We start from the raw sequence: 56,891 nt of genomic DNA, 5'->3' as shown, positions 1-56,891 counted from the left end.
GCTTGGGCAACGCCTAAGGGCCCTGGTGCGGGAGGGCATGCCGGACGAAGATGCGGAGGAAGCCATTCGGCTTGTCGTGGCGTCGGGAGCGCTGGCGGAGGCTGAGCGACTGGCGGAGCGATACCTCGAAAAATCCAGACATCTGCTTGGCGCGGTCACGCGGGAGGCGGTCCGAGAGCAGCTGATGGGCCTGACCTCGTTTATCATCCGCCGACGATATTGACTTGCAATCGGAGCGGAGAATTTCTTACAATAGCGCCGTCTGTGGCCTGGCCGCGGACAACAAGCATGGAGCGAGGGATGGAAGACATGGCCCGAGAACAGACGTTTGTCATGGTGAAGCCCGATGGCGTGCAGCGCGGACTCGTCGGTGAAGTCGTGGCGCGATTTGAGCGCAAGGGGCTGAAGCTCGTTGCCGCGAAGCTCGTGCAGGTATCCAAGGAGCTTGCGGAGGCGCACTACGCGGAGCACCGCGAACGCCCCTTTTTCGGCGAGCTCGTTCAGTTCATCACGTCGTCGCCGGTGTTCGCCATGATCCTGGAAGGCGAGAATGCCATTGCGGTGGCTCGCACGATGATGGGCAAAACAAACCCAGCTGAGGCGGCGCCGGGGACGATTCGTGGCGATCTCGGCCTCACCATCGGCATGAACGTCGTGCACGGTTCTGATTCGCCTGAGAGCGCAAAACGGGAAATTGAGTTGTGGTTTTCTGAAGGGGCGCTGACGTACGAACGCACCGTGGACGCCTGGCTGGCGTGAGATGGCCCGCGCTTGCGCGCGGGTTTTTTCATGGCTCAGGCGCGGATAAACTGCGCTATGGCCTCGGCATGGCGTTCCACACAGATCTGGCCCGCTCGAATGTACGCTGGCAGGCGCTCAAAAGGCTGCCCCTTGACGGAGGTCAGATCAGGTTCCAGGAGCAGCACGGACGGGACGTCGAGATCGTTGTCAATGGTTTCACGCAGGAGAATGTCGAACGCGCGTAGAAACACGTCGATCAGCGTGTTGGGGTGGAATTCGGCGGGCAGTCGGTACAGGTTGATCGCCAGAATTCGACGACAGCCCACTTGGCGCAGCACGGACACCGGTACGTAGTGGCGCATGGCGCCGTCCACAAGCAGGTACGGCCCGTGCTTCACGGGCGGGAAAAGCCCAGGCAGTGCGCAGCTTCCGGCGACGGCCATAGCCATCGACTCTGTCTGGTGGAACATGTCCGTTCGCACCTCCTGCGGGGTGAAGACGATTGGCCGGCCGGAGAGAAGGTCCGTGGCAAGCACGAAGATGGGCATCTGGGGTCTGCGATTCGCGAGCAGGCGCTCGATGTACTCGCGAAGTCGCTGGCCGCGCAGCAGGCCCGGAGGGACGGGGGGCCGCCGAGAGCCGATGCCCATTCGGCTCGTGGCGATGGCCGCCAAGGACTGAACGACAGGGAAGCCGTAGTCCATCAGGCGCCAACCTGGGAACGAGCGCGCGAGACGCTCGAGATCTTCCGCGCGGTACCCGTAGGCGTACAGACAACCGACGAGCGATCCGGCGCTTGTGCCTGCGACCGCGTCCGGGCGTATGCCCAGCTTGTCGAGTGCCGAAAGCACACCGACGTGCGCGGCGGCCTTCAGCGTGCCTCCCGACAGGGCGATGCCCAGGTTCCACTTTGTCTCCACCACGCACACCCGCCTTTGTGGAGTGAGTCACACTGGATCCCTATCTGGAATTTGTGGAACACGTCCGACGATTGACGGGAATCGACTTGAACTCATACAAGCGTCCGCAGATGGAACGCCGCGTGACCCATCTGCGCGATCGCCGCGGCTTTTCGAACTTCTCCGCTTACGCCGCGGCCCTCGCGCGCGATGCCTCGCTTCTCAGGGAATTGGTCGATCGCGTCACGATTCAAGTGTCTGAATTTTTTCGTAACCCGGAGCGCTGGGATGATCTCCGCGCAAGACTCAAAGCGGCCGCGATCACGCCGCTTCGCGCCTGGAGCGCGGGATGCGCGAACGGCGAGGAGCCCTACAGCCTCGCTGTGCTCTGTGCCGAACTCGGCCTGGACATCGACATCTGGGCGACGGACCTCGACGAGCGTGCGCTGCAGGTGGCTGCGCGAGGCGTGTATCCGCCGCGCGCCCTGGTGAACGTTTCTCCTGAGCGCCTGGCGCGATTTTTCGAACCGGTTTCTGGCGGATGGCAGGTGGACACAGCCATTCGCCGCCGTGTCCGCTTGGAGCGGCATAATTTGCTCTCCGATCCGTATCCCCATGATCTTGATCTCATCGTATGCCGCAATTTGTTGATCTATTTGACGGAGCCGGCGAAACAGCGAATTATCGCCGGGTTTTCACGCGCATTGAAGCCTGGAGGTCATCTGTTCGTGGGCAGCACCGAGCAGTTGATCGGAATCCATCCGTGTGGCCTTCGTCTTGTGGCCCCCTTCATCTACCAAAAGGAGGCTGAGGGTTGAACGCCATTCGCGCCTTCGCCGTCCTTCATGTCGAATAACGCCGCCCCTTCGTGGTCACGATACAGATGGGAATCCATGCGAAGGAGGCGAGAGCCATGGCGGACGAGCGCGGCCACACGCCTGTGTCGGATGGCAACCAGGCGCACGGGAGCGAGGTCTACCTGGATTCGGTGTACGACGGGATCGACCGGTTGCAACAGGACGGAGGCGTCGCACCCGAAATCGCGCATGAACGGCTGGACCCGGCTGTCGTGCCGCCGCCCGACATGACGCACCGTCGCGTGGGACCCGTGTCGTGATGGGAGGCGCGTCGTCGCCATATCGGCGGCGACCGCGTTCTGGTAAAATACGAGGCGAACACCGACAGGCTCAGCCTGGGCTTCAGGGAGACGTTCGTCTATGTCTATGGAGACTATGCAGTCTTTGACGTTGCAGGACGAGGACATCGCGCGCCTCATCATCGACGCGGACGACGTGGCCTGCGTACATCCGCAACACAGCGCCGAGCACGCGCTGTTGGTTTTGATTAAATCTGGCTATTCGGCCATCCCGGTTGTCTCGAGCGACGGCCGGGTCGTGGGCATTATCAGCAAGACGCTCATCCTGGACAGGATTCTGGGGCTGGAGCGCATTGAGTTCGAGGCGCTCTCGTCCTTCACAGTTCAGGATGTGATGCGCACGGACTTCCACCGCATCGGCAGAGGCGAGCCTTTTTTGCGCGCCCTTCAACTCAGTATCGACGCGCCTTTTTTGTGCGTCGAAGACGAAGGTGGAAAGTTCGTGGGGTTGCTCACGCGCCATGGCATTCTCGCGTACCTCAATGGGGTGATTCGCAAAGGGAGAAAGCGGCCCTGAGGCGGTGAGGGATTGAGACGCGTTTGGATTCGGGCGCTCGTTCTGCTTGCGGCCCTGTGGGCAGGCCAGGACGTGTACTTTCACGCGGTGAACCCCGTCGCCTCGCGCGTGAGGCAGGCGGCAGATCTGCGCATGCGCGAGAAGCGTGTGCATCCCGTCCAATACGGCCAAATACCTGCCGTGTTTCGCCAGGCCGTGATCGCCACCGAGGACCGACGCTTCTGGTCCGATCCCGGCATTGATCCGATTGGCATCGCGCGGAGTGTCGTGGTGGATGTAGAGAAGGACGGTTATGTCGAGGGCGGATCCACCCTGACGCAGCAGTTGGTCGACAATACAATCCTCGGCAAGCAGAAGACGCTGCGCCGCAAACTGTTGCAGGCTTGGTACGCCATCGGACTCTATGACACGATGTCCAAGCAGGAGATCTTCACCCTGTACGCCAACGTGGTGTACTTTGGCCATGGCGCGTACGGGCTGTATAATGCGTGTGAGACGTATTTTGGCAAGCCGCCGTGGGATTGCAATGCGGGCGAGCTCACGCTCGTGGCTGGCCTGCCGAACGCGCCGTCCGCGTACGACCCGTTGACTCATTTCGCCCTCGCGAGATCGCGCCAGCAGGTCGTACTTGAAAACATGGTGGACGACGGGCAACTGTCAGCGTCGAAGGCGGAGGCCATATGGCGTGAGCCCATTGAGCTTCGGGCGGACTGAAAGGAGGGGTGCTCATGGTGGAGGTACGCCTGCCCCAGTTGGGGGACAGTGTGACCAAGGCAGTTGTGACGTCCTGGCTGAAAGCCGAGGGAGACCGCGTGGAGAAGGACGAACCGCTGCTGGAGGTGACGACGGACAAGGTGACCGTCGAAGTGCCGTCGGAGGTCAGCGGGGTGGTGAAGGAGATCGTGGCCAAAGAGGGCCATCGCGTTCAGATGGACGATGTGCTTTGCCGGATCGAGGAAGGTTGAGTTCACTTGCGTCGGCGCGGATTTGCGAAGTACACGATGAGAGCAGCCGCGACAAACGCCACAATGAACCACGCAATGAACACCATGTCGTATCCCCCAGCGCACGTCGATTTCGGATTGCGGACTTAATCTTTCACGCTGGGGTGCGTTTCATGCGCGCGTCGCGTCACGCGAAAACGGGCCGCCCGGCGGGGCGGCCTTTCCGCATACTCAGCAGGTTGCAGCGGCGCCGTAAGCGGGCACCAGGAGGAAGAACAGCACGAAGATGATCAGAAACACGACGGCCCACTGCGTGTAGCTACCAAACACGCCGTACATATCAGCCACCTCCTCCTCGCGGTTCTGGCATATCCTACGCCGTTTGAGATCCGTGCGCCAAGGACACGCGCCCGTATTCCGAAAGGAGCGATGGACAAATGGACGTCGACAGCGAGCGGGAAACGACGCTCGTGAGGCACGCGTCGCCGCGCTTTTTCGCAGATCCGCCGCACCTCGTGGAAGATGCTCTGGCGGCGCTCAGGCTCGGCAAGCACCTCCTCCTGCGAGGGCCGACCGGGAGCGGAAAGACACGCTTTGCAGAGGTGCTCGCCGAGCGGCTCAGACTCGAGATGGAGTCCGTGAATTGCTCGGTCGACCTCGATTTGGAGGCTCTGCTCGGCCATCGCACGCTCGGCATCGCGGATGGGCAAACGGTGGTGGAATACGTGGAAGGCCCCGTCGTGCGGGCGATGCGGCTCGGCCGCATGCTCTACGTCGACGAACTGAACGTCGCGCGGCCCGAGGTTCTCCCCATTTTGCACGGCGCGCTCGATCATCGGCGGCAGTTGACCAACCCGCTCACGGCGGAGGTCGTCACAGCGGATCCGCGTTTCTGCGTCGTAGCCGCCATTAACGAAGGATACGCCGGCACATCGCCTCTCAACGAAGCTCTGCTGAATCGATTCGTCGTTTTTGACGTGCACTATGTACAGGGCGACGCGCTGGCACAACTGATTCGCGAGGGCACCGCCTTGTCCAGCCTGCCGCAAATCGATCGATTTGTCCGGTTCTCGGCGGATCTCGTTCGGGCGAGCGAAGTCGGTGAACTGCCCGCCGAAGCGGCGTCCATCCGCGCCCTGCTCGATGCATGCGATCTCGCCACCCAGATGCCGCCCCTGCGCGCGGTGCGCTACGCCGTCGCCGGTAAGCTCAGCGATGCACGTGAACAGGATCTCGTCATCGAACTCGCTTCGAGCTACTTCGGCGGCACGTAAAGGAGGCGGTCCAGTGTTTCGCTTCACGAGCCCGTATGAGGACGAGCCGTCACTCTCACTGTACACGGGTCTCGCTCGCACCTTGTCCCGTCATCCACGGCTTCAGTGTCGATATGGCCCTGTCTCGAGTCTCAACCTTGAGACAGCTATCCTCCAGTTACCCGATGCGTACCGGAGCGCGGGCAACACCGAGCGCCGTCTGCTCGAACGCGCGGAAGTCTATCTGCGCGCCGCAGGCAGCGCTCGGCTGACCAACTTCGCCGCACTTCGCGGTGCGCGCCGGGAATTCGCCGCGTGTAAAGCGCCGAGGCTCGCCTGGCAATGGCTGCTCACCGTGGAGGACGCGCGCCTCATGTTCGTGTTGTCTCAAGAGCGGCCGGGGATAGGGAGGCTTTTTGCAAAGCGGATGGCGTTTCACCGCCGGCGCGTTGTGCGGCAGGCGGCGTGGAGCCTTCGGAACCGCGGCCGGATCGACAGCGCCGAAGGTATCTACCTGGAACTCTTCGGGAATCTGCTCGCGCAAGGAAAGGGAAGCTGCTCTGCGCTGTCGGGAGACACTGAAGTTGCCGCCCGCTGGGCCGCGGAAGGCCTGCGCGCCGCGATGGCGGGGCGATCCGTCACGGATTTGACGGACGTCTGGTTCGATCTCGCCTGGGACGCTGCAGAAGGTGGCATCACCCCGGACGCATCGAGCGGGTTCTCGCGCTCGCGCAACGCGCTTCGTGAGGGAAAAGAGGCGGATGGCGCATCGAAGCAGCGCGTGGAGATCTGGACACAGCCTCGACACGATGAAAAGGGCGTTTTGTTGAAAGGTCCGTCGAGCGCAACCAATCAAGCAGCGCCAGCTTCGCGCGGCGGGAGGCTTGGCGAAGACGAGGTGGAGACGGTCGGGCGGACAGCGTCGTCTCGCATGTCGGGGCCGCCCCGGCGCAGTCACGTCCGAGGCGAGCACGAAGGTCATGTGAAGGGGCACACGCACATGCAAGGCGATGGCTCCGACCAGATGTACACCATCCGGGAGCGCGACTATGTCCCTCCGACGACGGAAGCTGAGGAGTGGCTGCGTTCGGTGCGCCGCGCCCAGGCTGGCGAACGCCGACGGCTCCAGACCCTTCTCGCAAAGTACCTCGAGCGGCGCCGAGCATGGCGAGGCAGCCTCTCCCGTCACGGCCGCGCGCTCAAGAACGTGGAGCGAGTGACGTTCGAGCCCTATCCGCGGGTGCTGGCACGAAAAGATCAGCCAGCAGCGCGCGATACCGCGGTGCAAATCCTGCTGGACGTCTCTGGCTCCATGGAGCCTTACCTGCAAGCGTGCAAGGAGGCCATTGTGATGTTGGGCGACGTCCTGCGCGTACTCGGGGCGAAATTTGGCGTCGCCGCGTACTGGGAAGACGACGCCCCAATGGGCGCTTCGGCGTTGGAGACCGTCATCTGGGACGTCGTGCCGTTTCATAAGTCGCACGATCCGGCCGCGCTCGCTGCGGTTTGGGCGCTTAAGCCGGAGTTGGACAACCGGGACGGTGCGGCCATCCGTCATGTCGCCTGGCGTCTGGCGCGCTTCGCCAAGGCTACCAAGTGGATGCTGGTGGTGAGCGACGCCAGGCCTGCGGCGGAGGGTTACGTCGGCGCCTACGAGGATACGCGGCGAGCTGTGGCAGAGGCCAGAGCGCGCGGTATTCAAGTCGTTCACCTGGTGGTTGCAAGCGAGGTGGACGCGGCGCTCGTAGACGCCGTGCGTTACCTGTACGGGCATGCATTTGCCGTCGCCAGGTCTCCCAAGGATTTGCCGCTTGCGATGGAGCGCGCGCTGAAACAGATTTTGCGCGGCGCCGTGCCAGAGCTCAGGTGACCGCCAAGTGCAAGACGTCCTCGACATAAGTCGCCGAGTGGTTGTACGTCCAGATGGCGTAATATGGATCTGTGCTGAAACCCTCTTGGTGAAGCATGTTGGCGGCCGAGTAAATCGCGTCTTCGACATTATGAATGTCTGGCGTCGTGTGACCTGGTGCGGGCACGCCGAAGATGGCAAAGGTCGATGGCATGAACTGCATCGGGCCGATGGCGCCTGCATACGATTCGATGTCGCCATTCGTGCTGAAATCCGTCTCAACCTTGTGGATAGCGGCGAGGACGGTCCATGGGATATCGTACTTTGCGCCGGCGGCCTTGTAGACAGGGATGAGCCAGGATGGCGCTTCGCGCAACAGCACGCTTTGCGCTTGCCATCCGCCGAATGCACTCGAAGGCTCAATCACGAGTCGCTCCCCAGGATAGATGGCGGTTTGTGTAAGGTGGTTCGCGCTGCAGATGGCAGAGATGGAGACGCCAAAGATGTTCGAGATCTCCCAAAGCGAGTCCCCCGGTTGAACGGTGTAGGTTAGGCTCGGCAGGAGCGGCGAGGAACTCGCTTCCGGCGACTTCGGCAGCGCGGCGGTCGGACGCGCGCTCGGTGGCAGGCGCAATACTTGTCCCACGCGCAGAACTGTGGAGTGGAGGCGGTTGTACCGCATCACGTTGCCCACGGTGGTGTGATGAGCTTCTGCGATGCTCCACAGGCACTGCCCCTTACGGACGCAGACCGTCATTGCGCGCATCGTTGGACGCGCTGCCCTCGCGCCAATGGCAGATCTGGCGCGCATCGCAATCTGCGCGATGGACGCGGCCTGAGGACTGTGCGTGAGCCTGATGTCGAGGACTTCCGTGCGAGAAGGTTCGCCTGAATGTGCCCGCAGAACCGCCCATTCCACTCGCGGCAACAACGTTGGTAGGGATGAACGCTCGGGCGCTGTGCGCGCGTCGACGACGGGGGCCATGGCAGCCGGTGCGCGGTTCGCTCGGTCGCCGGTCCAGAGTCCGACGGCAGCGATGAACGCGAGGGCGCTGGCCATGAAAGCCTGCCAACGGCAGCGAAACATTCGCATCTCCCCTTTGACCAAGCCTCGCGGCCTGTTTTATGGAGAGATGTACGCGCGAAGCGGGACAAGTATGACAAGCTAGTCGGACCGATGACTCCATTCGACGGCGTCGAGCAACAGCCCCGCGAACTGCTCCGCATCGAGCGAGCAGAATTCCATGTGCACATCCTGGTCCGGTCCGAGGATTTGAATGATATAATCGCACCCGTGAGCGCAGGGCGACGTATGCCAAACCGCGGCTTCGCGGCCAACCACTCGGTAGGTGTAGGGTAGGGTGGTCATGTGTCAAGCACCTCGTCTTCGGGCAAACCTGCCCATTTTCTTTATGGCCTGTTCTCGCTTCGCGCAAACGCATAGGGCGAGGTCGGGCCGCGAAAGTTAAAATGAGGTGAGTTGACATGCGCACCCTGGACAAATTGCTGTATGCGGCGGTTCTCGGCGGGCTTATCGCCATCGGAGTGGCGTACGTGTACTTCGCCGTGCGCCACCTCGGCCTGTGATGTGGGGGTGGGAACGGTTGTTGGAAGAATATGTGGTGCCGAGCGAACTCGCGGGCCGGCGTTTGTCGGCCGTGCTGAGTGGACGTCTTGGCATGTCCCGCAGGATGCTCCGGCGCATCATTCAGGCGGGGGGATTTTATCTGAACGGGGAGCCGGTGTATCTCTCTGTGACCGTGCAGGACGGAGATCGCGTCACGTGGGAGCGTCCCGAGGAGGACGTCGCCGTCGAACCCGAGGATATCCCGCTCGAGATCTGCTATGAAGACGATGACGTGATCGTCGTCAACAAGCCGGCGGGAATGTTGACACATCCGTCTCCGCACGAGCGGCGCGGCTCGCTCTTGGGGGCGGCCGCGCATTACCTTCGCCCGCGGGGCGGTGTGCCGCACGCGGTTCACCGATTGGACAAGTACACATCGGGTGCGGTCTTGGTCGCAAAACATGCTCACGCGCACCATCAGTTGGACCGCGCGCTTCGCCAAGGTCTCGTCGACCGGCGGTACGTGGCCATCGTGTATGCGCCCGAGGGCTGTGAAACGGGGCGGTGGCTCACGTTCGTGGATGGCTTGGCGCCGAATCCACATCGCCCGTCGCGGCGCATTGTCGTGCCCCCCGAACGGGGGGATCGCGCGGTCACGCACGCGCTACCCCTGGTGCAGGCTGGGCCGCTGGCATTGGTGGCGCTCGTCCTGGAAACGGGCCGGACCCATCAGATTCGGGTGCAGATGGCCTCCCACGGCATGCCGCTTGTGGGCGATCGCGATTACACCTATGTGCTCGCCAACCGTCGCGATCCCTTGGGGCAAGCTTCGTTTTACGAAAAGGCGTTTGGCCGCCAGGCGCTTCACGCGTACGCGCTCTCGTGGCCGCGCGTGGAGGACCGCGCCACGTGCAAGGTTCGCGCGCGCATCGCCGACGACATGCGCGAGCTCTGGCTTACCGTCGCCGGCCGGGACGACATTGAAGCGTGGTGCGACAAAGCGCAGGACGTCGAGCCCCCGGCGGATCCCATCTACGGGTCTACGGATCTTTAAGCAGGTGGCGCGCGGTATCAGGGAGGTGTCTCCAATGGCCAAGTACCAGAGCGTGTTTAAGCAGCTGCTCGAAGCGCACGGCGGGCCAGGTTTCGAACAGGACGTGCGCAATCTGATTCTTCCACATCTATCGGATTACGCGGCGGAGATTTGGACCGACGCGCTCGGCAATCTCGTCGGCCTCATCCCGGGTGCGGGTGAAGGCAAGCGGCCGCGGGTGCTCGTGTCCGCCCACATCGATGAAATCGCGCTGGTCGTCACCCGCATCGAATCGGGTGGCTTTCTCCGCGTCGCGCAGGCGGGGGGATTTGATCCGCGGGCGCTCGTCGGGCAAGAGGTCTTGGTTCATACCCAAAGCGGCCGGGTCTGGGGTGTCATCGGGGCCAAACCGCCGCATCTCACGCCTCCTTCCGAGCGGTCGAAGGCTGCCAAACTGGAAGAGCTGTACATCGATCTCGCCCTCCCCGAGGAGGACGTTCGCGCTCGCGTTCGAATCGGCGATCGCGTCACACTTCGCCGCGCGCCCGTGGATCTTCTGAACGGCCGGATCGCGGGCAAATCGGTCGACAACCGGGCGAGCGCGGCGGTGCTCCTTGAGGCGCTTGCCTTGCTGAAGAGCATGGTGCACAGCGCGGATCTCTACGCCGTGTTCACGGTGCAGGAGGAAGTCGGCTTGCGAGGGGCCAGAACGGCCGGATTTGGTCTCGCGCCGGACATCGCCATCGCCGTGGACGTGACCTTCGGGGCGTTTCCCGGGCAGGCGCCCGATGAGTCGTTTCCGCTCGAAGGCGGCGTCGCCATCTCCTTTGGCCCCAACCTCCATCGGCGCGTGTTTCGGCGGCTCGTGGACTGCGCCGAACGGCATCGGATCCCGTATCAAATCGAGTTGTCGCAAAGGCCGGTGGGCGCGGACGCCAACGCATTTCAAATCGCCGGCCCCGGCCTCGCGGCGGCCCTCATCGGACCGCCGATTCGGTACATGCACACCTCGGTCGAGACCGTCGCCTACGACGACATATGGCAGTGCGCGCGGCTTCTGGCCCATTATGTGGCAGAGGTGGACGCTCTGCAGGTGGAGGAGTTGACATGTTACTGAAGGAACTCACGGAGGCCTTCGGCCCAACGGGTTTTGAAGACGAGGTGCGCGGCGTGGCGCGCCGCGAGCTCGACGCGATGGGGCTGTCGGTGCGCACGGACGTCCTGGGGAATGTCATCGCGTCCACGGGAGAACACCATCCCGGGCCGCGCGTGATGCTCGACGCGCACATGGACGAGGTGGGCCTCATGGTGACCCACATCGGCGAAGGCCGAGAAGACGGTGGGCTGCTTCGATTTCGACCGCTTGGCGGCGTGGATCCCCGGGTGCTCGTGTCCAAGCCAGTGCTCGTTGGCGAGCGTCGTATTCCCGGCGTGATCGGCGCCAAACCCGTTCACCTGCAGCAGCCGAGCGAACGGGAGAAGCCCATCCCCATGGAGAAGCTATACATCGACATCGGCGCCCGCGACGCGGACGACGCCAGGCGCCACGTGAAACCAGGCGATCCGGTCGCGTTCGCCACCGCGTACGACGAGCTTCCGCACCGGATGGCGAAGGCGAAGTCGTTTGACGATCGCGTCGGCTGCTACATCCTGCTCGAAGCATTGCGCCGGTGGAAGGGCGCTCTGCCGGTGTTTGGCGCGTTCACCGTGCAGGAGGAGATTGGCCTGCGTGGCGCGCACGCGGCGGCGTATCAGATTCAGCCCGACATCGCCATCGCGCTCGAAGGCACCGTGGCGCACGACGTCGTCGGCACGCCCGCGCACGGTCAGTCGACGGTGGTGGGCAAGGGCCCGGCCATCACGGTGCAGGACGGACAGACCGTGGCGCATCGGCGCTTCGCCGAATTTCTCTGGGAGACGGCGAAGACGCGCAACATTCCGGTCCAGTGGCGCCGAGTCAAGGGTGGCACCAACGATTTTGGCGCCATTCACCGCGTCGGCAAAGGGGTGCTGGGCGGGGCCATCTCGGTGCCCGTGCGGTACATCCACGCGCCGACGCAGGTGGTGTCGCTCGACGATGTGATGCATGCCATCGATCTCGTGGTCGCGGTACTCGACGAGATCGCAAAGGGAGGATTTCGCCCATGAGGGACTGGGTGATGCGGTTGATGGACTTCGTCGCGCCGAGCGGAAGTGAGGCGGCCGTGGTCCAGGCGCTCTTGGATCACGTCCGGGACGCGGCGGACGAGACCTGGGTGGACGCGCTCGGCAACGGGATGGCGCGAAAGCGGGGCGAGGGGCCTCACCTCATGCTGGCCGCGCACGTCGACGAGCCGGGAGTTATGGTCATTGACATCGACGACCGCGGTTATCTCCGCGTGGTCTCCGTCGGAGACGTGCATGCGCGCGAATGCGCCGGACGGGTGGTCCGTTTCACCAATGGCACGGAGGGGCTCGTCCACGCAGATCCGTCGGCAAAGGGCGATCTCGACTTTGATGCTCTGGTCGTCGACGTCGGGGCGCGATCGCGCGAAGAGGCCGAGCGCATGGCGCCCATTGGAACAGCCGGCGCGGTGCACGTTCCCCATGTGACGTGGGGGGATGACATGGTGATGGGGCGCGCCATCGACAATCGCCTGGGGTGCGCCGTTGCCGCGGAGGTGTTTCGCAAGCTCGCCGCAAGAGGGTTGAACGTGAGTGTGGCGTTCACGGCGCAGAACGCGGTTGGGGCGAGGGCCGCGCAGGCTGCGGCCTTTCAGCTCGAGCCGCAGTACGCACTCGTGATCGACGGAGCGGCAGCGGACGACGTGTGGCACGATGACCCGGCCATCTCTTTGGGCAAGGGACCCGTTCTGAAGGTGATGGACCGGGCGAGTGTGGTGCCGCTCGAGGGCAAGCGCGCCGTGGAACAAGCGGCGGATGGATTACATCTGCTGCTTCAACACGAGGTGTCGCGCGATGCATGGAGCGACACCGGCGCCATTCAACTGGCAAAGGCGGGTTGTATGGCCATCGGGCTCGGGTATCCCGTGCGCCGCGCGGGCGCTTTCGCCGCGACGGCGGACGTGTCGGACGCGAAGGGTCTGGTGGATCTCGCCGTGGCGACGGCGGAGACTCTGTTGGGCTGATGCGAGGGGCGGGCGCGTGGCCCGCCTCGAGTATGCTATACTACCGGTAATTCGCAGAGACGAACGCTTATGGGAGAGAGCAGGAAGTGGAGGGGCAGCCTTTGTTGCGTTACTTGTCGGCAGGAGAATCGCATGGCCCGGCCTTGACCGTGGTGATTGACGGCTTTCCGAGCAACGTGACCATCCGCAAAGAGAAAATTGACGAACAATTGCGACGCAGACAGCAGGGGTATGGTCGCGGTTATCGCCAGCAAATCGAGTCGGACGAGGTGCAGGTGACGAGCGGGATTCGCTTCGGGAAGACGCTCGGCACGCCCATCACGCTGGTCGTTCAGAACCGAGACTTCAAAAATTGGTCGGAGAAGATGGCGCCGTTTGGTGACAAGCCGGAAAATCTCAGGGAGATTTATCGCCCGCGGCCAGGGCACGCAGATCTCGCCGGGGCCATCAAGTACGATCACGAGGACATCCGCAACGTCCTTGAGCGCGCAAGCGCGCGCAATACGGCGACGCTGGTGGCGGCGGGCGCGCTCGCCAGGCAGCTCCTGGAGCATTTCGGCATTCAGGTCGCGGCGCACGTGGTCGAGTTGTGCGATGTGAAGGCGGCCCAATTTCCCGACACGCTGGAGGAACTCGAGGCGCGCGCGAACGCCTCTCCGGTGCGGTGCGCGGACGAGGCGGCAGCCGAACAGATGATGGCGCGCATCGACGAGGCCAAGGCGGCCGGGGATACGGTCGGCGGCATCTTCGAGGTGATTGTGCGGGGCTGTCCCATTGGGCTTGGCAGCTACGCGCAGCCGGATCGAAAGCTGGATGGGAGGCTCGCCGCAGCCCTGATGAGCATTCAGGCCATCAAGGGTGTGGAGATTGGGCTCGGCTTTGAAGCGGCCCGGCGCATGGGCTCCAAGGTGCACGATCCCATCTTGTACAGCGGCACACGCTACGTACGTTCGCATAACGGGGCTGGCGGACTCGAGGGCGGGGTGACCAACGGGGAAGACATCGTCATCCGGGCCGCCATGAAGCCCATCAGCACGTTGTACAATCCGCTTCCGAGCGTGAACATGAAGACGAAGGAGGTAGAGCCCGCGGCCATCGAGCGCTCTGACATCTGTGCGCTTCCGGCAGCGTCCGTCGTCGGGGAAAACGTGGTCGCCTGGGTTATCGCCGACGCGTTTTTGGAGAAATTCGCCGGAGACTCGCTGGAGCAGATTGAGGATGCCTTCCAGGCATATCAGGCGCGGGTGAGTCAGCGATGATCCGCCTCGACGTACGAAGCGCCCAAGGGGCGTATCCCGTCCTCGTCGACGCGGGAGCCAGGCGCTTGCTGCCCGGGCTCTTGCAGGAGCTCGGACTGGCGGACCGGAAGGTCGCGGTCATCACGGACGAGATGGTGCAAAAGACGGCGTTTGCGCGGGAGCTGGTGGACGCCCTGGCGAAGGTGGGGCGAGGGGTGTTCGAGCTCGCGTTTCCGGCTGGCGATGCGCACAAGAACCTGGGAACGGCCGTGCAAATCTATCACGGCCTGCTCAGGCACGGGTTTCGCCGCGGTGACGTCATCCTGGCCGTAGGCGGCGGCGTGGTGGGCGATCTGGCCGGTTTCGTGGCGGCGACGTATATGCGGGGCGTCCCGTACGTGCAGGTGCCGACGACGTTGCTCGCGCACGACAGCGCCATCGGCGGCAAGGTGGGCGTCAACCTCGAGGAGGGCAAAAACCTGGTCGGCGCGTTCTATCCTCCGCGCGCTGTGCTGTTTGATACCGAGGCGCTCTCCACGCTCGATTCCCGCCAGTGGAGCAACGGGATGGCCGAGGTCATCAAGCACGCCATCATCGCGGATATCATCTTGTTTGACCAGCTGGAGACAAACCCCGTGGCGGGCCTTGGCGATCCGGCTGAGTTCGTGGACGTGCTCGCGCGCGCGATGCGGGTGAAGGTGGATGTGGTGAACCAGGATGAGCGGGAGACCGGGCTCAGGCAGGTGCTGAATGTCGGGCACACCGTGGGTCATGCGGTCGAGCAGTATTCGGGTTATTCCCTGGGCCACGGCGAGGCTGTGGCCATCGGGTTGGTGGTCGAGGCCATCATCGCCGCGAGGCGAGGCTGCCTGCCGGAGGTAGATGCCGCGCGCATCGCGGCCGTGCTCGCCCGGCACGCGTTGCCCACGCGCCCGCCTTATCCGGACGTGGACGCGGTGCTGCGGCTGATTGAGGTTGACAAGAAACACACACACGACGGGTGGACGTTCGCGCTGCCCGCTGCCATTGGTCGGGTGGAAATCTGCAAGGTTCAGCCCGATGAGGTGAGGCAGGCATACGAAGAGGCGAGGGAGGGACACCATCCATGAAGGTGCGAGGACTGCGCGGGGCCACGACGGTGACCCGCAACGACCGAGAGGAGATTCTGCGGGCAACTCGCGAACTGATGCAGGAAATCGTTCGTGTCAACGAGATCGACGTGGACGATGTAGCAAGCGTCATCCTGACCATGACGCCTGATTTGAACGCTGCGTTTCCCGCTTTTGCTGTTCGGCAGCTTCCTGGCTGGCAGTGGGTGCCCCTCATGTGCGCGACGGAAATCGACGTGCCGGGTTCGCTGCCTCGCAGCATTCGCGTGTTGGTGCATCTGAATACCGACAAGCGCCAGGACGAGCTCATCCACGTCTATCTGGGCGAAGCCGTGCAACTGCGCCCAGACATCGCAACGCGATAAAGCCATCATTTCTCTCTGCCCAACTTTCATGGCCTTGGTTGACGAATGAGATCGTGGCGGCTAACATAGTCGTAACAGCTCTGTGGACGTCAGTCGAGCTGAGTTGAGGTAGGGGAGTGCGCCCCTTATGGCGCTTAGTTGAGAGGAGTCGAGTCATGCAGGACATCGTTCGGAATGCAATTGGTGCTGTCGTTTCTGGTAAAATATTGGATGAAGCGGAAGCGGAAGCATTTCTTAGCGCGTGGATGGATGGTCACGTGTCTCCCGTGCAGGCGTCCGCGCTCGTGAGCGTGATGGCCTATCGCGGAGAGCGGGCCTGCGAGATCGCGGGCTTTGCGAGAGCCATGCGCAGCCGCGCGGTTCGCTTCGAAGCCCCTGAGGGGTCGCTTGACACCTGCGGCACCGGTGGAGACGGCAAGGACACGTTCAACATCTCGACCGCCGTTGCCTTTGTCGCTGCGGCCGCGGGTATCCCTGTTGCGAAGCACGGCAACCGGGCGGCTTCCAGCAGGAGCGGCAGCGCCGACGTGCTGCAGGCGCTTGGCGCGGTCATTGATCTGCCTGTGTCCGCATCGCAGATCCTGCTTCGCGAAACGGGCGTCTGCTTTCTGTTTGCGCAAGTGTACCACCCCGCAATGAAGGCCGCAGCCCAAGTGCGGAAGGAACTTGGGTTCAGGACCATCTTCAATATCCTCGGCCCCTTGACGAACCCAGCGGGCGCCAGGCGCCAGGTCCTCGGTGTCTTTCACGAAAAGCTGGTCTCGGTCGTCGGAGACGCGCTCGCGGCGCTCGGTTCAGAGCATGCGCTGGTGGTGCATGGCGCCGGCGGACTGGATGAATTGTCGCTCGCCGGTCCGTCGCTCGTGGCGGAGGTCAAAGACGGCGCCGTTCGGGCGTATCGGCTTGTCCCGGAGGATGTGGGTCTCTGTGCGGCACCCGTCGAAGCGTTGCGAGGCGGAACACCGGAGGAGAACGCCGAAATCGTCCGCCGCGTCCTCGCCGGCGACGAGCGCGGGCCGAAGCGCGACGTGGTCCTCTACAACGCCGGGGCGGCCCTGTACGTGGGCGGCAAGGCAGCCTCGGTGCGAGAAGGCGTGGAAATGGCCGCCGAGATCGTGGATAGCGGAAGCGCCTATGCGGTTCTGGAGGCGTTTGTCGAGGGCTCCCGACAACTTGCGGGCGCAGAGGAGGCGGTGAGCCCGTGACGACCATCTTGGAACGGATTCTAGAAACCAAGCGCCGCGAGGTCGAAGTGCTGCGCCAGCGCATAGACCGCGAAGGTCCACTTCCAGAGCGGACTGTGCCCTTTCGCTCCCTGGCGCAGCGCCTGCGCCAGGATGAGCGGCTGGGCGTGATCGCCGAAATCAAGCGCAAGAGTCCGTCGAAAGGTGTGCTACAGGCGAACGTGGATCCTGCGGAGCGCGCGAGGGTGTATGAACAGGGCGGCGCTTCCGCCATCTCCGTGCTGACGGACGAGACGTATTTTCACGGAGCACTTGCGGACCTGCGAGTTGCCCGCTCGGCCGTGCAACTTCCCGTGTTGCGCAAGGACTTCGTGATTGACGAGGTACAGGTGGATGAGGCGGTATCGGCAGGTGCGGATATCCTGTTGCTGATTGCTGCAGCCATGCCTGCGGCTCGGCTGGGGGAGCTATCGAGGTACGCGCGATCCCGGGGACTTGAGGTTCTGCTCGAAGTCCATGGAGAGGATGAGGTAGAGGCGGCGGTCGCAGCCGAACCAACCTTGATTGGGATCAACAACCGCGACCTGCGGACGTTCGAGGTGGATTTAGGAACCTCGGAGCGCGTGCTGCAACGGTTGCCGGAAGGGACGCTCGCCATTGCCGAGAGCGGCATCATGACGCGAGAAGACGCTCAGCGGATGGCGGCGGCGGGCGCGCGAGGCATCCTGGTTGGCGAACTGCTGATGCGCCACGCGGATCTCGCGTCTGTGCGGACGCAGGTGGCGGATCTCCGCGTCCCGCTTGGGGCGGTGGCAAAGTGAAGCGCGTACCGCATCTGAAAATTTGTGGGCTTCGGCCTGGTGACGATCTGTCGTTTCTGCGCCACTCTGTCGTGTCGCACATCGGCGTCGTAATGGTCCCGGCATCGAGGCGCAACGTGTCCCCGGACGAGGCGGGCCAACTTGTCCGCGCCGCCAAGCGAATTCGGCCGGACGTGATCGCCGTGGCGGTGGTGTCGGGTGGATTGGGCGAAGACGTCGCTGAGGCTGCAAGGCGGGCGGGTGTCGACGTGGTACAGTTGCACGGCGGGGAGCCGCGGGACGTCGCTGTGCGGCTTCGCGAGGCCGGATTTCGAGTGTGGCGCGCGGTCGCGTTCGACCCCGGAGACGACGCGACGTCGTTTCTGGATGTTTTGAGGTCGCATGCATCTTCCGCGGACGCCATCCTCTTGGATGCCAAACCTCCCGCGAATGCGGAGCCAGGCGTTACGGGCGGGCACGGTCGAGCGTTCGACTGGGATGGCTTGGTCGAAGTGGCGCCGGCACTGAGCTTCGACTGGTGGGTCGCAGGTGGTATTACGCCGGAAAACGTTCGGGAATTGCTGAACCGGGTGCAACCTGTCGGCATCGATGTGTCGTCGGGCGTCGAAGTGGGCGGGCGAAAGGATGTCCGCCGGATTGAGCAGTTGATCCAGGCGATGGAGGCGTGGGGCCATGAGTCATTATCCGTTTCCTGACGAATCGGGGCGATATGGCGCGTTCGGCGGGCGATACGTCCCCGAGACGCTCATGTCGGCTCTCTTGCAGTTGGAGCAAGATTACCTGCGCCTCTCGCGCGACGAGTCGTTTCAAGAGGAACTCAAGTATTATTTGCAGCAATATGCGGGCAGGCCGACGCCGCTGTATTACGCGGAGCGCCTGACCAAGCACCTTGGTGGGCCGAAGGTCTACCTCAAGCGCGAAGACCTGAATCACACCGGTGCTCACAAAATCAACAACGCCATCGGCCAAGCTCTGCTCGCACTTCGGACGGGCAAGCGGCGCGTGATCGCAGAGACGGGCGCGGGTCAGCACGGGGTGGCGACGGCGACGGTGGCCGCGCGGTTTGGCTTGGAATGCACGGTGTTCATGGGCGAAGAGGACATGCGCCGGCAGGCGCTGAACGTGTTTCGGATGCGGATGCTTGGCGGCGAAGTGGTGGCGGCCACGTCGGGGACGAGGACGCTCAAGGACGCGACGAATGAGGCCATTCGCCACTGGGTGGCGCACGTCGACGACACCCATTACATCATCGGGTCCGTCGTAGGGCCCCATCCGTATCCCATGATCGTTCGCGATTTTCAGCGGATCATTGGCGACGAGGCGAAGGCTCAAATCCTTCAGCAGGAAGGCCGCCTGCCCACGAGCGTGGTGGCCTGCGTCGGCGGCGGCTCGAACGCCATGGGGATCTTTTACCCGTTCATTGAGGATGACGGCGTGGAACTCATTGGCTGCGAGGCCGCAGGACACGGGTTGGGCACGGCTTATCACGCCGCGAGCATCGCGCGCGGGCGACCGGGGGTCCTGCATGGAGCCAAGACCATGCTGCTGCAGGACGAGTACGGTCAGGTCCAACCCGCCCATTCCATCTCGGCGGGACTCGACTATCCGGGCATTGGTCCTGAACACGCTCATCTCGCGGCGACGGGTCGCGCCACGTACGTGCCCGTGACAGACGACGAGGCGCTCGAGGCGTTCTTTCTTCTGTCGAAGCTGGAAGGCATCATTCCGGCGCTCGAGAGCGCGCACGCCGTCGCGTACCTGATGCGGGAAGCGGGTCGATACGGCCCCAATGACGTCGTCGTCGTCTGCCTCTCTGGCCGCGGCGACAAGGACGTCGAACAGGTGGCTGCGCGAGAGGGGGATGAAGTCAATGGATCGCATCCGTGATGCGTTTCAAGCAAGTCACAAGCTTCTCGTTCCCTTCGTCGTGGCTGGCGATCCGGACTACGCGCGCTCACTCCATATCGCGACCGCCATTCTGGATGCAGGGGCGGACATGCTCGAAATCGGCTTTCCGTATTCCGACCCGCTGGCCGACGGCCCAGTCATTCAGGCGGCCGCGGTACGTAGTCTGAAGCAAGGCACGCGCCTCGTGGACTGCCTTCGCCTCGTGCGGGACGTCCGAGCGCGATCGCCAAAGCCGCTCGTCGCCTTCACGTACGTCAACCCGCTCATTCAATATGGGGCGGAGCGCTTTTTCAGTGAACTCGCGGCTGCCGGCGGCGACGGCGTGATTGTCCCAGACGTTCCGCTCGAGGAGGCGGGTGAGGTGGCCTCCGCAGCCGAGGCTCACGGAATTCAGTTCATCCCGCTCGTCGCACCTACCTCGGGCGAGGAACGGGTGCGCGCGATTGTCCAAGCGGCGCGAGGTTTTGTGTACTGCGTCTCGTCGCTCGGCGTCACGGGGGAGCGACAGCAGGTGTCGCGGCAGGTCCGCGAGCTCGTCGATCTCGTCCGCAAGCACACGGACCTGCCCGCGTGCGTGGGATTTGGCGTGAGCCAGCCTGAGCACGTGCGCGAAATCTCGGAATTCGCGGACGGCGTCATCGTGGGCAGTGCCTATGTGCGGCGCATCGGCGACGCGCTCCGCGAGGGGCGAGACCCCGTCGACGCGGTGCGCTCGTTCACCGAACAACTCAAACAAGCGGCGAGGGAATCCACTCACCCGCGTTGACGGGATTGTCCTCTTTCGCCGATTGTGATAGACTTTTCAAACCATTTGAATCGTACAAAAAATGCTTGGAGGAGAGAGAAACATGATCGTCGTGATGAAGGAGGGCGCGTCGCAGTCAGAGATCGAGCGCGTGATGGAGCTGCTCAAGAGCAAGGGGCTTGGGGCGCATCTGTCTGTCGGCGAGGAGACGACCGTGATCGGCGTGATCGGCGCGAAGGAGAAGGTGCATGAGCTTGGCATCGAGACGTTGCCGGGCGTGGAGAAGCTGGTGACGGTGAGTTATCCGTTCAAGCTCGCGAGTCGCCCCTTTCACCCGGACGACACGCGGATTGAGATTCGCGGTCACGTTGTCGGCGGTCCGGAGCCGACGCTTATCGCGGGGCCGTGTTCGGTAGAGACGCGGGAGGGGTTGCTCGAGATCGCGCGCGCTATCAAGCGAAGCGGGGCGCACATGCTGCGGGGCGGCGCGTTTAAGCCGAGATCGTCCCCGTACTCGTTCCAAGGGCTCGGCGAGGAGGGCCTGAAGTACCTGGCGGACGCGCGGGAGGAGACCGGGCTCGCCATCGTATCGGAGGTCATGGAGCCGGGCCTCGTGCCGCTCGTCGCCGAGTACGTCGATGTCCTTCAGATTGGCGCTCGCAACATGCAAAACTTCCCGCTGCTCAAGGCCGTTGGGCGCACGGGCAAACCAGTTCTGCTAAAGCGAGGCTTCTCCAACACGATTGAGGAGTGGCTCATGTCGGCCGAATACATCATGGCAGAGGGAAACCCGAATGTCATTCTCTGTGAGCGCGGGATCCGGACGTTTGAGACGTACACGCGCAACACGCTGGACCTGAACGCCGTGCCCGTGGTGAAGCACTTGTCTCACCTGCCCGTTCTCGTCGATCCGTCGCATGGCGTGGGTCACGCTCGCTACGTGACGGACATGGCGCGGGCGGGGATCGCGGCTGGCGCACACGGCGCGATCGTCGAGGTGCACAAGGATCCGACGCAGGCGTGGTCGGACGGCAACCAGACGATTACCCTCGAAGAATTCGATCAACTGGCGCATCAGGTGCGGGCGATTCACCAATTGATGAAGACGTTCCAGCCCGCCGCCAGCTTGGTGTGAGGGCCATGGCGCTGAAACGTGTTCTCATTGTGGGGGCGGGACTCATCGGCGGGTCGATGGGCCTCGCCCTTTCCCGTCGCATGCCGCACCTTGAAGTCGATGCCGTAGAGCAAAACGCTGTCTATCGCGAGCAGGCGGGACGGCTTGGCGCGTTTGCACGTGTGTGGCACGCCCTGGAGAGCGCGCCGTCTGACTACGATCTCGCCGTGCTGGCCGTGCCGGTCGACGCTGCCGTTCAGATGTTACCTCGCGTGCGTGGCAAAGCAACGCGGGTGATGGACGTCTGCAGCGTGAAGCGCCCGATTGTGCAGGCGATGGATCGCGTCCTCACCGGATCGCGCGGCGTACCGTCGCACCCGATGGCGGGGAAGGCACAGGCGGGGCCGCTCGCTGCGGAAGAATCGCTGTTTGAGAAGAGGCCGTGGCTATTCCTGGAGACGCACCGCCCGCCGGAAGAAGTCCTGCACCTCGTCGAGCGCGTCGGCGCTCGCACCGTATGGGTCCCCGATGCCGAGGCGCACGATCGGCGCATGGCAGAGGTCAGCCACGGCATTCACCTTGCGAGCCAGTGCGCCATCCTCGCGGCCGAGAGCGCGCCGGATGCCCTTGCGGAGATGGCGGGCCCCGCCTTTTGGGATGTGACCCGATTGGCCTCATCGCCGTCGGAGTTCTGGATTCAGACACTCGCGGCCAATCGCGATCACGTCATCTCTTGGCTGAGACGATTCGAAGCGGCGGCCCAGGCGTTTCGCGCGACCCTCGAGCGAGAAGACGAGGCGGAATTGAACATGTTGCTTGACGAAGCGAGGCGGAGGCGCAAGCGGGCTGAAGCCGCGAGAAACACGGAGTAATCTGAAAAATCGGAGCAGATGTGGTATTGACAGCGTTTACAGAGCGGTGTATGATTCAAGTCGAAGGGTGTTATGTTCTGATTTCTCTCCACTCCTAGCAGAATCTCCTGTGTTGGGAATTCGCTTCGCGCGAGTTCCCTCTTTTTTGCCTTCATCCTGGGGAGGCCAATGGAGGAGGGCTGCTGAAACGACGTGCCAAAATGATCTTTGCAAGGATAATATTTCATCTCTTCGGGCATGCTAGGCGAAAACGGTGCGGAGGGAAGCCGCATGCGCCTGAATGAATGCCTGAACCACGCGTCCGTCCCCACACTCCAGCGAATCGCCAAATCGCTCCACGTGGCCTGTGTGCCGTATTCCAAGCTCGATATCCTGCAGTCGATTCTGGAGGCGTGGCTCGATCCCGACGCGCGCAAAACCATGGTACATCGGTGGTGTGCGGACTGGGACGCCGCCATGCGGCGCATCGTGCTGCTGCCGCGCCACGCGTTTGCGCGTGAGGAAATGGCCTCGCTTTTGGCGCCATACGGCGATGGGGCCGTTGACCGGGCGCTCGAAGCCGGTTGGCTGTACGTCCATCCGGACCCCGCGACGAAATTCCCGCTGATTGTGCCAGAAGACGTCTGCCAGGCGTGTCACGCCCACTACGTGGCGAACTGGCGGTCGAAGGTCGCGATGCGCTCGGACGACCCGCCCTGCGTGCTCGACGAAGAGGATGCCATTCTCGCGGACCTCGAGACGCTTGTCGCCTACGTGCGCGATCACGACGTCCGCCTCACGACCACAGGCGCGCTCTACAAACGCAATCTCGAACAAGTGATGCAACTGTTCAAGATAGAGGAGTCGCTCGAGCTCCCAAGGTGGAGGTTCGGATACGGCAAGCGGACGTTCGCCTATCCAGACCGCCTGGCGCTCGTGTACGACTTCGCGTGCGACGAAGGGCTGCTCATCGAGCACGATGGCCGCGTGGAGGTGGACGACGCGCGCTGGCACGCGTGGAAGTCTCGCCTGACCGTCGTGAAACTTCGGCGGCTGTTGCGCCATTACGTCATAAGTTATCGTGGACCGATTCCGCGGCTGCCCGACGTGTTGCGCCTCATCCTTCGCCTTGGCGACGATTGGCTTCACCTCGATTCACTCTACGACCTGTGTCTCCCTTTCCTGAACCCTTTTTATTACGATTCGATGTCAGATGTTTGGCGGACGAGAATTGTCAAAATGCTTGTCCACCTGGGTATCGCCAGACTTGGTTCGGATGCGCCAGAATGTCCTCCTGAATGGTTTCAAACGACCGAACTCGGTCAAGAATTATTATCACGAGGCGACGAGGAGTCGACCGCCGACCTCATCGAACGCCGGCCGGCGCTCGTGGTCCAGCCCAATTTTGAACTGGTCGTCGTGTCGCCAGATCCGCGCCTGGAGGAAACCCTCGCGCCGTTCGTGGAGAGAATTCCGTCGGACGGAGTTCGCGCCTATCGGGTCTTGGCTCATACCGTCGCTCAAGGCGTCCGCGCTGGGCACGACTTCGATGCGTGGCGGGCGTGCGTCGCGCGGCATGCACTGTACGGAATTCCGCAGAACGTGGACCGGATGCTGGTGCGCTGGGCGGAGGCCGCGCGCCTCGAGCTGGAGGCTCACGACGTTGAGCCGGGCGAGTCCTGGGCGTAGGGTGGCAAGGGAAAAACACACCGGGTGCAGGAAAAGCGGGCTCGCTCACAGAATACAATGAACACACAATTCGAAACTTGCGGATGCTCGCTGGACGCTTCCGAGACCTCGGGAAGCAGGGAGGAGAATGGCTATGGGAACCACCGTGAGCGTCGCTGAGAAGAAGCATTTCCTGCGCTGGTTTCTAGCCAACTACCGATTGCAGAGCCGTGAAGCCGAGATGTTGCTGCGCTACATGATGTCGCGCGAAAACATCCTCGAGCGCGTTCACTTCGTAGACAATTTTCGCCAGTTCTCGCGCGTCATCGTGGTGTCGACGACCTGCGTGCACGTCGCGCCGTTTCGCTATTACCGTCGGAACAAGCCGGTGACCACGGATGTCGAGCAGGCATTCATGGACTTGTATCAGCACCCGGACGAAGACATCTACGTGGGGCTGTTCTTCAAAGATCGAAGCACGTGCCCCGAGTTTGCCTCGGTCCTTGAGGAGCCTGCACGTCCGGACCTTGACCCGGCCATCCGCGAGATGCTGTCCGTCCAGGCAGATCTCGTCATCGAGCAAGCGCTTCGGGCGTATCGGCGGGACCAGCTGATGCGGGCGGTGGATGCCGCCTTGGATGCGGGCGACAAACGCGCTTTTCTCGCGGCGAGCGAGCGACTCATCCAGTTTGATCGCGGCGAATCTCTCGAAGATTCTCCCGCCTGACCGAATGCGTCGGTGTTGGCTGTGCGGCCTCGAGCCTCACAGCCATTTTTTGCGCCGCCTGCTTGGCGAATTTGCCTCGCCGTCGAACGTGAAGCCTTCGCCCAGGACTTCGTGCACCGGGTTCACCGTAACAAAGGCATACGGATCGATGGCCTCAATGATGCGTTGCACGCGGGAGACTTCGTCGCGCGAGACCACGCAGTAGATGACCTCGCGGCTTGTCCCTGTGTAACCGCCGCGGGCTTGAAGCAAGGTGGTGCCGCGATCGAGCTCGCGATGGATGGCTTCGATGATGGTGTGATGGTGGTCCGAGACGATCATCATCGCGCGGCCGCTCGAGGCTCCCTCAATGACGAAGTCGATGACGCGACTCGCCACAAACAGTGCCACGAGTGAGTACATCGCGACTTCCTTGCCGATGAGCACGATGACGGACAGAATCACGATAAAATCGATGGCAAACAGGGTTCGCCCCATGCCGATGCCCCGGTGATGCCTGAGCAGGCGCGCAATGATATCGGATCCGCCCGTGGTGCCGCCTGCGCGAAAGATGAGCCCGAGTCCGATGCCCGTGATCACGCCCGCGTATAACGCGGCCAGCAGGGGATCGTGAAGCGGAATTCGAACGGGTTGCGTGATTTCGCTGAAGACGGAAACACCGGCGACGCCGGCGGCTGTCTTCAGCACGAATTCGTGGCCGAATTGCCTCCATGCCACGATGAGGAGTGGGATGTTTAAAATGAAAAACGAGATGCCAATTGGCACGTGCAACTTGTACAACAAGAGAAGGGAAATGCCTACAAAGCCGCCCTCCGCGAGGTGGTTCGCCACCAGGAATCCGTTCAGCCCCAGAGCGTAGATGAGGGCGCCCACGGCGATGGCGCCCCATTGGATTGCTCGTTCGAATATTTTCATGATGTGTGACTCCCTTGCCACGTGGCTGGTACTATGAGCCATTATACGGGCGGGATCACGGTAACTTCAATGGGCGCCGCGCCAAGGTCAGAAGGGTGAGGAGCCATAGCGCGATCCAGCCGAACGCCGTGTAGCCGTACTGGACAATGGCCCGAAATCCAAATGCCGTGAATGCCGCACAGGTGGCGAGCACCATCCCTGCTGCGGCGAGCCGCTTTTTTTGCGTGGCGAGCCGCTCACCGAGAAGTCCATACAGATTGCCGACCAGTGTGGAGTAGATTTCCCCAAACAGCACGGCGATAAACAGCACGGCCACGACTCGTGGATAGGTGGCTGCAATGCGCCCCATGGGTACCGCGTATCGATATGCGTCTGGGGCGTGTGCGGCGAGCGTGATGGTGACCGCTGCCAGCAGGCAGCCGAGCCCCACGGCGCCGAGTGCGGATCCTTGCCGGAGCGCGCGGCGTTCTCCAATTCGTCCGCCAAGTGGAACCAGCACGCCGATGGACAAGCCCACGTTCATAGCTGCGTAGAGGAGCGCTGAGAGAATGGCTGACGCGATGGATCCGTTCGCTGTGTGCAAATGGAGGATAGCGGACCGGTGCGAAGGATCCGACACGCTGGCGAGTGCCAATCCGACCGCGAAGATGCAGAGCGCCGGTACGATGACAGCGTTGGCGCCGAAGAGCCCGCGAATGCCAAACGCCGTCGTCATGGCCGCGAACGCCATCGCGCACAGCACGCCGAGTCCGTACGGCAGACCGAGTTGTTCACGAAACAGCGCGCCGGTTCCCGCCAGCATCGCCGTCGTAGTTCCCAACAACATGGCGATGACGAGCGCGTCGATTCCACGGGCGAGCCAACGCGGCAGGGCGCGAGCCGTGACATCCTGAAATGACCTTGCGCGACACTCGGCGCCGAGCTCCAACAGGCGATAGCCCCACCAGGCAAACAAACCTGTGGCCACACAGATGCCCAGGAATCCCCATGCGCCGAAACGCCCAAAAAACTGATACACCTCTTGCCCAGACGCGAATCCTGCGCCCACGACGGTCCCGATGTAAACCGCGGCAATCTGAAATGCCAGCCTCACAGCCCTCACCCTCGACCCTCCTTGCGACGTCATCGTGCGTCGATACATCCTATGGAAACCGTGCGTAAGACATGCCGAAGCTCGGACATGTTCTGACCGGCCCGTCCATACACATGTACGGAACGACGACTCACGGCGTCTGCGGGAGGGAGGTCGTCATACGAGGGGGTAGCACGATGACGTACGGCGATGCCGTGCTATTCGGGGCCGTGCAGGGTTTGACCGAGTTCTTGCCCGTCTCCAGCTCGGGCCACATTGTGCTCTTGGAGAAACTGCTTCACGTCAATGTCGAAGGCAATACGGCGTTCGTGCTCATGCTTCACGTGGGCACTCTGCTCGCGGTCCTGTATGCGATGCGCAGGGAGGTCCGCTGGCTCATCCAGCATCCGAAGGCCCGGGAGACATGGATGATCGTCGTGGCGCTATTGCCGACCGCCGTGATCGGCGCGCTGTTCGAAGAATGGTTTGATGATCTGTTTGAATCAGGCGCGACCATCGGCCTCGAATTTTTGCTGACGGGCGTCATCCTGTGGTGGATGGACGCCGTCGAGGCAGGCAAAAAGAACGAGAAGACGATGACTGTGGCCGACAGCCTGTGGATCGGCGCGCTCCAAGGCGCCGCTATTCTTCCGGCGCTATCCCGTTCCGGGTTGACCATCGCCGGCGGACTGTGGCGAGGCCTGAATCGGGAGGCGGCGACGCGTTTTTCCTTTCTCTTGTCCATCCCGGCGATTCTCGGCGGCGTGCTCGTCAAGCTTGACGATCTCGTCGAAGCGCATCACTCGGCAGCGCTGTCGTCGGGTCCGATGATGGCGGGCATGTTGGCGGCGCTCGTCACGGGGTATCTGTCTGTGCGGTGGACCAAGTCCTTGGTCTCACGCGCCAGAATGCGCTGGTTCGCGGTGTATACCTTCGCGCTCTCGGCGTGGATCTTATTCGATCAACTGGTTCAGCACCGGTTCTTTCCCCCTCTCGCGTGACGCGACGGTGTGCGTCGTAAAAAATGGCCAGGCAGCCCCTTTCCGGGACACCTGGCCGCTCTTATTTCTGTCAACCGTGTGAGCGGACGAAGAACGCAATCACGCGGATCCGCCGGATGAGCAGTGCGCCGAAGGACAGGGCGACGAGTGCCGCGAAAATGGCCGCCCACCACACCACGCTGTTTGACATCGCGTGTGCAAAGGTCGGCCAAAACCCGTTCTGTTCGAAGGCGGAAGACATCACGGGAAGATGGTGCGCCAAACTCGCCATGGCGCCTTGGGAGCTGCGACCGACACCCATGCCGTAGAGGAGGACGGTGAGCAGCGCTGCGAGCGCGGCGTGCAGGAAGCGCGCGAGAAAATACGGGCGCATCCGGATGTCGGTTTGGGTCAGCACACTTGCGACCTGCGCGTGAACGCTGAGGCCGCTCCAGGCAATGATTCCGCTCACCAGCGCGAGTTTCTGAATGAGCGGCGCGGGAACCGCCGCCGTCTGGGCACTGCCGATATCCAGTTCGAGCACACCTGCCAGCGTCGGCTGTACGAGCCCCGTGTGGATGCCGAACAGTCGGTAGATTTCCATCAGAGGCCATCCAATAACCGCCATAATGCCGTTCACTTCAAGAATCTCGATCACGACCGCGAAAAACACAATGAACCCGGAGATCATGAGGATGGTCTGAACCGACTCGCTCACTGCGTTGCCAAGCAGCTTGCCAAATGCACGCCCATCCTCTTCACGCGCCACCAGCATCTCGCGGTAAGCGCGCGCAAACAGGTTTCCCTTCGGCCGCACCTCTTCGCGATCTTTCACTTCCCTGAGGTGGTCGGGATCGCGCCGTCCCCACAGCTTGAACGTCACGCCCACCAAAAACGAGGAAATGTAGTGTGCGACGGCGAACAACGCGCCGAGCGCCGGCGATTTGAACATGCCCACGGCCACGGCGCCAAACATGAACAGCGGATCTGCGGTGTTGGTGAAGGCCAACAGCCGCTCTCCTTCAATCCGGGTGCATTGCTTCGTCTGGCGGAATCGCGCCGTGATGACGGCATCCATGGGGTACCCGGCCGCGAGCCCCATGGACAGGGCGAACGCGCCGACGCCCGGGACGCTGAAGAGCGGTTGCATGAGCGGCTCGAGGAGAACGCCGAAGCCGCGAACCACGCCGAGGCCGAGCAGCAGCTCGGAGACAATGAAGAACGGCAGAAGCGACGGAATGATGATCTCCCAGCACACTTTGAGGCCCTGCATGCCGGCTTCGTACCCTACTTTCGGATAGATCACGAGCGCCAGCGTAAACACCACAGCCATGGCGGCCAGGAGGACGGTGCTCCGGTGCCCGCGTCTCTCTTCGCGCAAGTGCCCTTCCCTCCCTTGTCGGACCCTGGTACGGGCCCGAAATCGTCCATACATGCTTATGACAAGCCTCGTCTTTTATGTTTGTGAGAGCCGGTCCGGTATAATGGGGACGCGAGGAGGAGAACGACGTGCAACTGTCCGAACTGCAGCAGGAAGTCGATCGGTACATATCCCAGTTTCAAGAGGGCTATTTTCACCCGATGACACTCGTCGTGCGGCTTGCCGAGGAGCTTGGTGAACTGGCGCGGGAGATCAATCATCATTACGGGGAAAAGCCGAAGAAGGCCGACGAGCCGGAGGGGGACATCGCGCTCGAAATGGGCGATATTCTGTTCGTACTCGCGTGCATGGCGAATCGGCTGGGCATTGATCTAGACGACGCGTTTTCGGCGACCATGCACAAGTTCCGCACGCGAGATCGCGACCGCTGGACGCGCCGAGATCGCCAGGATGAACACGGTGAGGGGAGGCGCAAGGATGAGTGACGCAGGCGTGATTCGGGTTGCTTTGGCGGGGGCGCTGGGACGCATGGGACAGGAGGCGCTCAAGGCGCTGCGACAGGAGGACGACATCGCCATCTGCGGGCTTTTGGTGCGCCGAGCTGATGAAGAGACCGAGCAAAAGCTTTCCGCCTACGGCGCGGTGTATGACGATCCAGAACGGCTTCTCGACACGGAACAGCCGGACGTGTGGGTTGATCTGACGGGGCCGGGCGCGGTGGTCCGTGACGTCGATCTCGCCCTGGTTCGCGGCGTGCGGACCGTGGTCGGTGCCACCGGCTACACGGAGGAGGACGTGCGCCGGTGGGAAGAGATGGCGCGGGCGCGGCAGGTCGGCGCGGCCGTATGCCCGAACTTCGCCATCGGAGCACTTCTCATGATGCGATTCGCGCGAGAGGCGGCTCGTTTCATGCCGCGTGGGGAGATTATTGAGCTGCATCACGACGGCAAGCGGGATAAACCGTCCGGCACAGCGCAGCGCACGAAGTCCATGATGGAAGTGGATTACGACGTGCCGATACATAGCGTGCGCTTGCCGGGACTTGTGGCACACCAGGAAGTCATCTTCGGCGGCACTGGCGAGGTGCTGACCATCCGGCACGATTCGCTCAGCCGCGAGAGCTTCATGCCCGGTCTCATCCTGGCTGTGAGGCGCGTCATGACCTTGCGCGAGCTGGTGTATGGACTGGACAAACTCCTCTGGTGAAAAAAACGGGTGGCCGAAAGGAGGTGCGCCGGTGCGCGTCGGAATCAGTTGTTACCCGACGGTGGGCGGATCTGGCGCGGTGGCAACCGAGCTCGGCAAGGCGCTCGCCCGGCGTGGACACGAGGTCCACTTCATCGTGACGGACGTGCCGTTTCGGCTCGGCGCCTTCGTGGAACACGTGTACATTCATCAAATCGAGCCTGTCACGTATCCGGTCTTGAAGACGCCGCCGTATGACTTTGCGCTCGCCAGCCTCATGGCGAGAGTCGCCGACGAATATCAACTCGACGTTCTGCACGCGCATTACGCCTTGCCGTTCGCGGTGTGCGCGTACTTGGCGCGCGAGATGGCGCACCATCCGGTTCGCGTGGTCACCACGCTGCATGGCACGGACATCACGGTGCTGGCTCAGGATCAGAGCCTCAAATCCATCATCAAGCTCGGCATCGAGCGAAGCGATGCAGTGACGGCCGTCAGCCAGAGTCTGGTCCTGGACACGGCTCGCCTGTTCGAGACTGACAAGCCCATTCGCTGCATTTACAACTTCGTCGATCCCGGCGAGTTTCGGCCGGAGTGCGGGCGCGAATTGAAGCGCCACTTTGCGCCGAATGGTGAACGCGTCCTGCTTCACATCTCGAATTTCCGGCCGGTCAAACGGTTGCACGACGTGATCGCCGTGTTCGAGCGCGTGGTGAGGAGGATTCCCGCCAAGCTGCTGCTGGTGGGAGAAGGGCCGGATCTCGGGGCGGCCAAACGCCAGATGGAAGAGGCCGGGCTCGGGAATGTCGTCCATTTCCTGGGGCGTCAGGACGAGGTGGCGCCGCTGTTTGCCGCTGCCGATTTATTCCTCCTGCCGTCGGCAAGCGAGAGCTTTGGCCTGGTTGCGCTCGAGGCGATGTCGTGCGGCGTGCCCGTGGTCGGATCGACCGCCGGCGGCATTCCGGAGGTGGTGGTCCACGGCGAGACCGGCTTTCTGGCGCCCGTCGGTTGCGTCGACGACATGGCCGATCTCGCCTGTCAACTGCTGCAGAACGACGCCATGTATCGGGCGTTCTCGTCGCGAGCCCGGGAACGTGCGGTCAACGCGTTCCACGTGGACCAGAAGGTCGGCGAATACGAGGCTCTGTACCGTGAGGTGATGGCGGCTGAATCCGGCAATCATGCGCATCCCCGCCCCGGCGCGTGAAGTGATGCAGGTTCTGCATGGCGCTGGCTATTCCGCCTATTTGGTCGGCGGCGCGGTGCGAGACCTTTTGCTCGGAAGAAAGCCCGCGGATCTCGACGTCGCGACGAGCGCGCGGCCGGAGCAGGTCAAGTCGCTGTTTGCGCGCACCATCGACACGGGAATTCGCCACGGAACCGTCTCGGTGCAGTCTGCGGGGGTCTGGCTTGAAGTCACCACGTTTCGGTCCGAAGGGCCGTACGGCGACGGGCGCCGTCCCGATTTCGTGCGCTTCGTGGATGACGTGGAAGCGGATCTCGCCCGGCGAGACTTTACCATGAACGCCATGGCAATTGACTTGGAAGGCCGGCTCGTGGACCCGTTTGACGGCCGCGGCGACCTTTTGCGCGGAGTTCTGCGCGCGGTGGGCGATCCCGTCGCACGCTTCCGCGAGGATGGGCTGCGCCTCGTCCGCGCGGTTCGGTTTGCCGCGCAGTTTCATCTGACGTTCGATCCCGCCACGGAGGCGGCGCTTGTCGAGGCGGCCGGCGCCATCCGTCCGGTTGCCCTAGAGCGAATCGGACGAGAACTGGAGCGCCTTTCGCAGGCGCCATGGCACGCCCATGTCGACGTGCTCGCTTCGACGCCGCTCTGGCGGCAGAAGGGGGAACCTCTCTCCTGGTTGGAATCGGGGTTTGCCTGGCTCGCGAGCCAGGGCCACTTTGCGCTCGCTCCTCCACCGGGTTTCGCGAGTCTCGCACTTTGGTTTGTCGGCGTGGACGACGGGCCTCTCCGTGCGCGCCGATTCGCGGAGGAACTTGCGTACGGAAAGGACGCGGCTCGGTACATCGAGCGGGCTGTGGCACTGATCCAGGCCTGGGCGCGCGGTGAAAATGCCACGTCCGCCGAGAGCCTGTACGAAGCCGGGCGCGCGCCTGCCGAAATGGCCGCTCGCATGGTCTCGTTTCTGGCGCGCGGGGACCTGTTTGAGATGGCGCGTTGGAAGCGCGCTATCCGCTTGCAGCAGGTCTGGGACAGGTCCGATCTCGCCTTGCCGGCGGCTGAGTTGATAGCCCTGGGTTTGCAAGGCAAGGAAATCGGCCAATGTCAGATGAGCCTGGTGCGCCGCGTTCTGCGTGGCGAGATCGAGAATCAATTCGAAGCTCTGCGCCGCGAAGCGGCGGCGTGGGTGAAGAGGGGCGATAACCGTGGCCGTGGATGACACCGGCGTGAGGGACCAGCTTGTGGAGGCGTTTCTGGCGGCCGACGGCCCGATTTCCGGCGAGGAACTGAGCCATCGCCTGGGCCTCTCCCGAACGGCCGTGTGGAAACAGGTGAAGGCACTCGAACAGGTGGGATTCGAGTTTGAGGCGTCACCCCGTGTCGGTTACCGAGCCATCCGAATTCCGGACGAGCTGATGGCGCCATTGGTTCGGCCTCATTTGCCACCCGAATGTCTGCTCGGATCGCCCATTTTGTGGGCAGCTTCGAGGGCTTCGACCAATGACACAGCTCTCGAACTGGCGGCGAAGGGACTTCCGCACGGCGGCGTGGTGACGGCCGGCGAGCAGACGGGTGGCAGAGGTCGGCGCGATCGCGCCTGGGCGTCTCCGCGCGGCGGCATGTGGTTTACAGTGTTCGTGCGCAATCCGTGCGCCCTTCGGCACGCGCCCGATCTCACGTTGCTGGCGGCTCTTGGCGTGTGCCGCGCCCTTCGTGTGGAAGGGGTTCCCGCCCAGATCAAATGGCCCAACGACCTGCTCCTCAATGGCAAAAAGATAGGCGGTATCCTGGCACAGATCCGGGCGGAGGGGGAATTGGTCGATCACGCGGTGATTGGTATCGGCCTGAACGCGAACTTCTCCATCGAAGCGCTGCCGGCGGACATCCGCCATCGTGCCACAACCATTCTGCATGAGATGGGGACGCCCATTCATCGGGCGAAGGTGCTCGCGCGGATTCTGACACAGCTTGATGCACTGTACCGCGATCTCCAAGATGGGCGCGGGTTTCAGGCAGTCCACGCCGAATGGACGGCCCTGTGTTCGACCGTCGGACAGGAAGTGGAAGTCGCGATGGGCGAGGAGCGCCTACGCGGCATCGCGCGGTCCATCGAACCCGACGGAAGCCTGGTGCTTGAGACGAGCCCCGGCGTGACGCGAACGGTCGTCAGCGGTGAGGTCCTCTTCTCCGCGCGCGAGCAAGTGTAGCGCAATCGTCAGGATTCCCCGTTCAACGCGCGTATTTTCCGGGCATGTCCCTGGGATGCGGGTCAAACCTTATCCCCGAGGGGGCGATGCCTATGACGGGGTGGTCCCAGGGGGCGGGCCATCGGGCGCGCGTGAAGTCTTCGCTGGTGGAGGCTCGAGGGGCGATGACCCTTGGGTTGTACGGCAGGGCGAAGCGAGCCATTGCGCGCGCCATCGCGCTTGGCTGGCGCACGAGTTCCGCGTACAGAGATCTCGCCGTGGCGTGCGCCGCGGAGGGCGAGTGGGACCATGCGCGACGAGCGATGGCCCTCGGCTGGAGCTTTGCCCGCTCGGCGCAAGATGCGTTTACTTTGCTTCGCGTCTCGGGCGAGATTGCGTTTCGCCGCGGTGACTATCCTGGCGCGGTCACAGCATGGCAGCAGGCGCTTGCCCTGCGGCCCGAGTGGGACCGCGGCTGGTATCGTCTGGGGTTGGCGTCTGCGTATAGCGGGGCCTACCGAACTGCAGAAATGGCGTTTCGAACGTGCGCACGAGGCGGCAAAGGTGACGACTGGGTGCTCCCCGCGGTGTGCGCCTATCTCGCAAGCATGCCCCGTGTCGCGGCGAGCCACCTTCATCTGGCTGTTCGGCAAGGCGTATCGACACCTCGACATGCCCGCGCCTTGGGAGCGCTCGCCGTTGCGCTCGGCGAGCAGCAGTTGGCGCTGAACTGGGCGCAAGAGTGCGCGTCAGACGCGAGGTTTGCCCCCATCGAGCACGAAGTACGGGCTCTGCTCGCGTGGTTGGAGGGTGACATGGCTGCCTCTGCATGCCTCGCGAAGAAGGCGGTGATGGCCGGCGGGCAACACCATGCGCTCGTCTACTTGGCGATGGAAGCCGGAAATAGAGGCGCAGGGTTCCATGGGCATCATGGTCAGGCGTCGAGTACAATGGATGCGCAGGAACATCGGACAAACCGTGGGCGGGAGTGCGACGCGAGTGGAATGGATCATCGTGGATTTGGAGACGACGGGGCTTGACCCTGAGCGCGGCGAAATTCTGGAGATCGGCGCGCTCAGGGTGTGCGATCACGACATCGTCGATACGTTTCACACGCTTGTGACGCCCGAGCGCCCAATTCCGGATGAAATCTCGCGGCTGACCGGCCTTTCCGCTTCGGCTCTCGCGGGCGCGCCGCTCGAGCGCGAGGCGCTGATGCGCTTCGCGGCATTTGTTGGAGATACACCGATGGCAGGGCACAACTGGGCGTTCGAGCGCAGTTTTTTGCGCCATCGCGCCGCGCAATATCATCTGCCACTCGAGCCAGGCGACGGGCTTTGCACGTTGACCCTCGCCCGCATCTTGGCACCTCGGCTGATGAGTCATCGCCTTGAATATCTGGCCCGTCGTCTGCGCTTGCGCGCTGAAGTGAGCCACCGGGCACTCGCCGACGCACACACGACTCACCAACTGCTCACCCGCTTGGAAGAAAAGGCACGGCGACTGCCCGAGGGCGTCATCGAGTTGCTGGCGGGGCTCGCAGGCTTGTACTCCCCGCTCACCGCGGCTTGGTTTGAAGAGGTTTTGCGGCGGCACCAAGGACACCACGGACCAGAGCTCGAAGAGCGGCAGGGCCTTTACTACACAAAGCCGAACATGCCATTGAGGCCCGAGGAGCGCTCGACTTCCATGCCCAATCGCGCCCAACTCGACGAGATCGCCAGCAAGGCCAGAGAGGTGCTTGCGCCCGGCGGTCCGCTGGCGGCGTCGATGCCTGGCTTTGAAGCTCGTCCGGGACAGTTGGCCATGGTCGACGCCGTGGCAGAGGCGCTCGCGGAGGGCAAGCACGCCATGGTGGAGGCTGGGACGGGGACGGGCAAGTCGCTTGCATATCTGGTCCCCGCCGCGCTTCTGGCGATGAAGACGGGCGATCCCGTCGTCGTGAGCACCCACACGCTCTCCCTGCAGGACCAGATTGCTGAGCGCGACTTTCCGCTTCTCCGTCGCATCTTCGGTGAGGACCTGCGTCTCGTGGTCCAAAAGGGCCGCAATAATTACGTCTGTCTGCGAAAGGTGCGCAGCGAAGCGCGCCTTTCCACGATGGCTACGCCTGTGGACGAGATCCAGGGCGTGATGGCGCTTTTGGTCTGGCTTACCGAGACGCCGGACGGGACGCGGGAGACGCTGTCGAAGTCGTCGGTGGGCGTGGGGCTCTGGGCGCGCGTCCGCAGCGAGAGCGAATCGTGCATCAATCGGCGCTGCCCGTTTTTCCAGCCGTGCTACTACTTTCGGACCAAACAGGCAGCCCAGGCTGCGCATCTTATCGTGACCAACCACTCGCTCGTCATGTCAGATCTGGCCTCAGATCACCGCGTATTGCCCAAATATGAGCATTTGGTCGTGGACGAGGCGCATCACCTCGAGGAGCAGGCCACCAGTCACCTCGGTTTCGAAGTCCAAAGCGGCGGCATGGCCGCTTTGGCGCACCGACTTGTGCGAGATCGCGGCCGGGCGGGTGTGCTGGCCGACGTCATGCGCATGTTGGAGGAACTGCACATCGAGGGTTCCACGCTCGATCTGCTGGAAGAGGCAAAGGAATGGGTGGGGACTGTCAGCGCAGATGTGGACGCAGCATTCCAGGCCCTCGCTGCGCAGGTCCCAACGGGCCAGTCGGAGTTTCGCCTTGACGCGTCGTGGCGGCAGAGCGCCTCGTTTCAGGCGTACAGGGAGGCGCTGGACAAGACGCAGGCGGGCGTGAAACGGCTGCACGATTTGCGCGCTCGGCTGGTGGAGCTCGTGAAGTCGCTTCCGTCGGATGATCACGTCGGGCGCGTCGTCGACGCCGCAGGCTTTCTGGGATCGTGGCTCGACGGGATCGCGCGCATGCAGGAGGTGTTGGACGAGAGCCCGGACGACGTGACCTGGGTGGAGGTGCAGGCGGGCGGCTCGCGCACGCGCGTGAGTGTGCATCGGGCGCCTGTGGACGTGGCTCGCGTCCTCAAGCAGCACCTCTTCGATCCGCTGCGCTCGGTCATTCTGACCTCGGCCACGCTCGCCGTGAACGGGGCGTTCGACTTCGCCATTCGGAAGCTCGGGCTTGACGAACACGCGCGCGAAGACCGCGTCATTGCGCGGACTGTCCCGTCTCCCTTCGCAATGGAGAGACAGGCGCGCCTGTTTGTTCCGAACGATGTCCCGGACATTGCGGCGGCGCCGCCGGAGGAAGCTGCGGCGTGGCTCACCGCATCTATCTCCAGCCTTGCCGAGGTGTCGAATGGCCGGATGCTCGTGCTGTTCACGAGCCACGCGCTTTTGCGCGAGACGGCGCGCCTTGCACGTTCAGTCCTCGCCGAACGAGGCCTGAACCTGCTTGCGCAGGACTTGGATGGGAGTCGAGCGGCGCTGCTCGAGGCGTTTCGGGCGCACCCTGAGAGCGTGATGTTTGGGGCGCAAACGTTCTGGGAAGGCATTGATCTGCCGGGCGATCAGCTGACAGCTCTCGTGATCGTGCGATTGCCGTTCGCTCCGCCGACTCATCCGGTGACGGCCGCTCGCTTGGAACGCCTGGAGGCAAGCGGGCAGAACGCATTTCGCGCGCTCAGCCTGCCCGAGGCGGTCGTGCGCTTTCGTCAGGGTGTCGGCCGCCTGATTCGAACACAGCAGGACCGCGGCGTGATCGTCGTATTTGACAAGCGCATTGTGACGCAGCGATATGGATCGATGTTCTGGAAGTCTATCCCTGGCCTTCGGCCTCGCGCTGTGCCGGAGCGCGATCTCGTCGCTGAGGTGCGGAAGTTTTTACAAAGCACGCCTTCCTCTTCCGAGCATGGGGTGCGCGCTTCGCTCTCACCCTAATCGCGTAGCGAGGGGGCGATGAGTGGTATGCATGCGATGTGGCGAGGATCAGTGAGCTTCGGGCTCGTGAACATTCCTGTGCGGCTGTATAAGGCGACGGAGACGGGCGGGATTCATTTTCGGCAGTTGCACAGAGACTGTCGGACCCCCATCACGTACAAGAAGTTCTGCCCGCGGTGCCAGGTGGAAGTGGGGCAGGACGAGATCGTGCGCGGGTTTGAATACGCGAAGGGCGAGTTTGTCGTGGTGGAGGACGAGGAACTGACGGCGTTTCAGGGACGCCGGGCCGAGACCATCGATCTCGTCCAATTCGCCGACGCAGGCGAGATCGACCCGGTGATGTTTCAGAGCGCGTATTATCTCGCGCCTGAGGCTGGTGGCAAGAAGGCGTATCGGCTGTTGTGGAAGGCGCTTCAGGCGTCGGGCCGCGTAGGGGTTGCCCGGATGACGCTGAGGAACGCGGAGTCACTCGCGCTCGTGCGGGCGAGTGATGCCGGCGGAGAAGTCTTGGTGGTACACGCACTGGCATGGCCGGAGGACGTCCGCTCCACGGGGGAGCTCCCGTACGTTCGGGAGGCCGTGGACATCGATGCGAACGAACTCGAAGTGGCGGAGACGCTCATCCGGCAATTGACCAAGCCGTTTGTGCCAAACGATTATCGAGACGAGAGTCGAGTGCGATTGGAGGCGTGGATAGCCGAGCGGCGCGGAGAGGGAGGGACGGAGAAGCCTGGCGTGCAAGCAACGGGAGAGGTCGTGGATCTGATGGAGGCGCTGAAAAAGAGCGTGCAGCTTGCGAAACAGGCCGAAACATCGCAGCCGAGGAAACGGAGGCAGCGAAAGACGTCTTGAAGCTGCTACGGGTCTGCCTGCGAAAAACTGCACAACATAGGGGTAACCGGATGATCCAACCATCCAAGGAGCACGGGGTGGCGAAAGGTCAGGTGTGGTGTCCATTCGGAGAAGCGGACCTTCACGGCGACCGCGGGCCGTGCAAATCGGCACATTTTCTGAACTTTCGGTGGGCGGGCGAACGGGTGAGCCGATGTCTCCTCGGCAAGGACCCGTTCGACGAGCTGTTGCCATTCCCGATGCGAAAGGCGACCGGCCCCAACGTTGCCGACATGAAACAGCCGTGCTCTCTCATCAAACAGGCCAAGGACCAGCGCATTTGGGGTGCCCTCGCGGTACATGACGCCGCCAACGGCCGCGACGGCGTTTCGCTCATGTTTCACTTTGACCCAGCGCCCGTCCTTGCGGCCAGGGGCGTAGGTCGAATTCATCCGTTTGCAAACAATGCCCTCGAGTCCAATTTGCCTCGTGGCTGTGAAGAGGGCTTCGCTGTCCGCTTCGCCTTCCACCGCCAAGACGTGTGGAACGCCCGCAAGGTGCTTGGTCAGCCACTCGAGCCGCTTCGCCAATGGCCACTCTCCCACCCACGTTCCACCTATTTGCACGACGTCAAACACGGCATACCACACGGGGATTTCGTGCGCAAGCTTTGGAATGATGCTCAAATGGCCAGCTTGATCCCTGCGAAGAACTCGGTAAAAGTCAGGTCTGCCTCCTGAAAACGCGATGACCTCGCCGTCAAATGCGCAGCCCTGAAAAGGGGCGAGTGAAGATGCAATCTCGGGAAACCGCTCCGTCCTCGGTCTTCCATGCCGATTCCAGAGGTGCACCCCGTCTTTGGATACGTCGGCCACGGCGCGTACCCCGTCCCACTTGACCTGTGCAATCCACCCGTCGCCCGCGGGTACCTCGGCGCTTGAAATGGGTTCGAACGGCCGAAAGAATGCCACGCTTGGCCCCTCCTTGATGACAACAGATGCCGCTGCGCAAGCTAGTCGTGAGGTGACATGAATGAAGCGTCCCGCGGCGAAGCTCACGCATGGTGACAAGGTCTACTTTCCGGCTCCAGGCCTGTCCAAACGCGACTACCTCACCTATCTTGCCCAAATCGGCGAACACTTGGTCCGGCACCTTCGCAATCGGCCCATCACGTTGGTTCGATGCCCCGGCGGGGTGATGGGCCGACGATTCTATCAGCGCCATCTTCCGCCACACGCTCCGACGAGCCTGCCGCGCCGATTTCGTGAAGAGGGTGAACGCCCACTCATTTCCATATCCGACGTCGATACGCTCCTGTACTACGGAAACTTGGGTGCCGTCGAGTTTCATGCCGGCCTGCACCTTCTTGAGGGCCCTCAAGCCGGGTGTCCCACCGCGCTGACGTTCGATCTCGATCCTTCCGACCCGGGCGACTTCGAGCGCGTGCGCGAACTTGCACTACGACTGCGAGACGTGCTTCGTGGGCTCGAGCTCGACGGCCTCCCCAAGACCACGGGCGCATCTGGCCTGCAAGTGTTCGTCCCGCTGGCGCATCCACTCCCATATGCCGTGACGCGGCCGGTCGTGAGCTTTATCGCGGCTTACTGTGCATCGCGTTGGCCGAACCTCGCCACCACCGAACGGCTCGTTCGCCATCGCGGTCGCCGCGTATACGTGGACGCACCTCAGCACGGGCCAACGCGCACGCTGATCGCGGCCTACAGCGCGCGCGCTGTCGAGAACGCACTGGTGTCCGTTCCCGTCACCTGGTCCGAACTCGAGGCAGGCGTGAGGCCAGACCATTTTCCACTGCATGCGGTGCCCGACCGATTGGCCCGGATGGGCGACTTGATGGCCATCGCCGCACGCCACCCGTCGTCGCGCGTGCAGGCGATTCACGATACGCTTCCCCCGCGTTGGCGACAAACACGCGTCCGTCCAGTATAATCGAGGACAAGACCCGAAGAGTGGAGGAAGTCGTCATGCGTTACGGCATCATCGGCGGCACAGGCGTCTATCAGCCCGGAGATCTGCCTGGGGCCACGCGCGAACGAGTACATACCCCGTACGGGGAGGTCGAAGTGACACTCGGAACCTACGAAGGCAAGGAGGTGGCGTTCCTCCCTCGCCATGGAAGTGGCCACAGCGTGCCCCCGCACCGCGTAAATTATCGGGCCAACATTTGGGCCTTGAAGCAACTCGGCGTCGAAACGGTTTTGGCGACAGCGGCCGTTGGCTCGCTCAACCGCCTGTTTCGCCCCGGCGATCTCGTCGTGATTGACGACGTGATCGACTGGACCAAGGGACGTCCTTCCACGTTTTTCGAGCAGGGACCAGTTGTGCACATCGACTTTTCCGACCCTTATTGCGCGCGCGTGCGGAAAGGCCTGGTCGAGACGGCGCGCGATCTCGGCCTTCGCGTGCATCACGGCGGCGTTTACGTCTGCGCGGAAGGGCCCAGGTTCGAGTCGAAGGCTGAAATCGCGTTGTTCGCGCGCCTCGGCGGCGACTTGGTGGGCATGACCAGCATGCCGGAGGCCGCGCTGGCAAAGGAAGCTGAACTGTGCTACGCGACGGTGTGCATGGTCACCAACTGGGCGGCTGGCATGGCGGCGAAGCCGCTGTCCCACGAGGAGGTCCTCGAGGCGATGCGGGAGAACGTGGCGGACATCCGGCGCCTGTTTTTCGCGTATATCGCGCGCGATAAGGCTGTGCGGGATTGTGCATGCGGTTCGGCGGTGGGCGGCCAGGTGCCGCTTGTGGGGGAGAGCGAAGCGTGAGGGCTATCCGATATCAGCCGGATAGGCTGGAGTTGCTCGACCAAACGAGGCTCCCTCATGAGACGGTCTGGTTGACATGCCGCACGGCTGAGGACGTGTATCATGCCATTCGGTCGATGCAGGTGAGAGGGGCGCCGGCCATCGGCGCCGCGGCCGCATTCGGCCTTGCGCTCGAGGCCAGGCGGCTCGAGCCGACTGATGCGCGATCCCGGCTGCCAGAAGTTGCGGCGTGGATGAAGACCGCTCGCCCGACTGCTGTCAACCTGATGCAGGCCGTCGACGAGGTGATGGCGGCGCTCGAGGAGGCGCCGCCGGGATGGGAGGCGGATGCGCTGTACCAGCGCGCCGTCGCCATCGCGGAGCGCGACATCGAGACGAATCGCCGCATCGGCGAGATCGGCGCGCAATGGATCGCCAAGCACGGGGGGCGCGTGTTGACGCACTGCAACACGGGTTCGCTCGCGACCGTGGAATACGGAACTGCTCTCGGCATCCTTCGGGCCATGCATGAAGCGGGGACGCTGGAACACGTGTACGTGGACGAGACGCGTCCGTACCTGCAGGGTGCGCGCCTCACGGCGTACGAACTGCAGGAAGAGGGCATGCCATTCGACATCATCACGGATTCCACCGCTGGATTTGCCATGAAGCTCGGCTGGATCGACGCCGTGATCGTCGGCGCGGACCGAATCGCTCGAAACGGAGATACGGCGAACAAAATCGGCACCTATTCTCTCGCGGTCCTGGCCTCGCATCACGGGATTCCGTTCTACGTGGCGGCGCCGACGACAACCATCGATCTGTCGACACCCTCCGGCGATGACATTCCGATTGAAGAACGAAGTGCAACTGAGGTCACGCATTGGATGGGGAGGCCCATTGCGCCCGAAGGCGCTTCGGCGAGACACCTGGCGTTTGATGTCACGCCGCATCACCTCATCACGGCCATCGTCACGGAGCGCGGCGTTGCGGTGCCACCGTTTGAAGTGTCGCTGATACGGTTGTGTGGCACGCGTTGACGAAGACGAATTCGGAAGGATGAAGGCGAATGGCACATGAACGATCCGTCACCGTACTCGAGGTGGGCGGTGCCGTCGTGGATCGACACACGTTCTATGCGGGTCCCGCGTACTTCGTGATCGAAGGGAGCCACATCGTCCGGCATGGGGAGGGCGATTATGAACCGGAGCCCGGCGAAGTGGTGGTGCGGAGGTGGCGCAAGCGGGACAGAATCGCCATTCCGGGCCTCGTGAATGCACACGGCCACGCGGCGATGACGCTGCTTCGCGGCGTGGGAGACGACCTGCCGCTCATGACGTGGCTTACCGAGCGAATTTTCCCCATTGAGGCGCGTCTCACGGCCGAGTGCGTATACTGGGGCACACAGCTCGCGTGCTGGGAGATGCTCTTGTCGGGTACCACTGCCTATGCCGACATGTACATGATGATGGATCACGCCGCGGAAGCGGCGGCGGAGTCGGGCATGCGGGCGCTTTTGTCCATCGGCCTTGCCGCGACGGAGGCGGATGTGCAGGCCGAAAAGCTCGAGGCAAGCCGCGCGTTTGTGCAGGCATGGCATGGGAAGGGGGACGGTCGGATTCAGGTGGCGCTTGGACCGCACGCGCCGTATACCTGTCCGGAACCGTTCTTAACGCAAGTCGCCGATCTCGCCGCTGAGCTTGGCGTCGGCATCCAGATCCACCTGAGCGAGACCCGAGGTGAGGTGGATCAATTTCTCTCCCAGGAGGGACTCACGCCGATTGGATTGGCGGAGCGGGCCGGCCTGTTGAACCTGCCCACGCTCGCCGCGCACTGCGTGCACGCCACGCAGAACGACATTGAAATCTTGCGCACCCACGACGTCCGCGTGGCCCACAATCCACAGAGCAACCTGAAGCTGGGTTCTGGCATCATGCCGCTCCCCGACATGCTCGATCGCGGCGTCACGGTGGGCCTTGGCACCGATGGCGCGGCGAGCAACAACAACTTGGATATGTTCGAAGAAATGCGCCTCGCGGCGACGCTGCACAAGGGCGTGCGCGAGGACGCGACGACCGTCGATGCCGCCACCGCGTTCGCGCTCGCCACGGAACTCGGTGCTCGCGCCATCTTCCTGCCGGAAAACCACGGCACGCTGCGTCCCGGCGCGCCTTGTGACATGGTCTTGCTGGACGCGCACTCGCCGCATTTCACGCCGTCCCACGATCTGCTGTCAGATCTGGTATACGCGGCGGGAGCCGACGACGTCCTTGACGTGATAGTTGCGGGCGAGTGGGTTCTGCAAAACCGTGAACCCACGGCGCTCGATGCGGAGCGCATCCGCTTCGAGGCACGGCGCCTCAAGGACCTGCTGACGCGCGGCTAATCGCGTTCCATTTGCACGTCGGCTTCGGATTCCAAACGTGTCTCCGCGTCCAACATGTCGGCGAGCGCGATATCCATGTACGCCTCAAACACGAAGCGGCGGACGTCTTCACGCGACGATGCGCGGTTGGTCCAATGGAGAAGCGCCTCTTCACGTTCAGTCATATGCCCACCTCCCGGTATCGTACTTCTAAGTATGAGCGGCGCGCCGCGGTCGTATGAGGCGTGAGGTGATGAGAGAGGAGAACGTCGTCATGCGCATTTTGATCTGCAACGACGATAGCATCCAGGCCGCGGGCTTGTTCGCATTGGTGGAAGTCGCATCTAGCTTTGGAGACGTGGTCGTGGCGGCCCCGGACAGGCAGCGCAGCGCTTCGAGTCACGGCATCAGTCTGCACCGCACGATTCGGGTCGAACGGCGCGAGGTTCCGGGGGCGGCCGATGCGTTCGCGTTGTCTGGAACGCCTGTGGACTGTTGCAAATGGGCGCTCGCCGTTCTGCACGCCGAGCGTCCGTTCGATCTCGTGCTGTCAGGCATCAATGCCGGAGCGAATCTCGCGACGGACGTGCTGTATTCCGGGACCGTCGCCATTGCGGGCGAGGCGGCTCTACAGGGCGTGAAGGCCCTCGCCCTGTCCCACGTTGGACCGCCGTTTGACTTCGCCGCCGCGCAGGCAGCTTCTCGGCTGCTCATCGAACTCGCCATCGATCTCGCTCTACCGGCCGACACCTTCCTCAGTGCCAATATTCCCTTTGTTGGCCAGAAAATCTGGACTCGGGCGGACATCGTGTGGTGTGACCTGGGTGTGCGCAGGTACCACGACATTTTTTCGCGCGAACTCGACGTGGAAGGGCACGAGGTGTATCGTTATGGTGGAGATATCATCGACGAGGTCGGCGAAGGTCTCTTGGACATCGGCGTGGTGCGGTCAGGGAAGATTAGCTTAACGCCTTTGCGATATCACTTCACGAACGACCAGTTCTTGCGAGACATGATATCTAGCTGATGACGGCGGGTGGAATGGTTTGGATCCTAAGTGGAGCGTCTACGCGACGATGGTGTGTTCCAACTCCGAAGATCTGTATCGAGTCATCGACTTCTTGAATCGAAACCTCAAAGACAAGGACGTCATCTTCGGGATGGCCAAGTCTGAACAGCACCCCGACAAAGTTCAAATTACCATCTACCGGACGGATGAAGCATGACGAAACGAAGGGCCTTGTGGATGTTGGTGCCGATCGCGGTGGCCGTGATCGGCATCGGCGTTCTCACCTACTTTTGGAACTTGCTGAGCCCCTACTGGGCTGCCGAAGAAAAGGCGGCGGCCTACGTTTTGGACCACACGCCGCTCGACCGGTTGAAGTCGTACAGCGTGTTTACCGCGGCAGGGGTCGAGGACGTGTTTCAGGGGCAGGACGGGTTTGGTCGTACTTGGTATGCCTTCTATGTGCCGTCCATGGGTAGGGCATTCACGTTGCCTTCGAGCGCTGTATTGTCCGACGCTGCGGTGAAAAGGCTCGCCGCTGCGCGCGGACTCGTTGTGCAGTCCATTTCGCTCGGCTACGTCGCGAGCAATCCAAGTGCTCCGACTTGGGCGAAATCGGGGACCGCCGTGTATGAGGTCATGGGTCGCTCGCAGGGGCACCTGACCTTTTTGTATTTCGATGCGACGACTGGACGACTTTTGTGGCAGTACTCGCTCGTGCGTTCTTGAACAGCTGGAAGCGCGGGAAACAAGTGCGGCTGAACACATGTTCGACAGCATGCTATACTGGTCTCAAGAGCCGCACAGACCAGCGATAGAAGGGGGCGAGGTCTTTGTCTCGCATCCGCATTGTGCCGATTTTCGTGACGGCACTCCTGATGCTCGCGCTTCTCATCGGCGGCTGGCAGGCCTATCAACACTATAACTTGCTGAACCCGCTCAAACAAAGCCTGCAGTCGGTCGCCGGTGTGGAAAAGGTCGATATCACGACGGGAAGCCCGGATGTGGTGGTCATTCAACTGGGGCCCTTTCAAACGCTGAAAGACGGAGATCTCCAGATGACGTACGACGCCATATCCGACGAGATAGAGCACAAACTGGGCACGAACGTCAGTGTTCGCATTGGCGATGCGCACGAGGGGCCCTTGACGCAGCTTTTCGAAGGCGCCTTTGAGCTCTATATCCAACAGGGCATTGCCAAAGAGGACTACACGCAAATGGCGTCCGACGTAGCGCGCTTGGCGAAGTCGAACCACGTGGCCTATCGGTTGACGATGGACAATTCGTTCATCTACCTCCAGTTGCAAAAAGGCCCTTACTATTTGTATCGCGTGATTCCTTACGCGTCGCGCGCGGGAGGTGCGACGGCATGACCATGCGCGAATGGCTCATCGGAACCGGGATTGCTGTGCTAGCATTCTTGGGCATGCTACACGTGATTCAGATCATCCCGGTCCTCTTCCTCGCCGGGTTGGGAGCGATGTTGTGGGTGGTCTTGGATAGGCGGAACGCTCAGTCTCCGGCAGGCCGAGATGTGGCGGTGCGTCCCAACCTGTCGTTTGACGAGATTGGGGGACAGGAGTCCGCCAAGCGGGAACTGATGGAGGCGCTTGACTTTTTGCGATATCGCGACCGCATCGCGGAGCTCGGCATTCGACCCATCAAAGGCATCCTGCTCACTGGACCTCCCGGAACTGGCAAGACCTTGATGGCGAAAGCTGCTGCAACCTACACGGACTCCGTGTTCCTGTCCGCCTCCGGCTCCGAATTTGTCGAGATGTACGTGGGCGTGGGGGCGAGCCGCGTGCGCGACCTGTTTCGTCGAGCCCGGGCGCTGGCGAAGCGAGAAAACAAAGACAGCGCCATCATCTTCCTGGACGAGATCGACGTCGTGGGTGGGCGACGCGGTCAGCACAGCCATCAGGAATATGACCAGACGCTCAATCAACTTCTGACTGAGATGGACGGAATGAACACGTCGCAACACCCGTTCGTACTCGTGATGGCCGCCACCAATCGCCCTGATATGCTCGATCCGGCGTTGCTCAGACCGGGTCGGTTTGATCGGCAGATTCGGGTCGACCTGCCGGACAAAGAGGGGCGTCTGCATATCCTTCGAATCCAGACGAAAAACAAACCCCTCGCACCAGACGTGGACCTCGAGCACATCGCCCGAGAAACCTTTGGGTTTTCCGGCGCGCAACTTGAAGCTGTCGTCAACGAAGCGGCCATCATGGCGCTCCGCAAAGGCGAGTCGGTGATTCGTCAGGAGATGTTTCGGGATGCCGTCGATAAGGTCCTGATGGGTGAAAAGACAGGCCGACGTCCGACCGACGAGGAGCTCGAGCGCGTGGCGGTCCATGAAATTGGACACGCTATCGTGACCGAGCTTCGGAGGCCTGGAGCAGTGTCTCACATCACGATTGCGCCTCGAGGCCGCGCACTCGGTTTTGTCCGGCAAATTCCAGACGACGACCAGTATCTCTATACGAAAGAGCAGTTGGAACAGCAGATTGATATCGCCCTGGCCGGATGTCTGGCCGAGGAACTCCAGTACGGCAACCGGAGCACGGGCGCTCAGAATGATTTTCAGCAGGCGTCTCAGTTGGCGCGGACCATGGTGAGGTGCGGGTTGTCGAGGCTCGGCATCGTGGATGAAGAGCACCTGCCGGAGCGGCTTCTCGAGCGGGAAGTGCGCTTCATCCTGGCCGAGCGCGAGCGGGCGACGAGAGAGGTTTTGCGCCCGTATCATGGCGAGATCGCTCGACTGGCGGAACAAGTCGTGCGCGAAGAAAGCGTGGATGGGGCAGAATTCCGCCGGTGGCTGGACGGGCTCGCGCAGGCCGAGCTCGCGTCTGCCATGACGACCGCTGGTGAGTGAGATCTCGTTGTCTGCGCAGGGGAAGCCAAGCCCCTGCGCGTTTTTGCTATAATCGGTGCGTATCGCGTTTGGTACGTATATGGGGGGAGACGGCGTGGCTGAATGGTCCACGGTTCGCCAACTCGCCGACCACGTCGGTCAGGACGTGCGGCTGCGGGGATGGCTCTACAACAAGCGTTCAAGCGGCAAAATTCACTTCCTTCAGGTGCGCGACGGCACAGGCTTGGTTCAGTGCGTCGTGGTGAAGGCAAATGTAGCGGAGGATACGTTTGCGGCAAGCGACGCGCTGACGCAGGAATCTTCCTTGGTGGTGGAGGGAACGGTGCGTCAGGATGCGCGTGCCCCGGGCGGTTACGAAATCGACGTGCGGCGCATTGAGCCTGTCCACCTGGCGCACGAGTATCCCATCGCGTTGAAGGAGCACGGGATCGACTTCCTTCTCGACCATCGCCATCTATGGATCCGCGTGCCGCGGCAGCGGGCGATTCTCCGCATTCGCGCCGAGATCGAGCGCGCCATCCAGGCCTTTTTGGACAACAACGGGTTTACGCGCGTGGACGCGCCCATCCTGACGCCGGCCTCATGCGAGGACACGACCGAGCTGTTTGAGACGCGCTACTTCGACGACACGGCATATTTGACGCAGAGCGGCCAGTTGTACATGGAGGCCGCGGCCATGGCGCTCGGGAAAGTGTACTGCTTTGGCCCGTGTTTCCGGGCAGAAAAATCCAAGACGAGGCGCCATCTCATTGAGTTTTGGATGGTGGAGCCTGAGATGGCCTTTGTCGAGCACGAGGAGAACTTGCGCGTGCAGGAGGCGCTGGTCGAGCACGTGGTGCACTCGGTGATCGACCGCTGCGCACCCGAGCTTGAGCTGCTGGGCCGAGACATTGCGCGGCTGGAGCGGGTCCGCGCTCCCTTTGCTCGCCTCTCGTATGACGACGCGATTGGCTGGTTGCGCCATCATGGATTCGACATCGCCTGGGGAGACGACTTCGGCGCACCGCACGAGACGGCGCTTGCGGAGCAGTTCGATACTCCGGTGTTCATTGAGCGGTATCCCACGAAGCTCAAGGCGTTCTACATGCAGCCGGACCCGGATCGCCCAGAGGTGGTGTTGTGCGCCGACATGTTGGCGCCGGAAGGCTACGGCGAAATCATCGGGGGCAGCCAGCGCATTCATGACTACGAACTTCTGAAAGCCCGTTTCGAGGAACATCGGCTGCCGGAGGAGACCTACGGCTGGTATCTCGATTTGCGGCGCTATGGTTCTGTGCCGCACTCCGGGTTCGGCCTCGGCCTGGAAAGGACTATCGCATGGATCTGTGGGCTCGATCACGTCCGAGAAGCGACTCTGTTTCCTCGCATGCTCTATCGAATGGCGCCATGAGCGCACGGGGAGGCGAGCGAATGGAACCTTCGGGCCGGCAAGGCGGCAACAGTGACTATCTCAGCGCTCCATTCGTCGCCGTGCCGCGCGAACTGTTGCGTCGATTCGCTCAGCTCGGCCTGCATCCGCACGAGCTCGTTGTGCTCCTGCAGATCCTCGCGAGCGGACAGACCGAGGGGACGACAGAACTGTCTCCGCATGAGCTCGGCGAGCGCTGCGGCATGTCGAGCAAGGAGGTCATGGCATGTGTGGAGCGCCTCGTGACGGAGGGGTTCCTCGCCATCGGCGAGCGGTACGACGATCAAGGGGCGCACGTGACCTATTTCGATCTTCAGCCGCTGTGGGACAAGTTGAAGGGGCGCCAGAGGACGATCCAGCCTCAGCCTTCCGGGCAGGACCTCGTCAGCCTGTTCGAGGAAGAGTTTGGTCGCCCGCTTTCGTCCCTGGAGTGTGATCAGCTCAGGGCTTGGCTCGGCGAACACGGCTATCCCGAGTGGCTCGTGGTGGAAGCGTTGAAGGAAAGCGTGCTCGCCAACAAATACAGCTTTCGCTACATCGATCGCGTCCTCTACACGTGGCAAAAGAACAATGTTCGCTCGAGGCAGGACCTCGAACAGTATCGGGTGCAATACCGAGAACGCCAGAGTCAGGTGCGCGGAGACGCACAGGCAGGGCCGACGAAGCCGAGATCGCGGCCCTCGCCTCCGCGCACAGGTGCCCGAGAATCCGCCCGCGACGAGCGATACGCGAGCTTTTATGAACTTTTTCCCGATTGACGATTGAGACCCTTCGACGGAGGAGCGCGCGGCTCGGGGTACCGGCCGCGCCGCTTTACGCCTTGTCGTATGACCGCAGAAGCTGACTGCGTTCCGCGTGCCGCTCGAGCGCCAACTCAATGAGCCGGTCAAGCAGCTTATCATAGGCCAAGCCAGAGGCCTCCCAGAGTTTCGGATACATGCTGAAACGCGTGAAACCAGGCATCGTGTTGATCTCGTTGACCAGCACGCGGCCGGTTCCTCGCTCCAGGAAAAAGTCCACCCGGGCGAGTCCCGCGCAGTCGATGGCCTGGAAAGCCCGGATGGCGTACGATTCCACGGCCTTTCGCTCTTCAGGCGAGAGGTCTGCGGGGATGCGCAGTTCCGCACCGCCATCTTTGTATTTCGCTTCGTAATCGTAAAATTCGTGCTTTGGAACGATCTCGCCAGCCACCGATGCAATCGGAGCGTCATTGCCGAGGACGCCAATTTCAATTTCGCGGGCGTCAATGGCCTCTTCGACGATCACGCGCCGGTCATAGGACAGAGCGAGGCGCACGGCTTCGATCAGTTCGCGCTGGTTTCGCGCTTTGGAGATTCCGACGCTTGAACCGAGATTGGCTGGCTTGACAAAACACGGGTACCCGAGTTGTTCCTCAATCTCTCGCACAATCCGCCCTTCATCCTGTGACCAGGAAGCGCGTGTGAATCCCACCCAACGCGCCTGCGGGATGCCGACCGCCGAAAACAACTGTTTCATCGCGACTTTATCCATGCCCAAGGCCGATGCAAGCACGCCAGCTCCCACGTAGGGGACACCCGCCATCTCCAGCAGGCCCTGAATGGTGCCGTCTTCGCCGAAGGTCCCGTGGAGCACCGGAAAGACAACGTCGACTTCGTTCACGAGCGCCGGAGGCAACCAATCGGGCGAGCGCTTGGCTTCGACGGGAGACAACCCTTGAATTTGTGAGTTGATGAACCGTTTCGCGGAAGAAGGTGTGCTCTCGGCGCTTTTGCTCGGCAATGCGGCAGGTTGCTTCGCCTCGAGCGCCTTCCACGCGCCTTTGCCGACGTGCCAACGCCCGTCCTTCGAAATCCCAATCGGTATCGTGGTATAGTGGAGAGGATCAAGCGCATCCATCACCGACCTGGCTGACTGGAGAGACACTTCGTGTTCGCCGGATTTTCCACCAAAGATGACGCCGATCCTCAGCTTTCGAGTGGACACAGACACACATCTCCTTTTCAAAAACGTGCGTAGAGGGGAAAGGACCCATATGACACCCATGTCGTTTGCGAACTTCGTGCGCGCGGTGGGCGGCATCCCCCTGGTGGACGAAGCCCCTGACGTCACCGTCACGGGCGTGGCCATTGATCATCGACACGTTCAGCCGGGCCACGCGTTCGTCGCGTTTGTGGGGCAGCGCGCCGACGGACATCAGTTTGTCGATGAAGCGTTTCGCCGCGGAGCCAGTGTAGCCGTCGTCACCAACGACGTCAAGACGGCGCTTGGGCCGTGCGTTCGGGTACACAACGCCCTGGAGGCCGTGCAGGCTCTCGCCCGATGGGAGCGCGACCAATTTGACGGTCCCGTGGTGGGAATCACCGGGTCGAACGGCAAGACGACCACCAAGGAGATGGTTGCGGCCGTCCTCGGCGCTCTGGGGCCCTGCGTGTACACCGCGGCGAATCAAAACAACGAATTGGGCTTACCCCTCACCATTCTACAGCGGGATGCCTCGCATCGTGCCATGGTTCTTGAGATGGGGATGCGAGGTTTGGGACAAATTGAGGAGCTATGCTCCATCGCGCACCCGAACATCGGCGTCATCACCCACATCGGCTACAACCACATCGAATTGCTGGGAAGCCAAGAGAACATCGCCATGGCGAAGACCGAACTTATCGCAAGCTTGCCGACAAGCGGGCTAGCGATTCTCAATGGAGATGATCCCTGGCTTCGGCGGCTGCAGCATCGAACGGCCGCGCGGATCCTGTGGTATGGGATGAGCGACGGGTGTGACATCCGCGCGACGTCGGTAGCGTGGTCGCAGGAAGGCATGTCGTTCCACGTCGACACTCCACAGGGATCCGCGGCGCTGCGCATTCGCCTCTTGGGCCAGCACAATGTCATGAACGCACTCGCCGCTGTCTCGGTCGGGCATGCGCTCGGAATCTCTTTCGAAGACATTCAGGCGGGCCTGAGCCGCGTGGAAGCGCAGCGAGGCCGCCTGCGCCTGGTGAACGCTGGCGAACTGACGGTGATCGACGACGCATACAACGCAAGTCCTTCTTCCGTCGCTGCGAGTCTGGAGGTCCTGGAGCGCATCGCCCCGCGCGGACACCGAGTGGCGGTGCTCGGCGACATGCTGGAACTCGGTGCGTTGTCGGTTGAGGCCCACCGGGAGGTGGGGCGCCGGGCGGCCACGGCCGGCGTGGATCGCCTGTTCTGCGTGGGTCAACTGGCTTCAGAGATAGCAAGTACCGCCGAAGAGGCGGGTGTGCCAGACGTGCGCCACTTCAGTCACTTGGATGAGCTCCTGGCCTCACTTCGGTCTTATCTCCAAGCGGGCGATGTGGTGCTCGTCAAAGCTTCCCGTGGCATTCAACTGGATCGAGCCGTGGACGTCCTCGCGGGCGGGTGATCCGATGGATCCCCGCCTCGCCGCCGAGCCGTTACGAGATTTTTACGCTGATTTGCCTAGCTTCGTCAGTATTTTCGAGTAAAATAAAACTATCGCACCTTCGTAAATCGCACCGCGGGATCTCATCTGTCGCAACGGAAACTCGGCTAGGCGGCGAAAGGGGAATGCCACGTGGTCACCTGTCCGATCTGCAACGAACTGTTGCAGGAACTGACGTCCGTGCATTGCATGACGCGCCACGGCATGACGAAGGCGAGCGTGATCGAGAAATACGGCAAGCCAAAGCGGTTATTTCTCACGTTCGCTTCCAATCATGCCATTCAAACGCCGACCATTAGTCCGCGGGACTTTTTGAATTCACAGCTGTTGACCGATCGGCTTTTATCGAAATCGCGTAAGTTTCACCTATAGATGCAATTCGTGACAGAGCGAAATGGGAATGCGAGGCGGGAGCGGCCGATTCAAGGCGCGACCGCCTCTTGTTTGTCCGAGTCGAATCGTGGCAACAAATATATAGGGGATTTGCGCGCAAGATACAGCCTTTATGCAGGACGGGTATGATATACTGCAGGCGTCAGAGAAGGGAGGAGGCGCAGCGAATGCGTTCGCCGTCTTTTTGGAAGCGATTCTTCGCCTTTACGGCCGCGTCCGCGATGCTCGTCGTGCCCTTCCGATTTCTGACCGTGAATGCGATTGTCCGCGCGCCTGTATCGAAGCCGACGGCGTCGGCATCTGAGAACTCCGACGTCACGGACGGCATCTACGACGGCGTGTTGATGAAGATGACGGATATGTCCTACATCAATTGGGCGAGCGAAGTGGGCGCATCATTCGGACAATTGGAGCGGGAAGCCATGGTTCACCGTGGTCCGCAGGCCCTCCTTGCAGAAATTGATCGCGTGGACAGTATGGATTGGCATGTGCCGTACGCGCAGGCCGTCAAGGAGTTCTTTTCCGATTTGCAAGGGTGGCGAGTCCTCGCCGTGGACAACCAGGAGGCGGAGGCAGGCTTTTACGCTGTCGCGTACCAGAAGGGAAGCGACGTCGTCATCTCCTACCGGGGCACCACCAACAACGTGATGGACCTGGTCGCGGATGCGGGCATTTATCTGAGCGTACCCAACATGATCGACCAATTGGGACCCGCGAAATCGTTTTTCGAACGGGCGTGCACCCAGGCATCGGCGAATGTTCATGGGGCATCGATTCACGCGGTTCTAACGGGCCATTCGATGGGAGGATGGCTCGCGCAGTCCGTGTATCTCGACGAGCGAAACGCCCCTGGTCCGTGGGTCATCTCTGGCGTGGTCGTATTTAACTCCATCGGCACAGGCTTTCAGTCCATCACGTCTCCATCCGTGCTCGTGAAGGATTACCATTTCGACGGAGACGTGTTCAGCCGATATGGATCGTCGCTGGGCAGCGTCATCGACGTTCCGAATCCGAATCCGGATGCGTCCGTCTATGACAAACATCAGATGTACGAGTTTTACCATTACTTTTATCCGTATGCCGACGGCGTCGAGTCGACCGCCGTCGGCTCCGGACGGGCATGAGAATGTCCTTCATCCGATAGGCGTGCCGTTCGGCACCGGCACATCCGGTTTCAGAAGCACAACATCTCCTTCTTCGGGCAATGCCCCCAGAACGAGCACCTCGGACGAGAAGCCGGCGATGCGACGCGGTGGAAAGTTTGTGACCGCTACGACTTGTCGTCCAACGAGCTGTTCCGGCGTGTATCGCCGCGTGATCTGCGCACTGGAGGAACGCACTCCAAGATCCGCTCCAAAATCAATCCACAGTTTGATGGCCGGTTTCCGCGCCTCAGGAAACGGTTCCGCTCGAACGACCGTCCCAATACGTATGTCGAGTTTTTGAAAGTCGTCCATCTGTGCCATTTCTGCACCCCTCCAGCGAATGTTGACCGTTGCAATCAAGTTTCGTGTTAGGTTAGACTAACGATAGAAAAGAGATTGGGCAAACTCCGTCTATCCCATATCCTACCCGCGGCCAGATGGTGTTTGCAACGAGAGGAATGGACCTGATGGGACAAACGGACGTGATGCAGGCGGAGGCGCCTCGGACAGCGCGAGGCGTTTGGTGGCGGCTTCTGTCGACGGTGGGGCCAGGTGTCATTGTGATGCTGGCCAACACCGACGCGGGGTGCATTATCACGGCAGCGCAATCCGGGGCGGTCTGGGGTTATGCGATGGTGTTGCCTCAACTGGTCCTCATTCCGATTGTCTATTTGGTACAGGAAATCACAGTGCGCCTTGGCCTCGTGACAGGTCAGGGCCATGGACAATTAATCCGCCGTCACTTTGGCCGTGGATGGGCGTGGCTGTCCGTTTCCACACTGTTCTTGTCAGCCATCGGAGCACTGGTGACGGAATTTGCCGGCATCGCTGGCGTGGGAGCGTTGTTTGGCATCTCGCCGTACTACACGGTTTCGATAGCGACGATTCTCTTGATTGCCTTGGCCCTGACGGGGAGCTACAAGCGCGTGGAGCGGATCGGGATCGCCATGGGGTTGTTTGAACTCGCCCTGGTGCCAGGTGCGCTGCTTGCGCATCCGTCGTGGCATCAGCTTGTGCAGGGGCTCGCCACGGTACCGCTCAATCATCCGAGCTACGTGTACTTGCTTGCGGCAAATGTCGGCGCGGTCATCATGCCCTGGATGATCTTCTACCAGCAGTCGGCGGTGGTGGATCGCAAGCTCACCTTGCGCGACCTTCGATTTGCCCGCTGGGACACCTTCCTCGGGTCCATTCTGACGCAAGTGATCATGATCGCGGTGGTGATCATGATTGCGGCGACCGTGGGTCGCACGCGGCCCAACGCGCCGCTCGAGACGGTGGGAGATATCGCGCAGGGCCTGACGCCGTTTCTCGGTGCAGCCGCCGCCAAGGTCATCTTTGGCCTTGGGATGCTCGGTGCGAGCTTCGTAGCGGCCCTTGTCGTGTCACTCGCGGGCGCGTGGGGCATCGGCGAAGTCACGGGCATTCGCCATAGCCTGAACACCCGTTGGAAGGACGCGAAGGCGTTCTACACCGTGTACAGCTTGGCACACATCGGCGGGGCGCTCCTCGTGTTCAGCGGCCTGAATCTCATCACGCTCTCGGTCGACACCGAGGTCATGAACTCGCTCCTGCTGCCCATCGTCCTCGGTTTCCTGCTGCTGCTGGAGCGCCGCGCACTTCCGCCCGAGTATCGAATGCGCGGGGCGTACCGGTGGGTGGTGACTGGGCTCTCTTTCATCGTAATGGCGTTTGGCGTATATATGGGCCTGCAGATCGTCGTCTGACGGCGCAGGCCCTTCGCCCATTTGGCGTGGATTATACAATCGCGCCTTGCCGCTGCAACTCTTCGCGCACAGCCGCGGACGATGGCGCTTCACCGTACGACGCCTGAAGCGCGGCGGCGACGCCAGCAGCATGACCCGTGGCGAGTGCGGTTCCCATGACGCGCGCCGACGCGAAGGCCGTCGGATCGCAGTCGATCACGCGACCAGCGCACCAAAGATTGGCGCGATCGCGCGCCTTCAACGACCGGAGTGGGATCTCGTAGTACGCGCGATCCAGGATGTGTTGATAGCGCGGCGGTTCGCCTGGCTGGTGCACCTCGACGGGCCACCCGCCTCGCGCGATGGCGTCCGGAAACGTGGCCGCGTTCAGGACTTCTTCCCCTGAAAGCCGATACTCTCCATCAATGTGGCGCGTCTCGCGAACGCCGATGCTGGGCCCGGTTGCTACGAGGTACGCGTCTTTGAAACCTGGAACATGTTGGCGGAACGCTTCGAGGTACGCCCACGCCTGCTGCCGCGCCGACATCTCAGCCTGTGTGAGGCTGGCGCTATCCAGCCCGTTGACTGCCTCGTCTGCGAAAAGTGCGAGCACGTGTTGCGATCCCGGCAGCCGCACCACCATGCCTCGGTCCTTGGTGAGCACGGTGTCTCCCTGCCGTTTGGCCTGCCACACGGCGGCCGTGAACTGGTGACGGTGAAGCTGCACCTCCGGGGATACGCCGCCGAACTGCATCACCAACGTTCCCGCCTGCACGCGGCCTTCTTCGTCGCCGTAGCGGACGCCGTTGCCGCTCATGAAGGCGAGATCCGCCTCGCCGCTCGCGTCGACGAACGAGGCGGCTTCGATGGAGAACACGCCGCCGTGATGGAAACAGTGAATGGCCCGGATGCGCTCGCGCTCCACATCACAGCCGATGACCGTCGTGTGCAGTCTCGCATCGACGCCGGCTTGGAGGATCAGTTGATCGAGGGCAAACTTGGTTCCCTCTGCGTCCAGCGGAACAATCACATTGCCTGAACCCGGGTTTCGGAGTGGGCCATAGTACCTTCCGATCTCGTCCAGCTTCTCAAGCAGCCGCTGGCCCACGCCGCCGACGACGGCCTCGAGCGGCTCCCGCTGCGCGAATAAACCGCAGATGGTCAGGACGGAGGCATGCGTCGCCGCCCCGCCAAAATACGGATTGCGCTCCACGATGAGCGTCTTTGCTCCAACGTTTGCCGCCCCTACCGCAGCGGCCACGCCAGCGCTCCCGCCGCCGACCACCACCACGTCATATCGCAACGTCTGTTGACTCACATTTCAACCTCCCGGACCTGGCCACAGCGCATGTCTATCATACAACATCGGCAGAGCCGCGAATATGGGAGATTCGGTCGT

The 56,891-nt window shown here is 62.4% G+C and carries 59 protein-coding genes (1 of these 59 running past the window's edge); 48 read left to right on the top strand and 11 right to left on the bottom strand.

All coding sequences use genetic code 11. The features are described from left to right. On the top strand, positions 1-223 hold the final stretch of the coding sequence (locus tag AMA01_RS10530) for a polyprenyl synthetase family protein (RefSeq protein WP_067850741.1). The gene continues 743 nt to the left of window position 1, outside the view; only the last 223 of its 966 coding nucleotides appear in the window; the start codon falls outside the window, past its left edge; the stop codon is at positions 221-223. A gap of 77 nt (positions 224-300) precedes the next feature. Beyond that, a complete protein-coding gene (ndk, locus tag AMA01_RS10525; RefSeq protein WP_067850739.1) occupies positions 301-759 on the top strand; it encodes a nucleoside-diphosphate kinase in 459 nt (152 codons plus the stop codon). A gap of 35 nt (positions 760-794) precedes the next feature. Here the strand turns inward: ndk and AMA01_RS10520 are convergent, their stop codons facing one another. Beyond that, positions 795-1,661 (bottom strand): patatin-like phospholipase family protein, encoded by an 867-nt coding sequence (locus AMA01_RS10520; protein ID WP_231862919.1) that lies wholly within the window; start codon positions 1,659-1,661, stop codon positions 795-797. 86 nt (positions 1,662-1,747) lie between these two features. On the opposite strand from AMA01_RS10520, the gene AMA01_RS10515 reads away from it, so the two are divergent. The 7 genes from AMA01_RS10515 (at position 1,748) to AMA01_RS10485 (ending at position 7,380) form a co-directional block, all read left to right on the top strand. Further along, positions 1,748-2,458, top strand: a complete 711-nt coding sequence (locus AMA01_RS10515) for a CheR family methyltransferase (protein ID WP_230087912.1) — start codon at positions 1,748-1,750, stop codon at positions 2,456-2,458. A 95-nt stretch (positions 2,459-2,553) separates the two neighbouring features. Further along, positions 2,554-2,757, top strand: a complete 204-nt coding sequence (locus AMA01_RS10510) for a hypothetical protein (protein ID WP_008341032.1) — start codon at positions 2,554-2,556, stop codon at positions 2,755-2,757. A 100-nt stretch (positions 2,758-2,857) separates the two neighbouring features. Next, entirely contained in the window at positions 2,858-3,313 is a 456-nt protein-coding gene (gene cbpB, locus AMA01_RS10505; RefSeq protein ID WP_067850734.1) for a cyclic-di-AMP-binding protein CbpB, read from the top strand. Between the two features lie 12 nt (positions 3,314-3,325). Beyond that, the gene (locus AMA01_RS10500) at positions 3,326-4,027 is read left to right on the top strand and encodes a biosynthetic peptidoglycan transglycosylase (protein ID WP_067850732.1); all 702 of its coding nucleotides are present in this window, start codon (positions 3,326-3,328) and stop codon (positions 4,025-4,027) included. Positions 4,028-4,041: 14 nt separating this feature from the next. Continuing rightward, on the top strand, positions 4,042-4,278 hold the full coding sequence (locus AMA01_RS10495) for a biotin/lipoyl-containing protein (protein WP_067850730.1): 237 nt from the start codon (positions 4,042-4,044) through the stop codon (positions 4,276-4,278). Between the two features lie 416 nt (positions 4,279-4,694). Then, complete coding sequence (locus AMA01_RS10490) at positions 4,695-5,531, top strand: ATP-binding protein (RefSeq protein WP_067850728.1); 837 nt, start codon at positions 4,695-4,697, stop codon at positions 5,529-5,531. Positions 5,532-5,544: 13 nt separating this feature from the next. Further along, complete coding sequence (locus AMA01_RS10485) at positions 5,545-7,380, top strand: nitric oxide reductase (protein WP_067850726.1); 1,836 nt, start codon at positions 5,545-5,547, stop codon at positions 7,378-7,380. Here the strand turns inward: AMA01_RS10485 and AMA01_RS10480 are convergent. Beyond that, positions 7,373-8,446 (bottom strand): lytic transglycosylase domain-containing protein, encoded by a 1,074-nt coding sequence (locus AMA01_RS10480; RefSeq protein WP_067850724.1) that lies wholly within the window; start codon positions 8,444-8,446, stop codon positions 7,373-7,375. The genes AMA01_RS10485 and AMA01_RS10480 overlap by 8 nt on opposite strands. A gap of 78 nt (positions 8,447-8,524) precedes the next feature. Beyond that, positions 8,525-8,728 carry a hypothetical protein gene (locus AMA01_RS10475; RefSeq protein WP_067850722.1) on the bottom strand — a complete coding sequence of 68 codons (204 nt, stop codon included), beginning with the start codon at positions 8,726-8,728 and terminating at the stop codon, positions 8,525-8,527. 235 nt (positions 8,729-8,963) lie between these two features. Here AMA01_RS10475 and AMA01_RS10470 point away from each other — a divergent pair, with 235 nt between their 5' ends. The 16 genes from AMA01_RS10470 to AMA01_RS10395 all read left to right on the top strand — a co-directional run bounded on the left by AMA01_RS10470 (position 8,964) and on the right by AMA01_RS10395 (position 24,817). After that, a complete protein-coding gene (locus AMA01_RS10470) occupies positions 8,964-9,980 on the top strand; it encodes an RluA family pseudouridine synthase (RefSeq protein WP_230087911.1) in 1,017 nt (338 codons plus the stop codon). 34 nt (positions 9,981-10,014) lie between these two features. Beyond that, entirely contained in the window at positions 10,015-11,076 is a 1,062-nt protein-coding gene (locus AMA01_RS10465; RefSeq protein ID WP_067850721.1) for a M42 family metallopeptidase, read from the top strand. Further along, complete coding sequence (locus AMA01_RS10460) at positions 11,067-12,107, top strand: M42 family metallopeptidase (protein WP_067850719.1); 1,041 nt, start codon at positions 11,067-11,069, stop codon at positions 12,105-12,107. Before AMA01_RS10465 ends, AMA01_RS10460 begins: the two co-directional genes overlap by 10 nt. Then, on the top strand, positions 12,104-13,087 hold the full coding sequence (locus AMA01_RS10455) for a peptidase M42 (RefSeq protein WP_067850717.1): 984 nt from the start codon (positions 12,104-12,106) through the stop codon (positions 13,085-13,087). The genes AMA01_RS10460 and AMA01_RS10455 overlap by 4 nt, the downstream gene beginning before the upstream one ends. A gap of 101 nt (positions 13,088-13,188) precedes the next feature. Next, positions 13,189-14,346, top strand: coding sequence for a chorismate synthase (gene aroC / locus AMA01_RS10450; RefSeq protein ID WP_067850715.1), 1,158 nt, complete (start codon positions 13,189-13,191; stop codon positions 14,344-14,346). Next, positions 14,343-15,434: a 3-dehydroquinate synthase gene (aroB, locus tag AMA01_RS10445; RefSeq protein ID WP_067850713.1), complete on the top strand. Its 1,092-nt coding sequence runs from the start codon at positions 14,343-14,345 to the stop codon at positions 15,432-15,434. Before aroC ends, aroB begins: the two co-directional genes overlap by 4 nt. Further along, the gene (gene aroH, locus AMA01_RS10440) at positions 15,431-15,799 is read left to right on the top strand and encodes a chorismate mutase (protein WP_067850711.1); all 369 of its coding nucleotides are present in this window, start codon (positions 15,431-15,433) and stop codon (positions 15,797-15,799) included. Before aroB ends, aroH begins: the two co-directional genes overlap by 4 nt. Before the next feature lie 155 nt (positions 15,800-15,954). Continuing rightward, entirely contained in the window at positions 15,955-17,004 is a 1,050-nt protein-coding gene (gene trpD / locus AMA01_RS10435) for an anthranilate phosphoribosyltransferase (RefSeq protein ID WP_067850709.1), read from the top strand. Continuing rightward, on the top strand, positions 17,001-17,804 hold the full coding sequence (trpC, locus tag AMA01_RS10430; RefSeq protein ID WP_067850707.1) for an indole-3-glycerol phosphate synthase TrpC: 804 nt from the start codon (positions 17,001-17,003) through the stop codon (positions 17,802-17,804). The genes trpD and trpC overlap by 4 nt, the downstream gene beginning before the upstream one ends. Then, positions 17,801-18,499, top strand: coding sequence for a phosphoribosylanthranilate isomerase (locus tag AMA01_RS10425; protein ID WP_067850705.1), 699 nt, complete (start codon positions 17,801-17,803; stop codon positions 18,497-18,499). The genes trpC and AMA01_RS10425 overlap by 4 nt, the downstream gene beginning before the upstream one ends. Then, positions 18,477-19,691, top strand: a complete 1,215-nt coding sequence (gene trpB, locus AMA01_RS10420) for a tryptophan synthase subunit beta (protein WP_067850703.1) — start codon at positions 18,477-18,479, stop codon at positions 19,689-19,691. The genes AMA01_RS10425 and trpB overlap by 23 nt, the downstream gene beginning before the upstream one ends. Further along, positions 19,675-20,478 (top strand): tryptophan synthase subunit alpha, encoded by an 804-nt coding sequence (gene trpA, locus AMA01_RS10415; RefSeq protein ID WP_067850701.1) that lies wholly within the window; start codon positions 19,675-19,677, stop codon positions 20,476-20,478. The genes trpB and trpA overlap by 17 nt, the downstream gene beginning before the upstream one ends. Positions 20,479-20,560: 82 nt before the next feature. Further along, on the top strand, positions 20,561-21,592 hold the full coding sequence (aroF, locus tag AMA01_RS10410) for a 3-deoxy-7-phosphoheptulonate synthase (protein ID WP_067850699.1): 1,032 nt from the start codon (positions 20,561-20,563) through the stop codon (positions 21,590-21,592). Between the two features lie 5 nt (positions 21,593-21,597). Beyond that, complete coding sequence (locus AMA01_RS10405) at positions 21,598-22,443, top strand: prephenate dehydrogenase (protein ID WP_067850698.1); 846 nt, start codon at positions 21,598-21,600, stop codon at positions 22,441-22,443. Positions 22,444-22,713: 270 nt separating this feature from the next. Beyond that, complete coding sequence (locus tag AMA01_RS10400; protein WP_067850696.1) at positions 22,714-24,111, top strand: hypothetical protein; 1,398 nt, start codon at positions 22,714-22,716, stop codon at positions 24,109-24,111. A 133-nt stretch (positions 24,112-24,244) separates the two neighbouring features. Beyond that, the gene (locus tag AMA01_RS10395) at positions 24,245-24,817 is read left to right on the top strand and encodes a YpiB family protein (protein ID WP_067850694.1); all 573 of its coding nucleotides are present in this window, start codon (positions 24,245-24,247) and stop codon (positions 24,815-24,817) included. Positions 24,818-24,853: 36 nt separating this feature from the next. On the opposite strand, the gene AMA01_RS10390 is transcribed toward AMA01_RS10395, so the two are convergent. Both AMA01_RS10390 and AMA01_RS10385 read right to left on the bottom strand, forming a co-directional pair. Beyond that, positions 24,854-25,732 carry a YitT family protein gene (locus tag AMA01_RS10390; protein WP_067850692.1) on the bottom strand — a complete coding sequence of 293 codons (879 nt, stop codon included), beginning with the start codon at positions 25,730-25,732 and terminating at the stop codon, positions 24,854-24,856. 55 nt (positions 25,733-25,787) lie between these two features. Continuing rightward, complete coding sequence (locus AMA01_RS10385) at positions 25,788-26,834, bottom strand: YkvI family membrane protein (protein WP_067850690.1); 1,047 nt, start codon at positions 26,832-26,834, stop codon at positions 25,788-25,790. 167 nt (positions 26,835-27,001) lie between these two features. Between AMA01_RS10385 and AMA01_RS10380 the strand changes: the two genes are divergently transcribed. Then, the gene (locus AMA01_RS10380; protein WP_067850688.1) at positions 27,002-27,805 is read left to right on the top strand and encodes an undecaprenyl-diphosphate phosphatase; all 804 of its coding nucleotides are present in this window, start codon (positions 27,002-27,004) and stop codon (positions 27,803-27,805) included. A 70-nt stretch (positions 27,806-27,875) separates the two neighbouring features. Here the strand turns inward: AMA01_RS10380 and ylbJ are convergent, their stop codons facing one another. Beyond that, a complete protein-coding gene (gene ylbJ / locus AMA01_RS10375) occupies positions 27,876-29,165 on the bottom strand; it encodes a sporulation integral membrane protein YlbJ (protein WP_067850686.1) in 1,290 nt (429 codons plus the stop codon). Between the two features lie 128 nt (positions 29,166-29,293). Here ylbJ and AMA01_RS10370 point away from each other — a divergent pair, with 128 nt between their 5' ends. The 8 genes from AMA01_RS10370 (at position 29,294) to ku (ending at position 38,429) form a co-directional block, all read left to right on the top strand. Continuing rightward, complete coding sequence (locus AMA01_RS10370) at positions 29,294-29,650, top strand: nucleotide pyrophosphohydrolase (protein WP_067850684.1); 357 nt, start codon at positions 29,294-29,296, stop codon at positions 29,648-29,650. Further along, positions 29,643-30,371, top strand: coding sequence for a 4-hydroxy-tetrahydrodipicolinate reductase (gene dapB / locus AMA01_RS10365; protein WP_067850682.1), 729 nt, complete (start codon positions 29,643-29,645; stop codon positions 30,369-30,371). The genes AMA01_RS10370 and dapB overlap by 8 nt, the downstream gene beginning before the upstream one ends. Before the next feature lie 31 nt (positions 30,372-30,402). Further along, entirely contained in the window at positions 30,403-31,557 is a 1,155-nt protein-coding gene (gene bshA / locus AMA01_RS10360) for an N-acetyl-alpha-D-glucosaminyl L-malate synthase BshA (RefSeq protein ID WP_067850680.1), read from the top strand. 4 nt (positions 31,558-31,561) lie between these two features. Then, the gene (locus tag AMA01_RS10355) at positions 31,562-32,755 is read left to right on the top strand and encodes a CCA tRNA nucleotidyltransferase (protein ID WP_231862918.1); all 1,194 of its coding nucleotides are present in this window, start codon (positions 31,562-31,564) and stop codon (positions 32,753-32,755) included. After that, positions 32,742-33,743: a biotin--[acetyl-CoA-carboxylase] ligase gene (locus AMA01_RS10350; RefSeq protein ID WP_067850676.1), complete on the top strand. Its 1,002-nt coding sequence runs from the start codon at positions 32,742-32,744 to the stop codon at positions 33,741-33,743. Before AMA01_RS10355 ends, AMA01_RS10350 begins: the two co-directional genes overlap by 14 nt. A 92-nt stretch (positions 33,744-33,835) precedes the next feature. Further along, a complete protein-coding gene (locus AMA01_RS10345) occupies positions 33,836-34,762 on the top strand; it encodes a tetratricopeptide repeat protein (RefSeq protein ID WP_067850674.1) in 927 nt (308 codons plus the stop codon). Further along, positions 34,722-37,577 (top strand): helicase C-terminal domain-containing protein, encoded by a 2,856-nt coding sequence (locus AMA01_RS10340; RefSeq protein WP_067850672.1) that lies wholly within the window; start codon positions 34,722-34,724, stop codon positions 37,575-37,577. The genes AMA01_RS10345 and AMA01_RS10340 overlap by 41 nt, the downstream gene beginning before the upstream one ends. Before the next feature lie 18 nt (positions 37,578-37,595). Continuing rightward, positions 37,596-38,429: a non-homologous end joining protein Ku gene (gene ku / locus AMA01_RS10335; protein ID WP_231862917.1), complete on the top strand. Its 834-nt coding sequence runs from the start codon at positions 37,596-37,598 to the stop codon at positions 38,427-38,429. A gap of 5 nt (positions 38,430-38,434) precedes the next feature. Here ku and AMA01_RS10330 read toward each other — a convergent pair whose 3' ends face one another. Then, complete coding sequence (locus tag AMA01_RS10330; protein ID WP_067850668.1) at positions 38,435-39,379, bottom strand: ATP-dependent DNA ligase; 945 nt, start codon at positions 39,377-39,379, stop codon at positions 38,435-38,437. A gap of 61 nt (positions 39,380-39,440) precedes the next feature. Between AMA01_RS10330 and ligD the strand changes: the two genes are divergently transcribed. Genes ligD through AMA01_RS10310 form a run of 4 tightly spaced genes read left to right on the top strand, consistent with a single transcriptional unit; the run spans position 39,441 to position 43,553 of the window. After that, positions 39,441-40,355 carry a non-homologous end-joining DNA ligase gene (gene ligD, locus AMA01_RS10325; protein WP_067850666.1) on the top strand — a complete coding sequence of 305 codons (915 nt, stop codon included), beginning with the start codon at positions 39,441-39,443 and terminating at the stop codon, positions 40,353-40,355. 35 nt (positions 40,356-40,390) lie between these two features. Further along, positions 40,391-41,188, top strand: a complete 798-nt coding sequence (mtnP, locus tag AMA01_RS10320) for an S-methyl-5'-thioadenosine phosphorylase (protein ID WP_067850664.1) — start codon at positions 40,391-40,393, stop codon at positions 41,186-41,188. Further along, positions 41,185-42,207, top strand: coding sequence for an S-methyl-5-thioribose-1-phosphate isomerase (gene mtnA, locus AMA01_RS10315; protein ID WP_067850662.1), 1,023 nt, complete (start codon positions 41,185-41,187; stop codon positions 42,205-42,207). The genes mtnP and mtnA overlap by 4 nt, the downstream gene beginning before the upstream one ends. Positions 42,208-42,236: 29 nt before the next feature. Further along, positions 42,237-43,553 carry an amidohydrolase gene (locus AMA01_RS10310; protein WP_067850660.1) on the top strand — a complete coding sequence of 439 codons (1,317 nt, stop codon included), beginning with the start codon at positions 42,237-42,239 and terminating at the stop codon, positions 43,551-43,553. On the opposite strand, the gene AMA01_RS13935 is transcribed toward AMA01_RS10310, so the two are convergent. After that, complete coding sequence (locus AMA01_RS13935) at positions 43,550-43,717, bottom strand: hypothetical protein (protein WP_195867396.1); 168 nt, start codon at positions 43,715-43,717, stop codon at positions 43,550-43,552. The two genes, AMA01_RS10310 and AMA01_RS13935, sit on opposite strands and share 4 nt — an antisense overlap. 89 nt (positions 43,718-43,806) lie before the next feature. Between AMA01_RS13935 and surE the strand changes: the two genes are divergently transcribed. The 7 genes from surE to AMA01_RS10275 all read left to right on the top strand — a co-directional run bounded on the left by surE (position 43,807) and on the right by AMA01_RS10275 (position 49,585). Then, complete coding sequence (gene surE, locus AMA01_RS10305) at positions 43,807-44,559, top strand: 5'/3'-nucleotidase SurE (RefSeq protein ID WP_230087905.1); 753 nt, start codon at positions 43,807-43,809, stop codon at positions 44,557-44,559. Between the two features lie 19 nt (positions 44,560-44,578). Beyond that, the gene (locus AMA01_RS10300) at positions 44,579-44,758 is read left to right on the top strand and encodes a YpmA family protein (RefSeq protein ID WP_067850656.1); all 180 of its coding nucleotides are present in this window, start codon (positions 44,579-44,581) and stop codon (positions 44,756-44,758) included. Then, positions 44,755-45,267, top strand: coding sequence for a hypothetical protein (locus tag AMA01_RS10295; RefSeq protein WP_067850655.1), 513 nt, complete (start codon positions 44,755-44,757; stop codon positions 45,265-45,267). The genes AMA01_RS10300 and AMA01_RS10295 overlap by 4 nt, the downstream gene beginning before the upstream one ends. Before the next feature lie 104 nt (positions 45,268-45,371). After that, positions 45,372-45,911: a hypothetical protein gene (locus AMA01_RS10290; protein ID WP_067850653.1), complete on the top strand. Its 540-nt coding sequence runs from the start codon at positions 45,372-45,374 to the stop codon at positions 45,909-45,911. After that, the gene (locus AMA01_RS10285; RefSeq protein ID WP_067850651.1) at positions 45,908-47,419 is read left to right on the top strand and encodes an AAA family ATPase; all 1,512 of its coding nucleotides are present in this window, start codon (positions 45,908-45,910) and stop codon (positions 47,417-47,419) included. Before AMA01_RS10290 ends, AMA01_RS10285 begins: the two co-directional genes overlap by 4 nt. Before the next feature lie 94 nt (positions 47,420-47,513). Beyond that, positions 47,514-48,809 carry an asparagine--tRNA ligase gene (gene asnS / locus AMA01_RS10280; RefSeq protein WP_067850649.1) on the top strand — a complete coding sequence of 432 codons (1,296 nt, stop codon included), beginning with the start codon at positions 47,514-47,516 and terminating at the stop codon, positions 48,807-48,809. A gap of 20 nt (positions 48,810-48,829) precedes the next feature. Beyond that, on the top strand, positions 48,830-49,585 hold the full coding sequence (locus tag AMA01_RS10275; protein WP_067850647.1) for a DnaD domain-containing protein: 756 nt from the start codon (positions 48,830-48,832) through the stop codon (positions 49,583-49,585). A 55-nt stretch (positions 49,586-49,640) separates the two neighbouring features. On the opposite strand, the gene AMA01_RS10270 is transcribed toward AMA01_RS10275, so the two are convergent. After that, a complete protein-coding gene (locus AMA01_RS10270) occupies positions 49,641-50,792 on the bottom strand; it encodes a D-alanine--D-alanine ligase (RefSeq protein ID WP_156468445.1) in 1,152 nt (383 codons plus the stop codon). A 49-nt stretch (positions 50,793-50,841) separates the two neighbouring features. Between AMA01_RS10270 and AMA01_RS10265 the strand changes: the two genes are divergently transcribed. After that, a complete protein-coding gene (locus AMA01_RS10265; RefSeq protein ID WP_067850643.1) occupies positions 50,842-52,209 on the top strand; it encodes a UDP-N-acetylmuramoyl-tripeptide--D-alanyl-D-alanine ligase in 1,368 nt (455 codons plus the stop codon). A 599-nt stretch (positions 52,210-52,808) separates the two neighbouring features. Next, positions 52,809-53,765: a DUF2974 domain-containing protein gene (locus AMA01_RS10255; protein ID WP_067850640.1), complete on the top strand. Its 957-nt coding sequence runs from the start codon at positions 52,809-52,811 to the stop codon at positions 53,763-53,765. 9 nt (positions 53,766-53,774) lie between these two features. Here AMA01_RS10255 and csaA read toward each other — a convergent pair whose 3' ends face one another. After that, positions 53,775-54,107: a chaperone CsaA gene (csaA, locus tag AMA01_RS10250; protein ID WP_067850638.1), complete on the bottom strand. Its 333-nt coding sequence runs from the start codon at positions 54,105-54,107 to the stop codon at positions 53,775-53,777. Positions 54,108-54,253: 146 nt separating this feature from the next. Between csaA and AMA01_RS10245 the strand changes: the two genes are divergently transcribed. Then, a complete protein-coding gene (locus AMA01_RS10245; RefSeq protein ID WP_067850636.1) occupies positions 54,254-55,513 on the top strand; it encodes an NRAMP family divalent metal transporter in 1,260 nt (419 codons plus the stop codon). Between the two features lie 31 nt (positions 55,514-55,544). Here the strand turns inward: AMA01_RS10245 and AMA01_RS10240 are convergent, their stop codons facing one another. Continuing rightward, positions 55,545-56,810: an FAD-dependent oxidoreductase gene (locus AMA01_RS10240; RefSeq protein WP_067850634.1), complete on the bottom strand. Its 1,266-nt coding sequence runs from the start codon at positions 56,808-56,810 to the stop codon at positions 55,545-55,547. Between the last annotated feature and the right edge of the window lie 81 nt (positions 56,811-56,891).

Origin of the sequence: Alicyclobacillus mali NBRC 102425, from assembly GCF_001570745.1 — a bacterium.
In the GTDB taxonomy this organism is placed as follows: Bacteria; Bacillota; Bacilli; order Alicyclobacillales; family Alicyclobacillaceae; genus Alicyclobacillus; species Alicyclobacillus mali.
Note: the sequence above shows the minus strand (reverse complement) of the source record. Positions and strands in the feature narration are given on the sequence as shown.

Excerpts from the sequence above, each read along its gene's own strand:
- AMA01_RS10405 (WP_067850698.1), top strand. The coding sequence starts at position 21,598 with ATGGCGCTGAAACGTGTTCTCATTGTGGGGGCGGGACTCATCGGCGGG.
- cbpB (WP_067850734.1), top strand. The coding sequence starts at position 2,858 with ATGTCTATGGAGACTATGCAGTCTTTGACGTTGCAGGACGAGGACATC.
- ndk (WP_067850739.1), top strand. The coding sequence starts at position 301 with ATGGAAGACATGGCCCGAGAACAGACGTTTGTCATGGTGAAGCCCGAT.
- AMA01_RS10510 (WP_008341032.1), top strand. The coding sequence starts at position 2,554 with ATGGCGGACGAGCGCGGCCACACGCCTGTGTCGGATGGCAACCAGGCG.
- AMA01_RS10265 (WP_067850643.1), top strand. The coding sequence starts at position 50,842 with ATGACACCCATGTCGTTTGCGAACTTCGTGCGCGCGGTGGGCGGCATC.
- mtnP (WP_067850664.1), top strand. The coding sequence starts at position 40,391 with ATGCGTTACGGCATCATCGGCGGCACAGGCGTCTATCAGCCCGGAGAT.
- csaA (WP_067850638.1), bottom strand. The coding sequence starts at position 54,107 with ATGGCACAGATGGACGACTTTCAAAAACTCGACATACGTATTGGGACG.
- AMA01_RS10245 (WP_067850636.1), top strand. The coding sequence starts at position 54,254 with ATGGGACAAACGGACGTGATGCAGGCGGAGGCGCCTCGGACAGCGCGA.
- AMA01_RS10295 (WP_067850655.1), top strand. The coding sequence starts at position 44,755 with ATGACGAAACGAAGGGCCTTGTGGATGTTGGTGCCGATCGCGGTGGCC.
- AMA01_RS10465 (WP_067850721.1), top strand. The coding sequence starts at position 10,015 with ATGGCCAAGTACCAGAGCGTGTTTAAGCAGCTGCTCGAAGCGCACGGC.
- AMA01_RS13935 (WP_195867396.1), bottom strand. The coding sequence starts at position 43,717 with ATGACTGAACGTGAAGAGGCGCTTCTCCATTGGACCAACCGCGCATCG.
- AMA01_RS10395 (WP_067850694.1), top strand. The coding sequence starts at position 24,245 with ATGGGAACCACCGTGAGCGTCGCTGAGAAGAAGCATTTCCTGCGCTGG.
- AMA01_RS10490 (WP_067850728.1), top strand. The coding sequence starts at position 4,695 with ATGGACGTCGACAGCGAGCGGGAAACGACGCTCGTGAGGCACGCGTCG.
- AMA01_RS10460 (WP_067850719.1), top strand. The coding sequence starts at position 11,067 with ATGTTACTGAAGGAACTCACGGAGGCCTTCGGCCCAACGGGTTTTGAA.
- AMA01_RS10380 (WP_067850688.1), top strand. The coding sequence starts at position 27,002 with ATGACGTACGGCGATGCCGTGCTATTCGGGGCCGTGCAGGGTTTGACC.
- AMA01_RS10480 (WP_067850724.1), bottom strand. The coding sequence starts at position 8,446 with ATGTTTCGCTGCCGTTGGCAGGCTTTCATGGCCAGCGCCCTCGCGTTC.
- AMA01_RS10355 (WP_231862918.1), top strand. The coding sequence starts at position 31,562 with ATGCAGGTTCTGCATGGCGCTGGCTATTCCGCCTATTTGGTCGGCGGC.
- AMA01_RS10310 (WP_067850660.1), top strand. The coding sequence starts at position 42,237 with ATGGCACATGAACGATCCGTCACCGTACTCGAGGTGGGCGGTGCCGTC.
- AMA01_RS10275 (WP_067850647.1), top strand. The coding sequence starts at position 48,830 with ATGGAACCTTCGGGCCGGCAAGGCGGCAACAGTGACTATCTCAGCGCT.
- AMA01_RS10495 (WP_067850730.1), top strand. The coding sequence starts at position 4,042 with ATGGTGGAGGTACGCCTGCCCCAGTTGGGGGACAGTGTGACCAAGGCA.
- trpD (WP_067850709.1), top strand. The coding sequence starts at position 15,955 with ATGCAGGACATCGTTCGGAATGCAATTGGTGCTGTCGTTTCTGGTAAA.
- AMA01_RS10255 (WP_067850640.1), top strand. The coding sequence starts at position 52,809 with ATGCGTTCGCCGTCTTTTTGGAAGCGATTCTTCGCCTTTACGGCCGCG.
- dapB (WP_067850682.1), top strand. The coding sequence starts at position 29,643 with ATGAGTGACGCAGGCGTGATTCGGGTTGCTTTGGCGGGGGCGCTGGGA.
- aroB (WP_067850713.1), top strand. The coding sequence starts at position 14,343 with ATGATCCGCCTCGACGTACGAAGCGCCCAAGGGGCGTATCCCGTCCTC.
- surE (WP_230087905.1), top strand. The coding sequence starts at position 43,807 with ATGCGCATTTTGATCTGCAACGACGATAGCATCCAGGCCGCGGGCTTG.
- AMA01_RS10285 (WP_067850651.1), top strand. The coding sequence starts at position 45,908 with ATGACCATGCGCGAATGGCTCATCGGAACCGGGATTGCTGTGCTAGCA.
- AMA01_RS10455 (WP_067850717.1), top strand. The coding sequence starts at position 12,104 with ATGAGGGACTGGGTGATGCGGTTGATGGACTTCGTCGCGCCGAGCGGA.
- AMA01_RS10400 (WP_067850696.1), top strand. The coding sequence starts at position 22,714 with ATGCGCCTGAATGAATGCCTGAACCACGCGTCCGTCCCCACACTCCAG.
- AMA01_RS10345 (WP_067850674.1), top strand. The coding sequence starts at position 33,836 with ATGACGGGGTGGTCCCAGGGGGCGGGCCATCGGGCGCGCGTGAAGTCT.
- trpB (WP_067850703.1), top strand. The coding sequence starts at position 18,477 with ATGAGTCATTATCCGTTTCCTGACGAATCGGGGCGATATGGCGCGTTC.
- aroH (WP_067850711.1), top strand. The coding sequence starts at position 15,431 with ATGAAGGTGCGAGGACTGCGCGGGGCCACGACGGTGACCCGCAACGAC.
- ligD (WP_067850666.1), top strand. The coding sequence starts at position 39,441 with ATGAAGCGTCCCGCGGCGAAGCTCACGCATGGTGACAAGGTCTACTTT.
- trpA (WP_067850701.1), top strand. The coding sequence starts at position 19,675 with ATGGATCGCATCCGTGATGCGTTTCAAGCAAGTCACAAGCTTCTCGTT.
- aroF (WP_067850699.1), top strand. The coding sequence starts at position 20,561 with ATGATCGTCGTGATGAAGGAGGGCGCGTCGCAGTCAGAGATCGAGCGC.
- AMA01_RS10475 (WP_067850722.1), bottom strand. The coding sequence starts at position 8,728 with ATGACCACCCTACCCTACACCTACCGAGTGGTTGGCCGCGAAGCCGCG.
- ku (WP_231862917.1), top strand. The coding sequence starts at position 37,596 with ATGAGTGGTATGCATGCGATGTGGCGAGGATCAGTGAGCTTCGGGCTC.
- AMA01_RS10390 (WP_067850692.1), bottom strand. The coding sequence starts at position 25,732 with ATGAAAATATTCGAACGAGCAATCCAATGGGGCGCCATCGCCGTGGGC.